General features: G+C 40.6%; 32 protein-coding genes (2 of these 32 only partly in view). 16 read left to right on the top strand and 16 right to left on the bottom strand.

Translation table 11 applies throughout. The features are described 5' to 3' along the window. Positions 1-599 carry the 3' portion of an ISAs1 family transposase gene (locus tag ACNOGP_RS04330; RefSeq protein WP_272719525.1) on the top strand. 661 nt of this gene lie to the left of the window's left edge, so only the last 599 of its 1,260 coding nucleotides appear in the window; its start codon lies beyond the left edge, outside the window; its stop codon occupies positions 597-599. A gap of 181 nt (positions 600-780) precedes the next feature. On the opposite strand, the gene ACNOGP_RS04325 is transcribed toward ACNOGP_RS04330, so the two are convergent. From ACNOGP_RS04325 to ACNOGP_RS04280, 10 genes are all read right to left on the bottom strand, one after another. Further along, positions 781-2,199, bottom strand: coding sequence for a glycoside hydrolase family 125 protein (locus ACNOGP_RS04325; protein WP_418214735.1), 1,419 nt, complete (start codon positions 2,197-2,199; stop codon positions 781-783). Between the two features lie 47 nt (positions 2,200-2,246). Next, on the bottom strand, positions 2,247-4,541 hold the full coding sequence (locus tag ACNOGP_RS04320; RefSeq protein ID WP_418214734.1) for a GH92 family glycosyl hydrolase: 2,295 nt from the start codon (positions 4,539-4,541) through the stop codon (positions 2,247-2,249). A gap of 22 nt (positions 4,542-4,563) precedes the next feature. Beyond that, a complete protein-coding gene (locus ACNOGP_RS04315; RefSeq protein ID WP_195532297.1) occupies positions 4,564-6,669 on the bottom strand; it encodes a GH92 family glycosyl hydrolase in 2,106 nt (701 codons plus the stop codon). A gap of 132 nt (positions 6,670-6,801) precedes the next feature. Further along, a complete protein-coding gene (locus ACNOGP_RS04310) occupies positions 6,802-8,565 on the bottom strand; it encodes a fimbrillin family protein (protein WP_418214159.1) in 1,764 nt (587 codons plus the stop codon). 2 nt (positions 8,566-8,567) lie between these two features. After that, positions 8,568-10,013, bottom strand: a complete 1,446-nt coding sequence (locus ACNOGP_RS04305; RefSeq protein WP_418214158.1) for a DUF4972 domain-containing protein — start codon at positions 10,011-10,013, stop codon at positions 8,568-8,570. Positions 10,014-10,033: 20 nt separating this feature from the next. Next, positions 10,034-11,938 carry a RagB/SusD family nutrient uptake outer membrane protein gene (locus ACNOGP_RS04300; RefSeq protein WP_186966202.1) on the bottom strand — a complete coding sequence of 635 codons (1,905 nt, stop codon included), beginning with the start codon at positions 11,936-11,938 and terminating at the stop codon, positions 10,034-10,036. A 4-nt stretch (positions 11,939-11,942) separates the two neighbouring features. After that, positions 11,943-15,053, bottom strand: coding sequence for a SusC/RagA family TonB-linked outer membrane protein (locus ACNOGP_RS04295; RefSeq protein WP_195532219.1), 3,111 nt, complete (start codon positions 15,051-15,053; stop codon positions 11,943-11,945). 31 nt (positions 15,054-15,084) lie between these two features. Then, complete coding sequence (locus ACNOGP_RS04290) at positions 15,085-16,722, bottom strand: glycoside hydrolase family 76 protein (RefSeq protein WP_272721455.1); 1,638 nt, start codon at positions 16,720-16,722, stop codon at positions 15,085-15,087. Between the two features lie 40 nt (positions 16,723-16,762). Continuing rightward, complete coding sequence (locus tag ACNOGP_RS04285; protein WP_418214157.1) at positions 16,763-19,042, bottom strand: GH92 family glycosyl hydrolase; 2,280 nt, start codon at positions 19,040-19,042, stop codon at positions 16,763-16,765. A gap of 215 nt (positions 19,043-19,257) precedes the next feature. Then, on the bottom strand, positions 19,258-21,792 hold the full coding sequence (locus ACNOGP_RS04280; protein WP_418214156.1) for a hypothetical protein: 2,535 nt from the start codon (positions 21,790-21,792) through the stop codon (positions 19,258-19,260). Between the two features lie 255 nt (positions 21,793-22,047). Between ACNOGP_RS04280 and leuS the strand changes: the two genes are divergently transcribed. The 3 genes from leuS to ACNOGP_RS04265 all read left to right on the top strand — a co-directional run bounded on the left by leuS (position 22,048) and on the right by ACNOGP_RS04265 (position 26,518). Further along, positions 22,048-24,882: a leucine--tRNA ligase gene (gene leuS / locus ACNOGP_RS04275; RefSeq protein ID WP_418214155.1), complete on the top strand. Its 2,835-nt coding sequence runs from the start codon at positions 22,048-22,050 to the stop codon at positions 24,880-24,882. A 97-nt stretch (positions 24,883-24,979) separates the two neighbouring features. Beyond that, the gene (locus ACNOGP_RS04270; RefSeq protein WP_195476909.1) at positions 24,980-25,891 is read left to right on the top strand and encodes a YitT family protein; all 912 of its coding nucleotides are present in this window, start codon (positions 24,980-24,982) and stop codon (positions 25,889-25,891) included. 45 nt (positions 25,892-25,936) lie between these two features. Beyond that, positions 25,937-26,518 (top strand): non-canonical purine NTP diphosphatase, encoded by a 582-nt coding sequence (locus ACNOGP_RS04265; protein ID WP_287664579.1) that lies wholly within the window; start codon positions 25,937-25,939, stop codon positions 26,516-26,518. 176 nt (positions 26,519-26,694) lie between these two features. Here ACNOGP_RS04265 and ACNOGP_RS04260 read toward each other — a convergent pair whose 3' ends face one another. Beyond that, complete coding sequence (locus ACNOGP_RS04260) at positions 26,695-28,851, bottom strand: alpha-galactosidase (protein WP_418214154.1); 2,157 nt, start codon at positions 28,849-28,851, stop codon at positions 26,695-26,697. A gap of 20 nt (positions 28,852-28,871) precedes the next feature. Further along, positions 28,872-29,810: a quinolinate synthase NadA gene (gene nadA, locus ACNOGP_RS04255; RefSeq protein WP_418214153.1), complete on the bottom strand. Its 939-nt coding sequence runs from the start codon at positions 29,808-29,810 to the stop codon at positions 28,872-28,874. 512 nt (positions 29,811-30,322) lie between these two features. On the opposite strand from nadA, the gene ACNOGP_RS04250 reads away from it, so the two are divergent. Beyond that, entirely contained in the window at positions 30,323-30,850 is a 528-nt protein-coding gene (locus tag ACNOGP_RS04250; RefSeq protein WP_195476904.1) for an RNA methyltransferase, read from the top strand. A 288-nt stretch (positions 30,851-31,138) separates the two neighbouring features. On the opposite strand, the gene ACNOGP_RS04245 is transcribed toward ACNOGP_RS04250, so the two are convergent. After that, a complete protein-coding gene (locus ACNOGP_RS04245; protein WP_195629386.1) occupies positions 31,139-31,717 on the bottom strand; it encodes a DUF4294 domain-containing protein in 579 nt (192 codons plus the stop codon). 145 nt (positions 31,718-31,862) lie between these two features. On the opposite strand from ACNOGP_RS04245, the gene ACNOGP_RS04240 reads away from it, so the two are divergent. The 11 genes from ACNOGP_RS04240 (at position 31,863) to ACNOGP_RS04190 (ending at position 51,431) form a co-directional block, all read left to right on the top strand. Beyond that, the gene (locus tag ACNOGP_RS04240; protein ID WP_418214152.1) at positions 31,863-33,911 is read left to right on the top strand and encodes a helix-hairpin-helix domain-containing protein; all 2,049 of its coding nucleotides are present in this window, start codon (positions 31,863-31,865) and stop codon (positions 33,909-33,911) included. A gap of 44 nt (positions 33,912-33,955) precedes the next feature. Continuing rightward, positions 33,956-34,465, top strand: a complete 510-nt coding sequence (locus ACNOGP_RS04235) for a sigma-70 family RNA polymerase sigma factor (protein WP_186966212.1) — start codon at positions 33,956-33,958, stop codon at positions 34,463-34,465. A 31-nt stretch (positions 34,466-34,496) separates the two neighbouring features. Then, on the top strand, positions 34,497-35,666 hold the full coding sequence (locus ACNOGP_RS04230; protein ID WP_418214151.1) for a FecR family protein: 1,170 nt from the start codon (positions 34,497-34,499) through the stop codon (positions 35,664-35,666). Between the two features lie 136 nt (positions 35,667-35,802). Beyond that, positions 35,803-39,150 carry a SusC/RagA family TonB-linked outer membrane protein gene (locus ACNOGP_RS04225; protein WP_186966213.1) on the top strand — a complete coding sequence of 1,116 codons (3,348 nt, stop codon included), beginning with the start codon at positions 35,803-35,805 and terminating at the stop codon, positions 39,148-39,150. Between the two features lie 16 nt (positions 39,151-39,166). Beyond that, a complete protein-coding gene (locus ACNOGP_RS04220) occupies positions 39,167-40,693 on the top strand; it encodes a RagB/SusD family nutrient uptake outer membrane protein (RefSeq protein WP_418214150.1) in 1,527 nt (508 codons plus the stop codon). A 9-nt stretch (positions 40,694-40,702) separates the two neighbouring features. Continuing rightward, positions 40,703-41,383, top strand: coding sequence for a DUF4843 domain-containing protein (locus tag ACNOGP_RS04215; protein ID WP_418214149.1), 681 nt, complete (start codon positions 40,703-40,705; stop codon positions 41,381-41,383). 17 nt (positions 41,384-41,400) lie between these two features. Further along, positions 41,401-43,074, top strand: a complete 1,674-nt coding sequence (locus ACNOGP_RS04210; RefSeq protein ID WP_418214148.1) for a PKD-like family lipoprotein — start codon at positions 41,401-41,403, stop codon at positions 43,072-43,074. An 18-nt stretch (positions 43,075-43,092) separates the two neighbouring features. After that, positions 43,093-45,435 carry a zinc-dependent metalloprotease gene (locus ACNOGP_RS04205; RefSeq protein ID WP_418214147.1) on the top strand — a complete coding sequence of 781 codons (2,343 nt, stop codon included), beginning with the start codon at positions 43,093-43,095 and terminating at the stop codon, positions 45,433-45,435. Then, positions 45,432-47,465, top strand: a complete 2,034-nt coding sequence (locus ACNOGP_RS04200; RefSeq protein WP_418214146.1) for a DUF5117 domain-containing protein — start codon at positions 45,432-45,434, stop codon at positions 47,463-47,465. Before ACNOGP_RS04205 ends, ACNOGP_RS04200 begins: the two co-directional genes overlap by 4 nt. An 80-nt stretch (positions 47,466-47,545) precedes the next feature. Then, positions 47,546-48,319 carry a radical SAM protein gene (locus ACNOGP_RS04195; RefSeq protein ID WP_195476888.1) on the top strand — a complete coding sequence of 258 codons (774 nt, stop codon included), beginning with the start codon at positions 47,546-47,548 and terminating at the stop codon, positions 48,317-48,319. Between the two features lie 538 nt (positions 48,320-48,857). Next, positions 48,858-51,431 (top strand): glycosyl hydrolase family 95 catalytic domain-containing protein, encoded by a 2,574-nt coding sequence (locus tag ACNOGP_RS04190; protein ID WP_418214145.1) that lies wholly within the window; start codon positions 48,858-48,860, stop codon positions 51,429-51,431. Between the two features lie 88 nt (positions 51,432-51,519). Here the strand turns inward: ACNOGP_RS04190 and ACNOGP_RS04185 are convergent, their stop codons facing one another. The 3 genes in view from ACNOGP_RS04185 to ACNOGP_RS04175 are tightly spaced (at most 43 nt apart) and all read right to left on the bottom strand, a layout consistent with a single transcriptional unit that may run on beyond the window. Beyond that, entirely contained in the window at positions 51,520-55,173 is a 3,654-nt protein-coding gene (locus ACNOGP_RS04185; protein ID WP_418214144.1) for a family 78 glycoside hydrolase catalytic domain, read from the bottom strand. 4 nt (positions 55,174-55,177) lie between these two features. Next, positions 55,178-57,457: a beta-glucosidase BglX gene (gene bglX, locus ACNOGP_RS04180; protein WP_418214143.1), complete on the bottom strand. Its 2,280-nt coding sequence runs from the start codon at positions 57,455-57,457 to the stop codon at positions 55,178-55,180. Positions 57,458-57,500: 43 nt separating this feature from the next. After that, positions 57,501-57,671, bottom strand: partial view of a glycoside hydrolase gene (locus tag ACNOGP_RS04175; protein WP_418214142.1) — the 3' portion only. 2,103 nt of this gene lie beyond the right edge of the window; only the last 171 of its 2,274 coding nucleotides appear in the window; its start codon lies beyond the right edge, outside the window; it ends in the stop codon at positions 57,501-57,503.

Here is a 57,671-nt window from a genome sequence, read left to right as displayed (position 1 = left end):
AAAAGGGGATAATAGACAAGATTAGAGGTAAAGGAGGCGACTTCGTGATCGAACTCAAGGCGAATCAAAGATCTTTGCGCTATGGGCTTGAAGACTCTATAAAAGCCACCACCCCAACTGATATCTACAAGGAAGGTCCATACTTGGAACACGGCAGGATTGAGTCAAGGGTATGCCGTATATACCGTGGGGAAGAACTGATTGTCGACAGAGAAAAATGGAATGGCAATTTGACAGTTATAGAAATACTCACATCTACAGAGAAAAAGTCTGATGGCAAGACTACATCTGAACAGCGACTGTACATTTCAAGCCTGGATAGCAGTGCAGGGCGGCTTAGTCAGATAACCAAACAGCATTGGGCTATTGAAAGCATGCACTGGGATCTTGACCGAAACCTTCGGCAGGACAGCATAAAGCGTAAGGCTGAACGGGCGGCTGGAAACCTCGACACAATTCAAAGGATGGTATTGGCACTGATTGCTGTTTGGAAGAACAGAAGGAAAAAAATATCAGATAAGCGAAAAGGTACGGCTGAGATAACAAGGGAACTATCGGTAAGCTTCACTAAGGTGTTACATTTTCTGGCTCAAAAATGAGAAAAATTCAGATTTGATATATTTGTAAATTATTGATTATCAACAACTGGATTAGCTCCCATGCCGCACTGGCATGGGTAGGGAGATTATATCCCTAGATCAAAGCTTAAATGAAAAAGCCGTGTATTGTGATCTTCAATATTAGTATTGACTTGTATTTAGGAGAAAAATTGGAAGAATATTATTGTATACTATTCAATAAATCTGTCTTTCCTTCATTAATCAACTTCAAAATCAGCTCACCGAAAAGAGTATTCTGCCAAGCGAACCATGCACGGGTAAATTTCTTCGGATTATCCTTATGGAAAGATTCGTGCATAAAGCCTGTGTCGGCATCCGTATCCATCAGCATCTTGATACAGGTCTTGATTTCGGCATCATTCTGACTGGTAAAGGCTTTCATCATAATACTCATCGGCCACACCATGTCATAACCGATGTGCGGTCCGCCGATTCCTTCACCTACCTTGCCTTTAAAGAAGTAAGGATTGTCTTCGCTCCATACAAAGCGACGGGTGTTCTGATAAATCGGATCGTTCACATTCACATCGCCCAGATAAGGCATTGCAAGCAGGCTCGGCACGTTAGCATCGTCCATCAGGTAATGATTTCCAAAGCCGTCTACCTCGAAGGCATAGATTTTACCATATTTAGGATGATTATATACCGCGTATTTCTTCAAAGCTGTTTCTACTTCCTGCGCCAAATCTTTACATTCTTTAGACAAGGCTGTTTTCTTATTTACTTTCTCCAGAATCTCGGCAGCCTTACGCAAAGAAGACACTGCAAAGAAATTGGAAGGAACCAGAAATTGAAGAGTGGTGGCATCGTCCGAAGGACGGAAGCTGGAAACAATCAAACCGACAGGTTTCACCGGTGCTCCAAGGCCGTCATTGCTCACAGTATCCAGTGCACGTTCTGTTTTACGCTGGAATTTATAAGGGCCTACTCCTTCTTTACGTTGCTGTTCCTTGAAGGTTTTCAATACGTTAGCGATTGCCTGAATCCATTCTTCGTTGAATATGCTTGCATCTCCGGTAGTCTTCCAGTAGTGGTAAGCCAGACGCAACGGATAGCACAGGGAGTCGATTTCCCATTTACGTTCGTGCAATTCCGGTTTCATATCCGTAAGGTCGCTCATCCAGTGACCGTTAGGAATGGCGCCGTCATTAAACGCATTTGCATACGGGTCGATATTGATACATTTAAACTGGCGGAGGATCACTCCTGCCAGCATTTCTTTCAGTTCGGGGTCCGAATTAGCCAGTTGCACATAAGGCCATACCTGTGCACCGGAGTCGCGCAGCCACATGGCATGAATATCCCCCGTATATACGAACGTATCCGGTTTGCCATCACTTCCCTTACGGAAATGTACGGTAGTATCCAGGGTATTCGGGAAACAGTTGGCAAACATCCATGCCAGCTTCGCATTCTTCAGAAGCTTCTGTACACGGAGAATCTCCTTTTCCACTGCATTCGAACGGAATAGGCGGTTGGATATTTCAGGACGGTTATCTTTCTGAATGGCATCTGCCAGACATACATGCATTTCCGTCATACGGTTGGAGGCTTGTAGCTGGCCACCGCAGAGAAGCATACCCGCCAGCATACCTGCACTGATATATTTGATTTGTTTTTTCATGATTACTTCTTCTTTTTGAATTCATTAGAGAAAGAATAAGGGAAATCGGCCTCTTTCGTACCACGTTGCTGATTGGGTTTGGCATCCATCTTGAAAGAAATGGTGGCGCCATTCATCAGGTCCTGATGGGTCAGGTAGTTTTTGGTGTGTTCCTTACCGTTCAGCGTCATTGATGAAATGTAGCGCTTGTCATCTCCGTTATTTGGGGCGGAAATGGTTACTGTCTTTCCGTTTTCCAGATGCAGTTTCATCTCTTTGAAGTAAGGAGTACCCAAGACATACTCATCCGTACCGGGGCATACCGGATAGAATCCCATTGCCGAGAATACATACCAGGCAGAAGTCTGGCCGTTGTCCTCATCACCGCAATAACCGTCGGGAGCAGGAGTATAGAGTTTATCCATTACTTCACGAATCCAGTGCTGCGCTTTCCAGGGTTGACCGGAATAGTTGTACATATAAAGCATATGCTGGATCGGCTGGTTGCCATGTGCATAGTTGCCCATGTTCATAATCTGCATTTCACGGATTTCATGGATAACGGCTCTGTAATAGCTCTCATCGAATATCGGAGGCAGAATAAATACGGAATCCATCATCTGGTTGAAGCCGTCTTTACCACCCATCAGGTCGATCAGACCTTGAGGATCGTGGAATACCGACCAGGTGTAATGCCAGCTATTACCTTCCGTAAAGGCGTCTCCCCATTTCAACGGGTTGAACGGAGACTGGAAGGTGCCGTCTTCATTCTTGCCACGCATCAGTTTGTGTTCGGGGTCATACAGATTCTTATAGTTCATCGCTCTCTTTGCGAAGATTTCAATCTCTTTTTTCGGTTTCTTCAAGGCTTTGCCGAGTTGGTAGATACACCAGTCATCATAAGCATACTCCAGTGTGCGGGCTGCATTCTCGTTAATACCTACATTATAAGGCACATAACCCAGTTTATTATAATATTCATATCCCAGACGTCCGGTAGAACCCACTTTCGGATGCACTGCGTTTGCTCCATGTTTCACGGCTTCCCACAGGGTTTCGATGTCGTATCCTTTCAATCCTTTCAGGTAAGCGTCGGCAACTATGGAAGCGGAGTTGTTTCCAACCATACAACCTCTATGACCGGGGCTCGCCCATTCCGGCAGGAACCCGCTTTCTTTATAAGTGTTCACCAATCCTTCCTGCATCTTCGTATTCATGGATGGATACATCAGGTTGAGGAATGGGAAAAGACAACGGAATGTATCCCAGAAACCGGTGTCGGTAAACATATAGCCCGGAAGTACTTCACCGTTATAAGGGCTGTAGTGCATAACGTCTCCTTTGGCATCTATTTCATAGAAGCTTCTGGGGAACAATACCGAACGATACAGACAGGAGTAGAATGTACGCAAATGGTCGATATCATCGTCTTTCACTTCGATGCGTCCCAGTACGTCGTTCCATACCTTGCGGCCTTTCGCAGCAATCTGTTCAACGTTGTCCGTACCCAGTTCTTTCAGGTTCAGTTCAGCCTGTTCGGGGCTGATGAAAGAGGAAGCGACACGAACATTCACCTGTTCGCCCTTGCGGGTTTTGAAACCGATCAGTGCGCCGGCATGGTTGTCCGTCACTTCCAGTTTGTTGGTGTCAATCACACCACTGGCTACGGCAGCCGTATAAGTAAACGGTTTGTCGAATACCAGCACAAAGTAGTTTTTAAAGTTGGCAGGAACACCACCGCTATTTTTAGTAGTATAGCCGATAATCTTGTTCTCCGAAGGGATCACTTTCACAAACGAGCCTTTATCGAAGGCGTCTACCACTACATAAGAGTGGTCGTTTTCGGGGAAAGTGAAACGGAAAGCAGCCGCTCTCTCTGTCGGAGCAATCTCCGTCACTATATCATGGTCGGCGAGATATACCTTATAGTAATAAGGGGTAGCCGTTTCAGCTTTGTGAGAGAACCAACTGGCACGCTGGTCCTGATTGAATACTGCTTCACCGGTAACCGGCATGATAGCAAATTGACCGTAATCATTAATCCAAGGACTTGGCTGATGGGTTTGTTTGAATCCTCTGATCTTGTCAGCGTCATACGTATAGGCCCATCCATCGCCCATTTTACCAGTCTGCGGAACCCAAAAGTTCATTCCCCAGGGTAGCGCAATGGCGGGGTAAGTATTTCCGGTAGATAGTGCGTGCTTCGACTGCGTACCAACCAGCGGACTAACATAGCCCACTGGGCCGGTAATCAATGCACTAACATTAACAAGATATACAAAGCATAAACCCAATAGCAACAAATATTTTTTTCTCATCATATATTCTTCTTTTCTACCATCATTGCTTCGGAGTGGCCCCCATTTCAAAAACTAATTCACCACCAGCCATTATATCAGTGTACAAGATATAAGGTTTGGTATATTCACAGCCATTCAATGTAATTTTCCTTATATATTTATTTAGGATAGAATTATTTTTCGCGATAAGAACCAGTTTTCCTCCAGGTACAGTTATTTCAACTCTATCGAACAATGGAGTTCCGAACCAGTAACGGGCACTCGCCGGTTCTACCTGATAGAATCCCAATGCAGAAAGCACATACCATGCAGACATTTGACCGACGTCTTCATTACCACATAAACCATCCGGAGCTGCGTGATAAAGTGAAGTAAGTACTTCTCGGACACGGGCTGCAGTTTTCCAAGGCTGACCAAGCATAGAGTAAAGATAAAGAATATGATGTCCCGGTTCATTGCCATGAGCATATTGCCCTATCAATCCCGAAATATCGGGAGAGCCCCCCGCTCCCACTATTTCGCTTAACACAAACAATGAATCCAATTTTTCAATGCATTTATCACGACCTCCAAAACATTCTGACAGTCCACTTATGTCATGGGGAACTAACCATGTATATTGCCAAGCATTCCCCTCACAATAATCATCCGCTCTGTGTTGGGATGCGAATGGATCAAAAGGTGTCCGCCAATTTCCATTACTGTCTTTTCCACGGACAAATCCGGTTGATTCATCAAAATAATTACGGTACGAATGAGAACGTTCGGTGAAAAGACGATAGTCATCATCCTTTCCCAAATGATTGGCGGCAGCAGCGACAGCAGCATCCGCTATGGCATATTCCATATCGTAGGCAATAGCTTCCTGAAATAAATCACAAGGAATATAGCCATACTGCTTTCTAAGCGAACCACCACGTCCATCATGATTGGCCGTCATCTTTATAGCAGTGAAAGCACGTTCCATATCAATGCCTTTAAATCCCTTTACAATGGCATCTGCCACTACAGGTATAGCAGGATTCCCTACCATACAGTCCGTCTCATTCCCCCATAAGTGCCACACGGGTAGACGTCCTTGCTTATCATAAATATCCAGCATGGAATTGATAATATCCGGCATTCTGTCAGGGTGAAGAATAGTCATCAATGGCATTGCCGCACGATATGTATCCCATAGTGAAAATGTGGTATATGCGGTATTTGAAGAATTAACATCACTGTAAATGGAAGGAGCTACCATCGTATGATACAAAGCTGTATAAAATATCCGTAGATAACTTTTGCTTGCCGTATGAATACGTACTTTGCCAAGCTCCTCATTCCATGCAAGATTAGCAGCTGCCACAGTCTTGTCAAAATCCCATTCCGCAAGTTCCGCCAACAAATTTTTCTTTGCTCCTTCCGCTGATACCGGAGATAAAGCTATTTTCAGAAGAATCTGCTCTCCTTTTTCCGTAGAGAACGAAGCACGACCATATCTGCCACTGTTTCCATGTAAATCAAAACTAGTGAAAGGTTTAGAAAATTGAGCAGCGAAATAGACATACTGGTCGCTTGCCCAACCTGTTGATCTACGGTAACCCACCACCATATCTGTTCCTTCCACTGTCATAGATACCTCACGCACTTGGTCTGAACCGATACCGTTTTCCAAATCAATCACGATAGCTGCTTCCTGCGAATCGGGGAAAGTATAGCGATGAAAGCCTACACGCTTTGTGGCAGTAAGCTCTGCCAATACATTATAACGGAGTAAAGGGACAGAGTAATAACCCGGATGAGTAATTTCCTTACTACGGTCGGCATACGACCAAAGCCCTGACGTCTGGTCGCTCGCCTTACCACGGGCGTATGTCACGTCACCAATCACCGGCATGACAGTGATGTCTCCCAAATCCCCGGCTCCCGTTCCGCTCAAATGAGTATGTGAAAAACCTATCACTGTATTGTCAGAGTCATGATAGCCAGAACACCAATCCCAGTCCGTCGGTATACTTGTAGGGCCTAGTTGCACCATACTGAAAGGAACATTAGCTCCAACAAAAACATGACCATGTCCTCCACTACCGATTTTCGGATCAACGTATTGTGTCACTCCACCGGGGATTGCTTTCCATGCTTCACATTCTGCCAAATGGTTCATTTCAACCTCTGTATCCGGCAGTATAGTCAGTTCTTCTACCGACTTCGAGTCCGAACACGCAGCAAACGTCAGAATGGCGGCCATTATTATCTTATATGTTTTCAATCTTTCCATTTTTATCAAATTTCTTCTTTAGAAAGTTAATACAGGAGTGGGATCTTCTCCATAGTCCTTGTAACCTTCGCGGGCCGCTGATGCATCTTCGATGTCGTATATCCCGTAATAACCCTTACTATTGGTCACGTTTCTTTCCGTGCTTGTTCCCAAGTGTCGCCAATGATGACTATCCCTTCTCCATAATTCTGCATCGGAACATTCCTGAAGACGCTCTTTTATACCTATGTCATGCGCTTCGGCAACTGCTTCCATCTGCACTTTAGAACCCAGATACCATCCACTAGTTCCTTCGGGAGCCGTCCGAATAGTATAGTTTGTAGCCCGGTAGATATGTGTATAGTTATCATCAGACAAGGTGATACCTTTTAATTTCGCATGATTCAAGATCATTTTAGTATTTGCATAACCACACCAATCGTCAGGGTGTTCGTGCGTACCAATCAATTCTTTCCGATAGGTCTCCGTACACCATTCTTTGATAGAACCGAATTGAATACCAGAAGGATCGGCAGCAAATACATATCCATGAATCTCTGTCAATTTACCATCATAGTCACTGATATTGTCACCTTCTCCTGCCCCCACATGGAAAATAATTCCCGAACAGTCATTCTTATTTCCGATCAGATATTCGGAATAGGTATTATCTTTAAAATAAAAATCAAGGACATTAGGAGCCTTATTTTTCAGTTTCAAATTAGTATCCGAGTCAATGCCAGTCAAGGAGCAGCAAAAATAGCCTTCTTTCTCTGTCACTTTCAAATCCTCAGAAACAGCCCCTTCCACAACGAATGCTCCTCGACTACAAGGTTTCTTATCAACTGCAATTTTATACTTTACAGTGCACGCAGTCCCTACCCGATAGCACCCTTCGTCGAGAGATAAGACATTTCCCGCCTCATCGGACACTGTAATATCAGTGTAGCAATCATCCTGTTCGATAGATAGTTCCCACAAGACTTTTACTTGCCCCAGGTCATAGACATGATTAGAGAGTGTTGTTTCTTTGAAATCAGATAAATTTTTCGTCAGCTCCGTACCATTACTCATTCCTAACGTCAAAGTCACACCTTGTGAAAAGGTGACAGGAAGGATTACAATATTGTATACTCCTTTTTCCAATACAGTACCGTTGTTCTCAAGCGTAACCGTGCTTTTGCCATCAGTGACATTCTGCACCAACGGTTCATCGCCATCATTCCACCCGACAGTAAATTTACCTGCCAGTACTTCATTATTGTTACCTTTCAATGTGACAGACTTTATCCCAGCTTCTTTCAACTCAAATCTCAACAATGCGCATACATTCCTGAAAATAAAAGATTTCTTCTCCAAAGTCGTTCGGGATACCATGACACTAAGGTCTGTATCAAATCCATCCGCTACCGGTTTTTGAATATTCGGGAGCACGGTTGTGATATTCTTTCCATTCAGAGCGACATCCGCGTTGTATGGATACAGCGAGTAATATTCGGCAACTTCGTCCGCTTTTCCTGTGAAGGTCACCACTTCACCGCCCGAAGCGGTCATATATTCCTTGTTTTCATTTCCGTATAATACACTGATTCGGTCGCCTGCCACCCATTCTACCTTTGTACCATTTGTCAGTGTGGTCCTAGAGAGATTATTACCATTTTCAATGCCGTTCAAAGTAGCAGAAAAAGAAACTTCACCGGGAAGACCAGTATTATTCTCGATCTCCTTATTTGTTTCATCCGAGCAGGAAGCTGTCGCCATGGATACCATGGCGAACAGCAAATATTTCATATAGTTCTTCATCGTTAATTATTGCTAATAGGTTTCCAATTGAAGTTTTCCGCACCACCTTTCAATACAGCTGTATATCTACCTGTCAGGTCCTTGAACTCTGTCTTTGTCATATCCAAATCTGTTTTGGAGATAACAAAATCCCAGGCGCAAACCAAGTTCGGATCGGTAGGATCAATAGTGCAATTCCCTTCCGCCGATGCCCTTATTTCATCCGCAGTACGCGCTTTCTTCCAAATACGCATATATTTAATTGAACCTGAAAAATACTCCATACGGGTCCCGTCCGCTCTCAAACGGCAGAAAGCAGTCATAGGTATCTGCGCCTGATGATACGAATCGGCTGTATATGCCCAATGACGAACATCTTGTCCAAGACGGATAGAACCACCTTTTTTCTCACCGTTGTAGAACATCCTGAAACGTTCATCCTGATCTTCACCCGGTACTCCATCCTCATCATATACAATAGCATAATGCATCCATGTCTGGTATCCCATCAAAGGAGAAGCATAAGAAGGTTCCCAAAGTTCAACTTTCCCATCTTTGTCATAGGCAATTGTTGCCCGGATCAAATCATCATCTCCACCGGTATGGAAACGGGAATAAATACGCCATCCACCCCAAGAATTATCGTTACATGCTGCAAGATAAGTACTGTTATCTTCGTATTGTTTAGCACAATATTCATCGATTTTTACCCACAATTCAATGGTCAATGCAGCATGTTGCTTGTTACCAAAATCTGCAAATTCCTTATGATAACCAAAATCAATGTATCCACCATTGTTGCCGTTTACTACAAGATTGTAGAAGGTTTCAGTTTCAATTTGTGTTTCACGGAACGAATTAATCTCCCCATCCGCCTTTTGAATAGCCTCTTCTACCATAACATTCGTCAATGTGATGCTTCCTGAAGATACTTGATTAATCAAAGTCGTCAATTCTTGAATAGCAGTATCCAATATAGATTTGCTACTTTCAGGATAAGTTCCTGGTTCCGTACCATAAACAGAGGTTTCCAATATATTTTGCAGTTCGGAGAGCTTGTTCTTCAATTGCTGTAAATTTCTCTGTTCTTCAGAAACATCAAGAATAACGGAATCTTTAAATTTCTTCATAGCTTCTTCCACTTTTTCTACAAAGGCATCTACAGTCTGCTGATTGGTAGTTTCCCCATTGTTCAGACGGCTGACGAAATCATCAATTTCGGCTATGGTCGTTTCAAGAATCGCTTTACTCTTTTCAGGATAAGTACCCGGTTCTGTGCCGTAAGTAGAGTTTTTTAATAGATAATCCACGACATTCCGTTCTTCAGTCAGTTGGGTGATATACCGCTCGCGATTGTTATTTTCATCATCGTCCGAACATCCTGAAAACAGTATGCAAGAAACCATACATAGACAACCCAACAAAATTACCCATCCATTCATTCCGATTTGATTCAATACTTTTATCATTTTATTTTTCATTTAAAAGGTTAAACATCAGCACTCCAACCTGGATTTTGAACCAGTTCTTTATCAATATCAATGTCACCTTGCGGAATTGGGAAAAAATACATTTTCTTCTCAAATATTCTATTTTCAAACCAGGTACGTTTATAAAAGTCATTACCGTTTCCATTCACATACATACCATAAAGTGGCATATTCTCCGTATCTTCGGCAATACCCCAACGACGAACATCAAAATAACGGCTGCTTTCGAAAGCTAGTTCTACTCTCCTCTCCGCTCTAATTGCCTCCCGCATTTCATTTTGGGTAGATGGAACAGGTAACTGTCCGACTTTAGATCCGTAAGTAGGAATTCCTGCTCTTTCACGAATCAGATTCAAATAAGTCAAAATATCAGCATGGGTAGGTTCACATTCATTAAGTGCCTCTACATAATTAAGATAGACTTGAGCTAAACGTAACATAATACAAATCTGTTTCCCCGTATTCCAAGCCCCCAAAGGCGCATTCTTCCTTACACAATAACCTGTCGGCGGGCATTCTCCACCATGTAATCCCGAATTTCCGTCGTAACTAAAGTCGGAATAGAAAGCGCCTTCTTCTGTATTTAGCCATTTCTGACCGGAGAAAGTTATATTTACATAAAAACGAGGTTCACGTCCCACCCAAGCTTTCAGTACTCCATTGGGAGCCAATATGGTTCCTGTTTCATCTACATAGCTTTCAGAAGAGAAACCACTATCCTCATAACCTGTATTAGGATTGAGAACAGGTGTTTTACCATTGTCAGTATATCCACTAATAGGTAATTTACCATTCGCCATAAAAAAAGCATCCACCATCTGTTGGGAAGCACCCAATCCGCCAGATGCTCGGTAACCACTGCCTACGGCCCCGGTATGTCTCGGAGTACGGTCATATTGCATCAATGAATAATCAGTGTTAATGCGGTAGAATATCATTTCCGTATTAGTGAAATCTTCTCCTCTCACAGCATCACGACAAGACAAATAGGCATTTAATACACCGTTTGTATAAACTTTGGTTAAATCATAATTTCCCGGAACGAACCTATCAATGAATGCTTTGGAAGCTGTAGCAGCCCTTCTCCATTTCGCTTTCACCGCTTCATCCGAGATGTCTTCAGGAAAAAGTTTCTTTCCATCTTTATTCCGTAGCTGGGCAACAAAGGAATTTTTTCCGTTATATAGGTCACTTGCAGCATATTGTAACACTTCTGCTTTAAAAGCCATCACAATGCTGTTGTCTATTCTTCCACAATTGTAAGTAAGCGATTTCTCTGGCAGACAACCGCTATCTAATACTTTATCAAATTCAGAAACAATATATTCCACACATTCCTCTACGCTGTTTCTAGGTAACTGTACTTTTTCTAAAGGAGCATCCATACTGATTGGATCATCAGACAAGATTGGTATCGGTCCATAGATACGTAGTAAGTAGAAGTAATACATAGCACGCAACGCACGGGCTTCTTCAATCCATTGCGCCAACAGATTTTGTTCCATATCCTTACATTGGGGAGCACCCTGTATAAAACGTCCTGCAGCACTAATTCCTGCATAATATTTTTCCCAATAGGATGAAACTATAGACGATTTCGGAGTAATGGTATTGTTATTGACTAAATGTGATGGCACAAAATCCCAATAGTATTCAGCCTCATCACACCCGGCAGTCCATATGCCAGGAGTAGTATGCCTTCCATCCGCCGCCAAACGTTGGGCAAATTCATCTGGCAGATAGACATATACAGTAGCTAAAGCCTTCTCTGTAGAGGCTTTTGACTCAAACAAGTCATTATAAGTCAAACGGTCTGTCGGCATTTGATCAAAAAAATCCGAACATGAGGTCTGACACACCAACATGATTGACAAACTTAATAAAGTAATATATTTCCTTTTCATATTCTTAGAAATTAAAGTTGATACCAATGGAATAAGTAGAAATATTAGGATAGGAAGTACCATTATTGGTATTCAATTCCGGGTCCCATAACTTAAACTTACTAATCGTAAACAGATTTGTACCCATCGCATAGATAGAAGCACCTTTCAATAAGACAGCGTTTGTCCATCTTTTTGGGAGATGCCAAGTGATCTGCAAGGATTTCAGACGCAAGAAGCTAACATCTCTTTGCCACCAAGTACTTGTCTTAAAATTATTTTCATTTTTATCCGAACCATAGGCAAGACGAGGATAGAAAACATCCTGTCGTGGGTTGTTCTCCGTCCAACGATCTTTGATATTAGCATAAAGGTTACCTTCACCACCCGAACCGGAGAAAGGCTGTATTCCAAGTCCATTCAAACATCTGTCTGCTTGCGCTACTCCCTGAAAAAGGGTACTAATGGCAAAGTTTTTATATTGAAGATTAAAACCAAATCCATAGACAATAGAAGGTACGTCACCACGTCCTATCTTTGTTTCGTCATAAACATCAATTTGTCCGTCTCCATTCAAATCACGGTATTTGATGTCTCCTGCATAGATTGTACCAAATTGTTTCGGAAAAGGTCGAGCTGTATTCTCTTTTTCCACAGCAGGCAATGCTTCCCATGCGTTGATTTGGTCAACTTCTTCTTGTGTATAAAGTCCGTCAGCTATCAATCCCCAACGTGACAAAGTACTGTGCCCTCTCTTATCCATCCACGGATATTGCTGGGTAGGCTGATCATTCTCTATCACTTCATTCTTGGCATAAGTAAAGTTACCACGAAGAGAGAGTGCCCAGTTCTTATTGAACTGTTTATTATATTCGAGATCAATTTCTATACCTTTATTATCTACAACTCCGAGATTACCAACAGGGGTAGAAGTGATTCCGATAAAACCAGGTACTGCTCCACGGTCAAGAAAAATACCGGTACGATGTTCTTTGTATAAATCAAGAACCAATGAAAGGTCATCATTCAGGAATTTAAGGTCAAAACCTAAATCCTGCTTGTGTGATTTTTCCCAAGTCACTTTTACAGCTTCGTTTTTCACCTTATAACCATCCACTTTACGTCGGTCAGTACCAAAAGTATAGCCGTATCCACTATCGTATTGAAGTGCTTCCATATACAAGAAACGGTTAGGTGTTGCTTGATTACCAATCATACCATTGGTGTAACGGACCTTGAAGAAAGAAATGACGGATTGCAAAGGTTTCCAAAATTTCTCATTGGAGAGTACCCACCCCACTCCGAAGGCAGGGAAAACTCCGTAACGGTTAGACGGATCAAAGTTTTCGGAGCCGTTGATACCGATATTAAATTCCGCGAAGTAGCGATCATCCCATGAATAAGTGGCACGTCCGGCAAAACCACGGGAACGGTAAGGAAGTCCGGCTATCAGATCAATGCCCTCGGTTGTTATAACTTTGTCTTCCTGATTAAACAAAAACAGCCCGCCTACGCGATGTCTTCCAAATGTACGGGAGTAATTCAGTGATGCTTCTAAGTAATATTTCCTGTTACCAGAACTTTCAACAGCAAAATCCAACGTCTTTGATCCTTCATAAGTTTGCGATAAAATGGGAAAACCGTATTTGTCGTAAGGATTATTTTTATCCACCCAATAATAGGTAGATTCTGTCTTCTTTTGTTTCACAGTACGTGAATTATAAGTATCAAAAGCAAACATACCTGTCAAACTCAATCCTTTCGTGATAAATCCCAAATCTTGGGTTAAACGGAGATTAGAGTAAATTTGACTATCGGTAACAGTTCGAAATCCTCTTTTCGTAGCACCGACATAGGGGTTATTAAATCCACTATTAGGCTGATTGTAAGGGATATAATCTTTTCCGTTAACATAGAACATGACAGGATAATCTACAGGTGAAGTAGTCATAGCTACGCGGAATATATCAGAAGTAGATTCGTAAGGCTTCCTACCTTCACCCAAATAACCTGACGCACCTATATCCAATTTAGTAGTCGGAGTAACATTAATATTCAGGTTAGTAGTGAAGTTATAACGAGTATATCCAATCTTAGAATCATAAGATTCATTGGGATCTGTCTTTATCAACCCTTTTTCATTATAGTAGCTTGCTGATGCATAGTAGTTCACATTTTGTCCACCACCTCTTACGTTAATGTTGGCACGGCGGTTGTGTCCAAAATCATCAAAGACTTCGTTCATCCAATCTACATTAGGATAAAGCACAGGATCAGTTCCCAAACGAGTATTTATAACCTCAGCTTCAGAGTAAATGGGCTCGGATCCACGATTTCTGCGAGCTTCGTTCACGGCTTCCATGTAAGAGGCTCCATCAGCCAATTTTGGAATTTTAGTAAGCCGTGTGACACTTTCATAATAGTCTACGCTGACAGAAGGTTTTCCAGCAATACCAGGTTTTGTCTTGATTAGGATTACTCCGTTAGCTCCCCGTACTCCGTAAACAGCAGTGGCTGAAGCATCTTTCAGAATGGTGAAAGATTCAATATCTTCCGGGTCTATGTTATTAAAAGAACGTTCTACCCCATCAACCAAGACTAAGGGAGAAGAACTTCCCATCGTAGAAATACCACGTATCCAAATATCGGCATTATCTTTACCTGGTTCACCTGAACGTTGTACGGCTACTACTCCGGCAAGACGTCCTGCCAATGAAGTGCTCAAGCTAGCAGTAGGCTGCTTAATATCACCTAGTTTCAGATTGGATTGCGAACCAATAGTACTGATACGACGCTGGCTACCGTAACCCACTACTACCACTTCTTCAAGTTCCGATTTTGATTCTTTCAGTGTTACGTCTATTACTGTGTTAGAACCGACAATTACTTCCTGGCTATCAAAACCAATATAAGAAAATTTTAGTGTCGAGCGACTATTCTTTACAGTTAATGAGTAGGTTCCTTCGATTCCAGTCAATGTACCGTTCTGTGTCCCCACTTCCATAATATTAACTCCTACCAAAAGCTCTCCTTTTTCATCGACTACACGACCTGTTATCTTTTTGGAAGATTGTGCAAATGTCATGATACACAGGTGAATAAGTATGAATGCAAACGCTAATCTTGTATTTTTCATATTTTCTTTAATTACAATAGTTCTACACTCTCTATTTCTGAATAAGCGGAAGATTGACCGCAATGGATACCGCTGTAGAAGTTCCCCAAGGATCATTACTGTAGCGCACATCCTTATCGCTTGCTTTATACACAAAGTTTTCGGCAGACTTTTCTTCCCACACTGTCCATATGATACCTTTTGAATTTCGGTTATTATAGGCTTGCAGAGCACTTGCTTCCATCCACGGAAGATATTGAGTATCGTCCATTATGTTAATGTACGAACGCAGATATCTCATCAATATTCCTTTAAATCCACGACGGTCATTGTCCGAACGTTCGTCCGGTGCATTCAATATTCCATTATCATCGCTGAAATGTTCTATAGTATAACGGGCTGTCATCTGTGCATTAGTTTTGTACAATGCATCTTTATAGTGTTGATACAGCATGAGGGAAGCACCTAGAAAAGTTCCCTGATTGTAGGTTGAAGCCCATTTCCAAGGAGAAAGACTAGTGAGTGTTACGCAGTCGTACACCATACCAGTAGAAGATTCATAAAGATAGATTGACTGTTTTTCATACAAGTTTTTCGCCTTTTCATAATAGTTTTCATCTCCCGTAGCCTGTGCGAGATAACAAGATGCAACCATTGCCGGACAATTAATGCAAGAATTGGTTTTATCACGTTCGGCTTCTTTTTCACACCAACGCAGTACACCTTCAGGCAACATTAAGGCTCTTGCATACATTTGATCGAAATTTTCCTTGGCTACATCAAGATATTCTTGCGTTCCAAACAACAGATAGGCCCGTACACAAGCAATTACCATCCAAGTAATATCATCATTGAAGGGATTATATAACCAGTTCTTCTGGTTCTCGTCTACAAAATTGATGTACAGTTGGTGAAACATTTCTTTGTATGAAGGATCTTGAGTAGTTTCGTAGGCATCTAACACAATTTCAAACATTTCGGCGTCCTGCCATTGGTGGCTGGCGTTGTTCAACCGTTCAGCATCACTCAAGGTATAGCCCGCATTATTTTGCGACTTTTTATAGTATTGTGCTTTCCAGGAACGAACTATTTCGTCACGCATCACCGAAGTAAATTTATTGGGTGCTTCCTGCACTCTTTCCAATTTCCATATCTGCTTATCGGCTTGGTCACCGGTTCTTTTGATATAGGACTGTATATTTGTACCATCCTCACCGCCTCCTATTTCCAAATAGAGCCTTTCACCACTAGCAAGGGAAGAAGGACTTATGTAATAGCAATCCGGTCCGACTTGCTCCGCTTTGGTTATTGTCCATTTATAAGTATAATCATTTTCTTTCCCATATTGGCGCAAGCGCGCACCCAAGGAAACAGGTGATTGTATGTGTACAGACTTACCCGTGTATACGTTCGTCAAATAAAAATACACTCCAGTAGGATCTTTGGTTAGACGCCAACGTTGGGCATTCACTTTCGTATCAGTCCAAGCCACAATTTCTGTTCCCTCATCAAAAGAAGCGTTCCGAACGAACATACTTCTAGTTTCATCGGAATAAGGAGATATTTTATAAACAGCTCCTGAAATAAGATCTGACGCCTGCGCTTCCTCTACTAGAGAAGATACTTCGCTAGCTGAGCATCCGGCCAACATAGTCATGGCACTTAAAGCCCACAATGTGATTTTCTTCATTATTCATTCTATTAAAGTTAAACATATCTGTTTTTTTAAATCAGTGAGAAGTGGAAGCCAGAGGTTCGGCAGAAGGTGGGGCTGCCTCCAATGCAGCTCCCCATAACCTGTTTGCCTTGTTACCCATTACTAATTCTAACTTTCCACCTTTCATTATATCTTTATGTTCGAACCACGGTTTATTCCATGATTTACCGTTAAGCATTGCAGACTGAATGTATTTGTTCTCGTCCGAACAGTTTTCAGCTATGATTTCAAAGGTTTTCCCATTACCTAATGCTATCCTTACATGATTAAATAATGGAGAACCTATATTATAGGTTGGCGAGCCTGGAGTAACTGGATAAAAGCCCATTGCTGAAAATACGACAAATGCACTCATTCCACCACCATCTTCATCACCTGGTACTCCCATCAAGTCGTTACGGAACCATTGCTTCATTAAAGAACGAATTCTTTTTTGAGCCATCCAAGGTTGGCCAGCATAATTATAAAGATAGGGAATATGCAGGCAAGGTTCGTTTGCCATTGAGAATTGTCCTACGTTTCCCGTATGATCCGGGAGATGAGAATAGAAAGAGAATTTAGCTTCGCCTATTGGTTCTCTAAAAGTCTGATTCAGGTTATCTATAAATTTCTCGCGTCCACCCATCAGCGCGATCAAATCTGCCGGGTTGTGCTGTACATCCCAACGATAGATCCAGCCATTATTTTCTCCATAATAGTCACGTGCTCCCATACCACCGGAAAAACGGTAGTCAAAAGGGTAAATAAAGTCTCCTTTGTTGTCGCGAGGGTGGAAAAAACCAGTTTTAACATTATATACATTGCGATAGGAATAGGCGATTTTCATAAATTGTTCGTATTCATCATTGTATCCGAATGTATGCGCTATTTGTGCCAGACACCAATTATCGTAACAATTACCAAGCATGACAGAGATAGCTTGGCGACGTTCGAAGCCATGTACACCTAAACATGTTTCTTCTTCACCCGGGTGGAGTGCAGGGAAATATCCGTATTGCTGATAGAAAGAATCGAGTTCTGTTAACGGCCCTTTCTGCCAAGGTAACAGGGTTTTCTCTGTAATAGCGCCCTTACATGCTTTGTATGCTTGTTCTAAATCAATATCTGTGATTCCCTTGCAGTAAGCATCCCATATAGTAGCTACTGCATGATTTCCATTCATACGATGGCTGTCACCCGTTATTTCGGGGAAAGTGGGCATCCATCCGTTGGGCGATTGCTGTGCCATACGGATAAAAGAACTGACCATCGCACGTTCTTTTTCTGGTTCGATCAGAATCCGTAAAGGATGCACAGCACGATATGTATCCCAAATCCAGTCATCTGTATAAAAAGGGATTCCACCATCCATATGTATTTGATTGTCAAAAGCGCTGTAATAAGATCCGTCTTCGGATATGTTAATCATTCGTTCGTAAGTTCGATACAGCGAAGTGTAGAATATTACTTTTTGATCATCTGTCCCACCTTCTATTTCTATTTTTCCCAAAGTTTCGTTCCATATCTTCCGTCCGGTTTCTGCCACCTTATCTATATCGTACGTGTGGATTTCACGGCGCAGATTTTTCTTTGCTTGTTCTATACTGATAAATGAAATTCCGTATCGAAGAGTGATCTTTTTACAAGAACCGTAATCAAAGACCATAGCTGCATTTTCTCCGTCTACCCGCTGGCAAGCAGAATTCATTATTCCATTTTGCAAACCACCTTTGGAAATCGCTTCACAGTCTGACTCCATAAAAAGATAGATTGTTGTTTTATCATCCAAATACTGACAACCACCTATTCCTTCATTATCTACGAATAAATAACCGTTCCGTGTGTTCAGTATAACCTGGCTATTGGCTGCTCCTTCATAAGTAAAAGTATAAATACCGGACTGATAAGAAGGAGCAAAATCAACCAAAATATTATTTTCATCGAGGTAAACCTGATAATGATAGGGAGATATTTTCTCTCTGTCGTAAGAATAGTCCTGCACGGAAGAAATTCCTTCATTCAGTCCGCAAACAGGACTCAAGTTGAATGCCGAAGCTCCACGATGACTTGTCACTGCAATTGGAAGTCCATGACACAAATCGGAAGTGAAATCTTTCCGTTCAGGATATACACGCAACATTCCATTAGGCAAGTGAACTGTCGGATAAGTGGGAAACAATAAATGACTGATATTTCCCATATAAGGATTTACATAATCTACCGGTTCCGTCTTCTCCTTTGCGTAAGAAATGGATCCCAAAACAAAGAAAGAGAATACTCCAATAATCAACGCTGTCTTTCGTATGCTTTTCATTCTATTATAATTTATAAAATTGATAAGCAAAAGTAATATCAGCGTCTTAATCAGGTATTAATCACGACTTAATCGACTAAATAAAAAGCTATAATAGGTTATATAAACATTTGAAAAACAACTTTTTAATTCATAATATTTATTTTTAAAAAGAAAAGAAGATACTTCCTATACATAAAGATCTTACTTTTCTTTCTAACTATAATTTATTTCTGTTAATTGCCTATTATGTCAGTATAATTAAAATCTGGTCTTACCCCAAGCACTCGAATATATTCTGCACAGAAATTCTCATAACATTGTTTTGCCAGACCTTTTTTGCCTAAATGATAAAGAGCATAACACTTATTTTGTATAGCAGTTTCGTCTGTCGAATCACAACTTAACATTGTTTCTGATAACTTCAGTAAAAGCATCAAGTCTTTGTTCTTTTTTACAAACTCATAAGCATCCAATAGCACATCTGATAATAAAATCAGATACTCAGACTTAAATTTATCTGCCCATTCTTCTGTAATATCAGGTAATAACTCTCCTCTACTCCCTAATTCGGCAATTTTATTTAATAGTCCTACATTTATTTCACTGCCTTCCTTTACCATTCTCAGTAAGTCGCAAATCTCAATATAATCACAATTCACTGATGAATCTATTGTCATATACCAATAACTGTTCTTATAGGCAATATTGATTCCGCCAATTTCCTTTAATAACAATCGGAGTTTACTTATATTCACATTTCTGTTATTAGTAGCATTACTCTTGTCCATATCCGACCAAAATATTTCATTTAGTTGTTCCGAGGTTATGCCATTAGCATTTTTATAGGAATATAACAACATATATACAAACAAACTACGTAATATAAGAGTAAATCGAGAAGTTATATCATGCCCTTCCGAATCATTTACCTGAAAACCTCCCAATAAACGAATAAAAGAGGGCTGAATTAATTCTTTTTCCTTCACTTCTACAGTATAAAATGAGTTTTCATCTCTTCTTACAACATTTTTCTGCTTTCTCTTCCATAATATAACTAACACTGCCAATGTTCCCCCAATTCCAATAATCAAAATCAACCATATCCAACCTGTTGAATGCTTTTCAGGAACAGATTGAAGTACGTCTGATAAGTGCAAAACAGGATACCCTAATGTATATACCTCGACACAAGTTTTTCCGATGCCATCCTGATATGCTAAAACAGTAACTAATTCAGTGGTACCTTGATTATAAAATAAAGTACAATAAGAACTGGTATCATGAAACTGATATGGTATAGAATCTGCCATATATGTTCGATCTGGTTTTTCAATTCCAAAACAGTTCAATCTGATTTGAGAAAATGCTCGATCATTAGCAAAAGAAAGTGCATAAATATGCTCTTTATCAAGATCTACTACCATTGCATTTCCAAATGCTTCCACCTTTGCATTAGAAAAAGTCCACAATTTTTGACTGCTCATCTTCTCAACATCTATGCAATGAAGATCATAATAATTCTCTGGGTTCCCTTCTTGTTTACCAGATTTGCTACCATACCCTCCTAACAATAAAATCTTATTATTTCCCAAATATCCCATTGCCGCTAAATAACGAGGTTCAATCAAATGAGCAAGATCCTTTTGCTGCCAAGATATTGAATCAATGGAATGCATGAACAAGACCGAACTATAACGATAAAATCCATAGCCACCAAAAAGTATAACTTTTTCCAAATCAGGAATATAGCAACTACTATGATGCAGATACGAAAGAAGTATATCAGGAATAGCTCTTTCCCATTCATTTTTTTCAAAACTATAACGATTCAGTCGTTCTTGCTCTGCACTATAGGAAATCAGTTCATCATGAACCGAATCATATACTAAACTGGAAGCAGCTGTAAAGTAAGGATGCCCAGTATTTACAATAACAGTATCCAATCGTTCCCGTTCTATGGAATATTGATAAATAGTATCCTTTAAGGCTATAAACAAGCCTCCGTCTGTCGGACGTTGATATGGAGCAAATTGAAGAGAAGTCCCCGGTATAATAAACGAAGCTTTTTTTCTCCACCGAATATGATGATCTATTTCCCAAATCCCATTTCGTACTGTAGCCCGGGAAGATTTAACCTCATCATAAACTTCATTATCTCCATGTTGTAATAGAGTCCATTTTCTCAAGAGTTCTCCTTTCAGATCTAAAATCCTTACATTACGCAAATTCATCGGAGCCACATCTGTACTTGGAAAAGATTGCCCGGTATGTAACCCAAAAGCTATACGAACATTATTCAATTGCGGCAACTTCACGGGAATACTCCATTCTTTTTCATTTAGAATACAGACAATTAATTGCTTTTTATAGTTTAACTTAAGTTCTACTTGAAACCAATCCGAACTATTGAATTTAGGAATCGAATCTAAGTGTGATATATCTACCAGACTTTGATTTCCTTTCATCAAAAATAATTGGCTGTGGCTCCATCCTTTATTGGACAACAAGTCAATATTTAATGTATCATTTAAAATAACACGAACAATATACCCATAATTATGCTCTTCATTACGCAAATGAACATCAAAACCCAATGAAAAACCATCATGAAAAGAAAGTGGAGTATTCGGAGTTAAATTTAGCTCCGTCCGCTTTTCCGGAATCACTCTGTGAGCCTGGAAAAAGAGCCCTGTATTTGCCCTAACATACAGGACATTACATAAAAAAAATAACAGTAATATACAAACAATTGTACTTTTATTATTCATAGATTTTCATTATAAAAGAAACAAAAATATAGAATTATTTTTATATTAAATGTTAAATCATTCTTTTTCAAGGTAGCATTGCCAAATTTCATGTTTCTAGCTTATATGTACCATAAATTAAACCTCTTAAAATTATTAAAACAAGCCTTCCAGGAATACCCATATAAATATTAGGTAGTTTGGTACAAATCACGTAAATTTGTGCCTCAAATTGAAATAACAATATAAATCACTATAAATAAAAACTTTATCACTATGGAGTACAATTTCAGAGAAATTGAAAAGAAGTGGCAGAAAAGGTGGGTGGAAGAGAAAACCTACCAAGTTAAGGAAGACGATTCAAAGCAAAAATTTTATGTACTAAACATGTTCCCTTACCCGTCAGGAGCCGGACTACATGTAGGACATCCGTTGGGATACATTGCTTCGGATATTTATGCCCGTTACAAACGACTGCAAGGCTTCAATGTACTCAACCCGATGGGATATGACGCATACGGTCTGCCCGCAGAACAATATGCCATCCAGACCGGACAACACCCCGCTATCACTACTGTCAACAACATCAATCGCTACCGCGAACAGTTGGACAAAATCGGTTTCTCTTTTGACTGGAGCCGTGAAATCCGTACCTGCGATCCGGAATATTATCATTGGACACAATGGGCTTTCCAAAAAATGTTTAATAGCTACTATTGCAACGATGAACAAAAAGCACGTCCAATCGAAGAACTGGAGAAAGCTTTTGCAAGTCAAGGAACTGCAGGATTGAACGCTGCTTGCAGCGAAGAACTTAGCTTTACCGCTGAAGAATGGAATGCCAAGAGTGAAAAGGAACAGCAGGAAATCCTAATGAACTATCGCATTGCTTATCTGGGTGAAACGATGGTAAACTGGTGTGCCGAGCTAGGAACCGTATTGGCAAACGATGAAGTAGTGGACGGGGTCAGCGAACGTGGCGGCTATCCTGTCGTTCAGAAAAAGATGCGCCAATGGTGTCTGCGTGTATCCGCATACGCACAACGCCTGCTGGACGGATTGGACACTATCGACTGGACTGATTCACTGAAAGAAACTCAAAAGAACTGGATAGGCCGTTCGGAAGGTGCCGAAATACAATTCAAAGTAAAAGACAGCGATCTTGAATTTACTATCTTTACTACCCGTGCAGATACGATGTTCGGCGTTACCTTTATGGTATTGGCTCCGGAAAGCGAACTGGTAGCACAAGTCACTACTCCCGAACAGAAAGCGGAAGTAGATGCTTACCTCGACCGCACCAAGAAACGTACGGAGCGCGAACGTATCGCCGACCGTAGCGTTACCGGTGTATTCAGTGGAGCGTATGCCATCAATCCGTTTACCGGTGAAGCAGTACCTATTTGGATCAGTGATTACGTATTGGCAGGATATGGAACAGGAGCCATCATGGCTGTACCCGCTCACGATAGCCGCGACTATGCTTTTGCCAAACATTTCGGATTGGAAATCCGTCCGTTGGTAGAAGGTTGTGACGTTAGCGAAGAAAGTTTCGATGCAAAAGAAGGTATCGTCTGCAACTCTCCGCGCCCGGACGTAACTCCTTACTGTGACCTTTCTTTGAACGGATTGACTATCAAAGAAGCCATTGCAACAACCAAGAAATATGTGAAAAACCATAACTTGGGACGTGTGAAAGTAAACTATCGTTTGCGTGACGCTATCTTCTCACGCCAGCGTTATTGGGGAGAACCGTTCCCTGTCTATTATAAAGACGGAATGCCCTATATGATTGACGAAAGCTGTCTGCCATTGGAGCTTCCGGAAGTAGCTAAGTTCCTGCCTACCGAAACAGGCGAACCTCCATTGGGTCACGCTACCAAATGGGCGTGGGATACTGTAAACAAATGTATCACAGAAAACGAGAAGATCAACAATGTTACCATTTTCCCGTTAGAATTGAATACAATGCCCGGATTTGCCGGTTCTTCCGCTTACTATCTCCGTTATATGGATCCACGTAACCACAAAGCATTGGTTGACCCGAAAATAGACCAGTACTGGAAGAACGTAGATCTCTACGTAGGTGGTACCGAACATGCTACCGGACACTTGATTTACTCTCGTTTCTGGAATAAATTCCTGCATGATATAAACATTTCCGCTGTAGAAGAACCGTTCCTGAAATTGGTAAATCAAGGCATGATTCAAGGACGCAGCAATTTTGTATATCGTATCAAAGATACCAATACATTCGTTTCTCTGAATCTGAAAGATCAATATGACGTCACTCCGATCCATGTCGATGTGAATATCGTATCCAACGACATTCTCGATCTGGATGCATTCAAGGCATGGCGTCCTGAATATGCAACGGCAGAGTTTATTCTGGAAGACGGAAAATACGTTTGCGGATGGGCAGTTGAAAAGATGAGCAAATCCATGTTCAACGTAGTAAATCCGGATATGATTGTAGACAAATACGGTGCGGATACACTTCGTATGTATGAAATGTTCTTAGGTCCGGTGGAACAATCCAAACCTTGGGATACCAACGGAATAGACGGGGTACATCGCTTTATCCGTAAATTCTGGTCATTGTTCTACAGTCGTACAGACGAATATCTGGTAAAGGATGAACCTGCAACGAAAGAGGAACTGAAGAGTTTGCACAAACTGATTAAGAAAGTAACGGGAGACATCGAACAGTTCTCTTACAATACTTCTATCAGTGCATTCATGATTTGTGTAAATGAGCTTTTCAATCTGAAATGCAGCAAGAAAGAGATATTGGAACAGCTTGTTGTCGTTCTTGCTCCTTTTGCTCCTCACGTTTGCGAGGAGTTGTGGGATGTACTCGGACACAAAACTTCCGTATGTGATGCCGAATGGCCTGCATACAACGAAGAATATCTGAAAGAAGACACAATCAACTATACCATCTCTTTCAACGGAAAGGCACGTTTCAATATGGAATTTGCAGCAGATGAAACATCGGACGCTATTCAAGCGGCTGTATTGGCTGACGAACGTTCGCAAAAATGGATCGAAGGCAAGACGCCGAAAAAGATTATCGTTGTCCCGAAGAAGATTGTAAACGTCGTACTTTAATTTGTCTCACCACAGATTACACGGATTTACACAGATAAATCACGAATTAATAAATCTGTGATAATCTGTGGTGAAACTATCATATAAATCTACTTTTATGTATAAACTGGAAAAGGCGGAATTAATGAGAGAAGTGAAAGATTATATCTACATTACTCTCGGATTGATAAGTTATTCTTTGGGATGGGCGGCATTCTTACTACCCTACCAGATAACGACCGGTGGAACTACCGGTATCGGAGCTATTATTTATTATGCAACCGGATTTCCGATCCAATGGTCATATTTTATTATCAATGCAGTTCTGATGACATTTGCCATCCGTATGCTAGGTCCCCGATTCAGTATAAAGACTACGTACGCCATCTTTATGCTGACATTCCTGCTTTGGCTTTTTCAGTTAATAGTCAACAATTATATAGTGGCACCGGATATGACACCGGACGGCAAACCGTTATTGCTTGGACCCGGACAAGATTTCATGGCTTGTATTATCGGAGCAGCCATGTGCGGTGTAGGTTTGGGCATCACTTTCAATTATAACGGAAGTACCGGTGGAACGGATATCATTGCAGCCATCGTCAACAAATACAAAGATGTATCACTCGGAAGAATGATCATGATCTGTGACGTAGTTATCATCAGTTCCTGCTACTTTATATTCCATGACTGGCGCCGTGTTATCTTTGGTTTTGTCACACTGTTCATTATTGGTGTCGTATTAGACTGGATTATCAACAGTGCCCGTCAATCGGTTCAATTTCTTATCTTCTCAAAAAAATACGATGAAATAGCCGACCATATCATAAAAGATACCAATCGTGGGGTAACGGTACTCGACGGCACCGGATGGTATAGCAAAGGCGATGTAAAAGTATTGGTAGTACTCGCCAAGAAACGCCAGTCATTAGACATCTTCCGCATGGTGAAACGTATCGACCCGAATGCATTTATCTCACAAAGTTCCGTTATCGGAGTATATGGAGAAGGATTCGACAAGTTGAAATAGTCAGTTGATTATCATTGAATAACTCTATTGAAATAAAAAAGAATGATGAAACGCAAACTTGTATTTGCCACTAACAATGCCCATAAACTGGAAGAGGTAGCAGCCATTTTGGGAGACCAAATAGAATTGTTAAGCCTGAATGATATCGATTGCCACACAGATATTCCCGAAACAGCCGATACATTGGAAGGAAATGCGTTGCTGAAATCTTCCTTTATCTACAACAACTACGGTTTGAACTGCTTTGCGGACGACACCGGTCTGGAAGTGGAAGCATTGGGTGGAGCTCCCGGAGTCTATTCCGCACGTTATGCAGGCGGAGAAGGACATGACGCGCAAGCCAATATGCTTAAACTGCTCCACGAGTTAGAAGGAAAGGAAAATCGCAAAGCACAGTTCCGTACTGCTATCTCGTTGATATTGGACGGCAAGAATTATCTTTTCGAAGGGGTAATAAAAGGCGAGATAATCAAAGAGAAACGGGGCGAATCAGGCTTTGGCTATGATCCTGTCTTTCAACCGGAAGGTTATGACAAGACTTTTGCCGAACTAGGAAATGATATAAAAAACAAAATAAGTCACCGTGCATTAGCCATACAAAAGCTCTGTGAGTTCTTACAACGCTAATAATCCATATTCCAACAATATATAAAGCACAGTAATTCACTCTGCTTGCTCATTAATTATATACTTCATACATCACGAAAAAGAAGTTTATAAATGCGGAGTTGGTAGTACAGCCAGTAAAGATAAAATAACCTGCAAAGACTATTTTATCTTTACTTTTAATATTCTCCTATATTTTATTCTGCTTTGATTTCAATAACACGACTATTCAACTGTCGTGTAGTGAAAACGTTCAAACCGACATTCATCAGATATTCACCGGAGAAAAGCTGACCATTATCTTTCAAAGAAGAACTACTACCAGACATCATGTTAATTTCCTTCACACGATACATCTGATCCGAATTCAGTCCTTGTAAACGGACAGGTAATGTTTTTTCTCCATAACGAGGATGAATATCAAAAGCAAAAACCACGGCTGTTTTCTTATCTTTCCCCACATACATGGAAGAAGTATGGTTGCTGCCATAAGGAGAAACAAGACGATACAAATCACCATCAAGAATAACAGGCTTCAAGCGATTATAGTTCTTGACTGCCTGAACACAATACAAGTGATCGCTCTGACTCATATCATCCAACTTAATATCAAATCCCAATTTACACATCATAGCAACATCCGTACGGAACTTAATGCTGGTTCCACGATTCCAGGTGGTGACATGAGCACACAGTGTTTTACTGGGAAATACCTGCGAAAATCCCCATTGAATAAAAAGACGTTCGATAGGATCAGTATTGTCGCTTGGCCAGAACTCTGTAAAATATTTCAAGGCTTCATAATCAGAACGTCCGCCACCACCGGAACACAACATCATAGGAAGATCAGGGTACTTCGCCTTGATTCTGTCCAACACTTTATAGAGTCCATGCACATAATCAATATACAAATGAGACTGGTTTTCTTTCAGATACATTGAATAAATGTTTGTAATAGGACTATTGCAATCCCATTTGAAGAAAGCAATACCCGGATACTTGGTCATCAACTTATCTACCACGCCGAATACATGATCCTGCACTTTCGGATTACTAAGATCAAGCACCATTTGGTTACGGAAATAATATTCATCTCGGTTAGGCAGATGAATCACCCAATCTTTATGGTTTTCATAAAGCTCGCTCTTGGGATTCACCATCTCCGGCTCTATCCACAAACCGAATCTAATGCCTTTCTTTTGTGATTCTTCGACAAGACGTCCGATTCCGTTCGGAAGTTTGTCTGCCGTTTCTTCCCAGTCACCCAATCCCTGACGGTCACTGCTACGAGGATACTTATTAGCAAACCAGCCGTCATCCAACAGAAACATATCCACTCCCAATTTGGTAGCCTCATCTATCAGACCGATCAGTTTATTTTCATCGAAATTAAAATAAGTCGCTTCCCAATTATTTAATAAAGTCATGCGTGTTTCACCACCCTTCTTTACCTGATGATTGCGTGCCCAATCATGAAAACTACGGCTGGCCTCACCCTTACCCTGACAACTATAAGTGAAATAGAAATCCGGAGTACGGAAAACTTCGTTGGCGGGAAGTTTATATTCAGAAGCATACGGGTTAATACCACTGATGATGCGCAACTCGTTCTTATTGTCCACCTCGAAAATAAAACGGAAATTGCCTGTCCATCCCAAAGTACCTACAAGCACTTCACCTGCATTCTCCTGTGAAGGATTACCTAAAGACAGTTGGAAGAAAGGAGAAACAAACAAATTGGCACGTGTGCCCAATTTTGTATCTACCACTTTCTTACCAAAATCCAGTTCCCTTTCAGTTATATTGGCTTCATGTGCCCAGTCACCGGAAAATTCAGTCAGAAAATATCTGCTACTATTCAGGTGCAACATGGAAGAAACGTATTTGCTGAGGATAACAGGTTTCTTCTCCTGATGGCTGATTTCACTGAAAGTACGGATGACATTCTCTTTGCCGTAAGCTATATAATGAAGCTTCACCGTAACGGGGTATTTATCATCCTTGAGTGTAATCACCGTCTCGTTGACTCCGTCACCTTTCGGTTCGTTCGAATGCTCCACATACTTAAGAAGCAATGAAGAGTTGTTATCATTATGCCGCATGTGGATAGCCGGTTCAAAGTAATCTTCCATACCATGAGTCAGATAAGCTTCGGTTCCCTGCGGAAGAAATTGTATATCAGAGTCATGGTTCAGTCTTTTACCAAGATACTTCTGATACAAACGCCCTTTATCCCCCACCTGATAGATCAGGCTGGTCCGTTCTGTTTCTATCTTAATTAGAGGCCTATCGGAAGCCTGTAAAATAGAAACAGAACCCAATAACAAAAAAAATAAGAATGATTTTAGTTTCATAGTATATTAGATTCTAAATTTTATAATCCCAGCTTAGCCGAAATCTCCAACATCCGTTGAATCGGCTTCACAGCTTTCTTCGCTACCTCCGGATCCACCGTAATTTCCGGTGATTCATTCTTCAGACACTCATACAGCTTCTCTAACGTATTCAACCGCATAAAGCTACATTCATTACAGCCGCACGTACTATCATTCGGAGGAGCGGGAATAAACACTGTTTGCGGACACTTCTTCTGCATCTCATGCAAGATACCTGATTCGGTAGCCACAATATATGTATTTTCGGAATGATTCACGGCGTACTTCAACAGAGCAGCTGTAGAACCTACCACATCCGCCAGTTTCAGTACCGTACTCTTACATTCGGGATGTGCCAGCACCAATGCTTCGGGATGTTGTGCTTTCAGCTCCACAATCTTTTCAACAGAGAACTGTTCGTGCACATGGCAGGCTCCGTCCCAAAGTAACATATTGCGGTTCGTAACTGAGTTGATATAATTTCCCAAATTCCTATCCGGACCAAAAATTATTTTCTCATCTTTGGGGAAGCTTTCCACGATCTGCTTCGCATTAGTGGAAGTCACCACTACATCCGTTACCGCTTTCACGGCAGCTGTCGTATTGACGTACGAAATAACGGTGTATCCGGGATGCTCTTTGACAAACTGCGCAAACTTATCCGCCGGACAACTGTCTGCCAACGAACAGCCTGCCGCCATATCGGGAACCAATACTTTTTTCTCCGGACAAAGAACCTTTGCCGTTTCACCCATAAAGTGAACACCGCACATCACGATGATGTCTGCTTTCGTTTTCGCCGCCCATTGGGCCAATGCCAAACTGTCACCAACGTAATCGGCGATATCTTGTATCTCACCCTTCTGGTAGTAGTGCCCCAGAATGATTGCATTCTTCTCTTTCTTCAGCTCGTTTATAGCTTTTATTAGTTCATTCATTATTATATTCTTTTTTCCTTCTTTTAAAAAAAATCCTTTGTTAGTGATGATAGCCTGTTAATAATGTTAGCAAATAAATACGATTTTCCTTGCCTGATAAGTTATTAGTTCATACTTCTGCTTTATGAGTCCATTATAAACTGAATAAATAAGAAGATATCTTATCCTACTTGCTTTATTATCAATGGAAATATCCTCAAATTGAAGTTATATATTAACTCTCTGTTGATAAAGTGCAAAGTTAAAAACTTTATGGATATAAACAGGCAGATAAGTGCTGAAAAATATGTTTATGTCTGTGTAGAAAGTTTAGAGTTTATTTTTTGGAATGTTCATAAAGAAGCCTCCTTATATCTTCTTTTGAATAATGCAAGAATTATTTTTCAAAATCTTTGCCGATAGTTTTGACAGGTTTTAAACCGTTATCAACATCTCTGTTAACAGAAAAGAGTTACCTTTGCGACAAGAACGCAATATAAAGGAAACAAGAACATCATATAAAGAAAAGACGTATGCGTAAACTGAAAATAACAGAGTTGAACCGTATTAGTGCCGAAGAGTTCAAACAAGCCGAAAAACTGCCTTTGGTAGTGGTGCTGGACGATATTCGTAGTCTGCATAATATAGGTTCCGTATTTCGTACATCGGATGCATTCCGTATTGAATGTATCTACCTTTGTGGCATAACGGCCACTCCTCCACACCCCGAAATGCATAAGACGGCTTTGGGTGCTGAGTTCACTGTCGATTGGAAGTATGTTAATAACGCTGTTGATGCGGTTGATAACCTCCGGAGAGAGGGGTATGTTGTCTATTCCGTAGAACAGGCGGAAGGAAGCATTATGTTGGATAAGCTCGAATTGGATAAGACTAAAAAATACGCCATTGTGATGGGAAATGAAGTGAAAGGAGTGCAGCAGGAAGTTATCAACCACTCGGATGGTTGTATAGAAATTCCCCAATACGGAACCAAGCACTCCTTGAATGTTTCGGTAACCACCGGGATTGTCATTTGGGATTTGTTTAAGAAACTACGTTAAGAACACAATTCCGTATTGGTTAATAAATGGTTGATAACCGGTTTATTATTTAGTTAATTCTCTGATTATTAAAGGTTCTTATTTTGTTAATAACTATCCGGTAACTTTAATGTGAATAGCTGTCAGAACAGTTATTAATAAGTTGCTTGTCAGTTGTTAATAGCTGAGTTTTCAACTGTTAATACTTGACAGATCAGTTATTAATACTTGAAAACTCAATTATTAATAGCCGGCAATTCGGTTATCAACAGTTGAGTTAATAGCTTCTGTGAATTAGTGGATAATGTATCAGATTTGTCCGTTCTCCACCATCAAAACCACACGTTCTGTTAGCTTGTCTTCTCCTTGCGGATCATATTCCTTTTTCAGGCTAGCACCGAACAGTGCGGCAAATGCCTGATAGAATCCTGCTTTGAAAGGTCCCATAAATGCTTTCACCAGTTCATAACTGGTTTGGTTACTTTGGCGGTCTATTAGCTTTATCAACAATTTCCCTTGTGCGAAAGAGAGTTTTTTCATTCGGGCGGTATATTGCTCTTTCAACCCTTTTTCTACCCGTTTGATGTGTTTTTGGCGTGCTTTTTCATTGGGCAGAGTTTGAAGATATTCGTAAGTTTCGATGATAGCCTGGTTGATTTCTTTAGAGATAGGATATACCTTTTTCACGTTGCGTATGAGGCGATAGTACTCTCTGCGTTCTTTTTCATTCTTGAATTTCAGCGGACGGAAGATATACACAGTTCTTAACTGGACACATGGAATCGTATCTCCATTGTAGATACACATCGGAACCAAGTATCCATTGATGCTTTGCTTTTCCTGCGCCTGCGTTTTCAGCGAACAGCAAACGATGGCAAACAGCGTCATTACTACTATGTTAAGCCTTCTTTTCACGGTACAAAAATAGAACTAAAATTTTATTATTTAGTCTTTTCACAAAGATGTTAACCTATTTAAAGTATCTTTGCGCCCTTGTCTGCAAAGAAAGCAAGGAATAAAATACTTTTTATTGATGAAAACTACTCAACTAATCCGGTTGATAAGTATTATAAACAGCCTGTTCATAATTCCTGCTTGTAGTGCTCAAAACCCCGCTGAAAGTCTTTTAGAGGATATTCTCGAAGATTTATCTGTTAATAATGATATTGATAACTCTGTGAATACCTTGAATTGGGAAAATGAATTGGAAGAACTTTCCGGTCGTTTGAAAGAACCGGTTAATTTGAATATCGCCACTCGTGAACAACTTGAACAATTTCCTTTTCTGAGCGATATTCAGATTGAACATCTGTTGGCATATATCTATATTCACGGACAGATGAAAACTATTTATGAACTTCAGTTGGTAGAGGATATAGACAGGCAGACTATCCAGTATCTATTGCCTTTTGTTTATGTAGAAGCTATTAACAATGAACCTGCTTTTCAGTGGAAAACCATGTTGAAAAGTGCAGCTAAATATGGTAAGCATGAAGTGCTAACCCGCATGGATATACCGTTTTATAAGCGTAAAGGTTATGAACATACCTATCTGGGACCTTCTGTTTATAACTCTGTGAAATATGGTTTTCGATATAGTGATCGGCTTTATGCGGGAGTGGTTGTCGAGAAAGATGCGGGAGAGCCTTTCGGAGCTTTGCATAATCGGTACGGCTATGATTATTATTCTTTTTATCTGCTGTTGAAAAACTGTGGTCGGTTGAAAACATTAGCTGTTGGTAACTATCGGTTAAGTTTCGGTCAAGGGCTAGTGGTTAGTACGGATTATCTGATGGGGAAAACGATCTATGCTTCTTCTTTCAATAATCGTAGCGGTGGAATAAAGAAACACTCTTCTACGGACGAATACAATTACTTTCGGGGAGTGGCGGCTACGGTGAGTGTAGATAATCATTGGGATGTTTCCGCATTTTATTCACATCGGAAAAAGGATGGAGTGCTAACCGACGGAGAGATTACATCTATTTATAAAACCGGACTGCATCGGAGCCGGAAAGAAGCGGATAAGCGGAACTTGTTCACATTACAGTCGGCAGGTGGAAATATAACTTATCAACAGAACCGTATCAAGTTGGGTATCACCGGTATTTACTATGTTTTCAACCGACCGTATGAACCGGAATTAACAGGCTATTCCAAATACAATCTTCATGGGAATAACTTTTATAACTTGGGAGTAGATTATGCTTATCGCTGGCATCGTTTTTCTTTTCAGGGAGAGACGGCGATGGGAAAACAAGGTTGGGCTTCTTTGAACCGTTTGCAATATTCACCGGTTCAGAACACGAGACTTATGTTGATACACCGGTTCTATTCCTATAATTATTGGGCAATGTTCGCTCATTCTTTTGGGGAAGGAAGTACGACCCAGAATGAGCAGGGATATTATTTCGGGTTGGAAACCTCTCCTTTTGCCCGTTGGAGGTTTTTTGCTTCATTCGACTTGTTTTTCTTTCCGTGGAAAAAATACAGAGTCAATAAAGCTTCTCGTGGAGCGGATGTACTGCTTCAATCTACTTTTACTCCGCAAAATAATATTTCGATGGATTTGAAGTACCGTTATAAACGAAAAGAGCGTGATTGGACGGGTAGTAAAGGAGCATTGACACTTCCTGTCTTTCACCACCAACTTCGTTATCGTTTGAACTATTCTTTGAAAGAAGTGTTTAGCAGTCGTACAACTTTAGATTATAATCATTTTCATTTTCAGGACAGAGCTGCTAACATCGGATATCAGGTTACACAGATGATATCCTCCCAACTGCCTTGGGCCAGGCTGTTTGCTGACGTTCAAGGCAGTTACTTTTATACCGACAGTTATGATTCGCGCGTATATGCATCCGAGAAAGGGCTACTCTATACATTTTATACTCCTTCATTTCAAGGATGCGGATTTCGATACAGTATTCGGCTGAGATATGAACCGAACAAACACTGGTTGTTCATAACCAAGTTCGGAGAGACGGTCTACCTAGATCGTAACGAGATAGGTTCCGGTAATGATTTGATACGCGGAAATAAAAAAGCAGATGTGCAAATGCAACTCCGTATTAAGTTTTAAACTATCTTTGTCAATCGGAAAAACAATAAGAGACTACGATATTCATGGAAGATAAAGCCACTTTTGACAAAATGTTTAATGAATGGTATGCGCAATTTGTATATTTTGCATACTATTTCATCAATGATGCTGAAGTCTGTCGTGATATCGTAAGTGATGCCTTTGAGTATTTGTGGCGCAATTATGATAAGATAGAAGAAACTACGGCAAAGACTTATCTTTATACAATTATCCGTACCCGTTGTATCGATTACCTTCGTAAGCAAAACATCCATGAAGAATATGTGGAATTTGCTTCGCAGTTGGCAAGTCGGATCGTAGAATCCCATTCTCATGAGTCGGACAATCGTATTTTACTTATTCGCAAAGCGATGGAAAAGCTGACACCTTATAATTGTCGGATTCTGGAAGCGTGTTACATTCAGAACAAGAAATATAAAGAAGTGGCGGAAGAACTGAATGTCAGTGTAGCTGCTATTCATAAAAATATAGTAAAAGCTTTGCGTATTCTCCGTGAAGAATTAGGGCAAAAAGGTAACCAAGATGAACTTTAAATCGTAAATATATATATCGAATAAATGATTTATGGACACTAAAGATATAAATATAAGTAAGTCGGAAGAAGAAGCTCTGAAAATAATGGAGGATACTTCCAGTGTCACTTCCGGACAGATACAAAGTTTAAAGGAAGATGAAGAATGTATGCAGATATGCAGTGATATGGCGGAGCTTGCCATAGAGATGCGGAAAGCGAAAAATACACTGGCAATTGATACACAGAAAGAGCTAGCTGATTTTCATCGTAAACATTCTGAAGATAATAAGCACAGAAAAAATACTTCTCTCTTTTGGATAAGTTTTGCCGGAGTGGCGGCAACGGTTATCGTTGTATTGGTTTTGCGTGGGATGTTATTTTCATCGGAACCGGAACATATTCAAGTCTTTCAGGCAAAAGTTTCCGCTCAGGAAGTCACTTTGCAGGTAGACGATGAAAAAGAAGCCAAGCCTCTGGAAGAAATTGTGCAAACATTTCCTTCTACTATTGCCCAAGTCTCTTCAAAAGGAGTGGATTATCGTCCTGTACAGACTGAAAACAAGGAAATGAGAAAGGCTAAAGTTCAAATACACAGATTGAGTATTCCTAGGGGGCAAACATTTACGGTTGTTTTGTCTGACGGCACCGAAGTACTGATGAACTCGGACAGCCGTTTGTGCTATCCTACGGTTTTCAAGGGAAAAGAAAGAGTGGTTACGTTGGAAGGTGAAGCTTATTTTAAAGTGGTTAAAGATACCGGACATCCTTTTATCGTAAAGAGCGGTAATACACAGGTTCGTGTGCTTGGGACCGAGTTTAACGTTAGAAGTTATTCTCCTGCCGAAATTTGCGTCACGCTGATAAAAGGAAAAGTAGCGGTTAGCGATACTTGTGGAGTACATGCCGTGGAAATGAAACCGGGACAGAGTGCGCATTTGTCTTCTGATGGAGCATACGTTGTAAATGAAGTTGATATAGAGTCATTCTTGTATTGGAAGGAAGGATTTTTCTATTTCGACAATGTTGCCTTAGTTAACATGATGAAAGAGATAGGACGGTGGTATAATATAGATATAGAGTTCCGTAATAGCAAAATTATGGATTATCGGATGCATTTCTTTGCAAATCGTCACCAAGATATTTATCATCTGATCGAATTATTGAATCGTATGGAGAGCTTTACCGCTTCTTTGGAAACAGGAAAGCTTATTATTGAATAAAAGACGAGCAAAAAGACATAAATCTGAATAAAAGAGTATATTTCTGAAAAATAACTCCTTTTAAGGGTAACCATTCTTTTTTAAACTTCGTATACAATTTAAAGAATGAAATATTACTTAACTATTATTCAGGCTTATGAAAAAGAATCGGGCACAGAAGTTCATTGTTTTGTTCTTGCTTTCTCTTTTTGCATATTCGTTGCATACGCAGGCGCAAGAAGAAAAAGGGAAGCAGATCACGATGGAGTTTAGAAACGAAGGGCTGCCTTCTGTTTTTAAACGTTTGGAGAAAATATCGGGATATAAAGTACTTTTTATCTACGATGAAATCAGTTCTTACACAGCCACAGGCAAAGTGGAAAAAGCTACAATCGACGGAGCATTGAAGGTGATTATAGGAAAGCACCCGTTGAAATATCACATCGACGGCCAGTTTATCAATATCACGAAAAAGACCGCTAAAGTGATACGGGAAGTAAAAGGAAAAGTGCTTTCCGAAGAAGATGGCTTTCCGGTGATTGGAGCGACCGTTATGGTGGAGGATGCGAATATCAGTACCATTACGGATAATAACGGAAATTTTAAACTCTCCGATGTTCCACAAGATAATCAGGTCAGAGTATCGTATGTGGGTATGCAGACTCAGTTATTGAATCCCACTTCTTATATGTCGGTAGTGATGAAAACAGACACGAAAGCATTGAACGAAGTAGTGGTGACCGGTATGTTCAACCGCAAGAAAGAAGGTTTTACCGGTTCGTCCGTCACTATCAAAGGGGAGGATTTGAAGAAATACAGTACAAATAATGTAGCTAAAGCATTGGCTGCCGTTGCTCCCGGACTGCGTATCGTTGATAATATAAACATGGGTTCCAATCCGAACAATTTGCCTGATATGCGTATGCGCGGCGGTGCTAGTATGGATTTGGAATCAAGAGGTGCGGTTGATTTCAATTCGGCCAATAATGATGTTATTGCCGTTCAAGGTGAGTATGAAACTTACGCAAATCAACCGTTGCTGATTATGGATGGTTTTGAAATTGGTATACAGACACTAGCCGATTTGGATCCCGACCGCGTTTCTTCTATTGTTCTGTTGAAGGATGCTGCCGCTACAGCGATATATGGTTCGCGTGCTGCGAATGGAGTAATCGTAATTGAAAGTAAAACTCCCAAACCCGGACGTATCTGGGTTACATACGGAGGTGAACTTCGTATTGAAACTCCGGATTTGACAGGATATAATTTAATGGATGCAAGAGAGAAACTGGATGCGGAATTGAAAGGAGGGGTTTATACGTATGGCGGGGAAACACTGGAAAAGTGGAGACTTTATCAGTCTAAATTGCGTGAAGTATTGGCGGGAGTAAATACATATTGGTTGGATAAGCCTTTACAGACTTCTATTCAACAACGCCACACTGTCACTTTGGAAGGAGGTGATGAGGCATTACGCTATCGGATGTATGTCGGATATAATAATTCTCCGGGTGTAATGAAAGACAGTAAGCGTGATGTATTGACAGGTTCATTGGATTTTCAGTATCGTTTGAAGAAAGTATTGTTGAAGAATAGTATAACTCTTGATAATTCGGTTGCTAATGAGTCTCCGTGGGGAAGTTTCAGTGAATATACCCGTTTGAACCCTTATTTACGTCCTTATGGAGAAGATGGAGAAATTCAGAAACGTTTGGATAACTTTGAAGGAATAGGAGGTGATTCGAATTACTTGAATCCGATGTATAACACTACATTCAACAGTAAGGATCAAAGTAAGAATTTTGCTGTACGCGAGCTTTTTAAAGTAGAATACAATCCTACTGAAGAACTTCGTTTGGAAGGTGCGTTTTCGTTATCGAAAAGTGTAGGACATCGCGATATTTTCCGTCCTGCACAACATACTGCGTTTGATGATGTGACCGATCCTACTCTGAGAGGTGATTATCGCAGAAGCCAAAGTGAATCGGTTAGTTGGGGAGTAGATTTAACAGGAAGTTGGAATAAACAACTGAGAGATCATTATCTGACAGCTAATGCCCGTATGAGTGTATTAGAGAATACTTCGGAAACTTTTGGTAACTATGTTACAGGTTTCCCGAATGATAATATGGATAATTTATTATTTGGTAAAAAGTATAATGAAAAAGTAACCGGTTTGGAAAGCACCAGTCGGTCTATCGGTTGGGTAGCAGCCGGAGGATATTCATATAAATATAAGTATTCGTTTGATTTCAATATACGTTTGGACGGTTCTTCTCAATTTGGAAAAGATAATCGATGGGCTCCTTTCTGGTCGACTGGATTGCGCTGGGATTTAAAGAAAGAAAACTTCTTGAAAAACGTCTCTTTTATTTCCGACCTGATATTGAGAGGTACTTATGGTACTACCGGTTCACAAGGGTTTGACCCTTATCAGGCACATGGGTATTATACATATGCTAACCTGCTGCTGCCTTATTATTCATCAGATGCTACCGGTTCGGAGATTCTGGCAATGCACAATGAAAGTTTAAAATGGCAAACTACCAAAAGTACCAATTTAGCGTTGGAACTGGGACTATTTGACCAGCGTTTTACCGCTCGTATAGAATATTACCGTAAAATAACCGATAATATGATTACTCAGGTTAGTCTTGCACCTTCCGTTGGTTTTCCCCAATATCCCGAGAACATCGGTAAGATAGAGAATAAAGGTTGGGAGATCAGTCTTTCTGCTATTCCTTATAAGAATACTGCCAAACAAGCTTATTGGACCATTATGGTGAACGGTTCGCATAATGCTGACAAATTATTAAAAATATCAGAAGCGATGAAACACATGAATGATCAGAATTCATTAAAGCTAAAAGATATGCCATTACCCCGCTATGAAGAAGGAGAATCTCTTTCCCGTATTTGGGTAGTGCGTTCGTTGGGTATTGATCCGGCTTCTGGAGATGAAATTTTGTTGAAACGCAATGGAGAAATGACAAGTGCTGTCAATTGGAATGCGAATGATGTAGTACCAATTGGTAATACGGAACCTAAATGGCAAGGATATATTAATTCCTCTTTTACTTATATGGGATGGGGAGCCGATGTAAGTTTCAGATATCAGTTTGGTGGTCAGGTATACAATCAGACTTTACTTGATAAAGTGGAAAATGCGAATTTGAAATATAATGCTGACCGCAGAGTATCTCAACTCCGTTGGATGAACCCGGGTGATAAGGCACAGTTCCGTGCTATTAATTCTACGGGATGGGAAACGAAGGCTACTTCCCGTTTTATTATGGATGAAAATGTATTTCAGGGAAGTTCTTTATCGGTCTATTATCGTATGGACCGTACGAATACTAAGTTTATCGGCCATTGGGGATTGAGTTCGGCTAAGGTATCTTTCAATATGGAAGATTTCTTCTACTTGTCTACTGTAAAACGTGAAAGAGGTTTATATTATCCTTACTCACGTCAGTTCACATTTTCTTTGAATGTAGGTTTCTAATTAAAAACATATTTGTATGAAACATATTATATATATACTATTAACGACAATGGTGCTGGGGATTGTGTCCTGCAGTGATTGGTTGGATGTCTCTCCGAAAACTTCTATTCCTGCCGATAAGCAATTTGAATCGGAATCCGGGTTCAAGGATGCTCTTACGGGTATTTACTTAAAATTAGGAACAAGAGAGTTATATGCCGGAGATTTGACTTATGGATATTTGGATGAATTGGCAGGTTTATATACAAATTATCCCGGTTATAATACGAATACCGTTTTTAATCAAAGTATTGTGTTTGATTATGAAAATCAGTTCTTAAGTAAAAAGAACGGGATTTATGCAGATATGTATACTATCATCGCCAATATTAATAATTTTCTGGAATATGTAGATAAGAATAAAGACGTATTGGTAACGGAACGATTTTATGAAACTATGAAAGGAGAAGCTCTCGGACTCCGGGCTTTTCTTCATTTTGACTTATTACGTTTGTTTGGTCCGGTTTATAAAAAGAATCCTGCGTCTGAGGCTATTCCTTATCGTATAGCTTTCAATAAAGATGCTACTCCTATTCTATCAGCAGATGAAGTGGTAAACGCTATTTTGAAAGATTTGAATGAGGCTGAAAAACTTCTGAAAGAGAATGACCCGTGTGACTTTTTTACAGATCATGAAAATGAAGCATACAAAGATAAGAATCATTTTCTTGTGAATCGTGAGTTCAGGATGAATCTGTATGCTGTGAAAGCAATGTTAGCTCGTGTATATTGTTATAAAGGGGATGTGGAAAGCCGGAAATTGGCTGTGGAATATGCCAGAGAGGTAATTGGAGCTTCTAAATATTTTACTTTATATAAATCACAAACGGCTGCTAATTATAATTCCATACGATATGCAGAGCAGATTTTCGGAATAACAGTAAATGAATTTTCTAATTTACTTTCGGATAATGGTATGGATATGGAAAGTGTCAATACGGAATATCACTTCATGACTTCAAAAGAAAATTATGAATTATTTTATGAAACTGAAGGAGCCGGTAATACGGATTGGAGACGTTTGGCTGTGATGTTCACTGTCGTAAATTCTTCAGACGGAAGCGGAGTCGTTTTTAGTAGAAAGTATAATCAAAAGCCGCTGACAGTGTCTTATAACTATTCTGGAGCTAATGCGGTACCTTTGATTCGTCTGCCGGAAATGTATTATATCGTAGCGGAATGTGCCACTATTCCTTCGGAGAGCGCCGAAGCATTGAATACAGTCCGTTTTGCGCGGGGCATTTCTTATAATGACGAGATTCTAACCGATGGCTATGATAATGTTGATGCTGCTTCGGAAGAGAATAAGCAACAGACTAAGCGCGTCAATGAAATTATGAAAGAATATAGAAAAGAGTATTTTGCCGAGGGGCAACTTTTCTATTTCTTGAAAGCGCATGATTATAGTACTTATTATGGTTGTGGAGTAGAAGCTATGACCGATGCACATTATCAGGTGACTCTGCCGGATAATGAGTATATTTTTGGAAATAACTCTAAATGATGAAGCATTATGAAAAGAATTATATATTTTGCTTTACTGATTCTTATCAGTGGTGTATATATGGGGTGCAGTGAAAATGAAATAGAGCTGTACAATCAGACACCTCGTATTAATTTTTATGGAAATACACATTTACGTATTCTTATTGATACGGATTATGTGAAGAAAGAACCTTATTCAGTAGATAGTTTTACCGTACAGATTCAAGGGGATCTTTTGAAAGAAAGCCGTGATTTTTGTGTAAAAGTAACTCCGAACAGTAATTATAAAAATTCTGTAGATGTGTTATTGAACGATAAGTATACATATACTTCTTTGGATACTATCCATCAGGTCTTTTATTTTAGATTTACTCGTCCGGAAATGAAGAAAGGTAAGAATTTATATGGTTGTAATCTCGAATTTGATTTAGATAATTCTGCACATAAGTTTGATAAAGGGTTGGTAGAAAAGAATCAGATAATTTTTTCTGTGAGATGGGAAATTGAACCTGATGAGTGGGATTGGGAATGGGGAGACTATAGTGATGCCAAATATATGTTTATGATGGATATATTGGGACATACATCGGAAGATGTAGAAGATACTGATGCCGATAAGGCTAAAGTTGTAGATGCTTATGCAAATTATAAAGCAGAAGGTAACCCTCCTATTTTGGATGAAGATGGAAATGAAATAAGTTTTGAATAAGATTAAAAGAAACTATTATGAAAAAGTATATCATCTATATAATAAGTTTTGTTGTAGTAGCTTTGTTGCAGATAAGCTGCTATGATGATAAAGGGGATTATGATTATCATGAAGTAAATTCAATGGAAGTCAAAATACCTGAAACAAAGTTACGTATGCCGAAAGACGAAGCGGTGGAAGTATCTATTGTACCGGAGATTTCTCAAACGTTAGAGCAGAATGAAGCCAATCTTGTATTTCAATGGAAAAAGACCAAGAAAGGAGTAAAGGCCGGTTCGGAAAGAATGATCGATTATGAAGATTATTCTGTAGGAAAAGAATGTAAGATAACGGTTGAACCCTATGAATCAGAAAATATAGGTTTAATGGTAGTAGTTACAGATAGGAAGAACGGAACAACTTGGTATCAGACTGGGGAAGTTGCTATTATTCGACCTTTAAATCCTTGTTGGTTTATATTACAAGAAAAGGAAGAAAGTGGTATATTAGGAGCTATCGAAGGTACTCCAGAGGGGTATTATGTTTATTCTGATGTATTTAAGTCGGAATTGAATCAGGCTTTTCCACTTAGTGGAAAACCTTTGGCTGTTAGTGCAAGAAAAAATTATGGAAATTCGGATTTGGCAACCATGTTATCTTTTTTAGGTTTTAAGGTAATTCCGGCATTGATGTTAGTTACAGATTGTGATTTGTCATTATTTACTCCGAGTACGTTGAAACCAATATACCGATCTGATAAAATACTTTTTGAACCGGTCAATAAGGGAGAATCTTTAAAGATTGAATCTTATAAAATGAGTACTCATGGCGAATTATTTGTGAATAATGGAAAGGCATATTGTGCTTTTATGGATGCTTTCTGCGTTCCATACTCAGTGAAAAGCGGTAACGAGTATCCTGCTATTTCCGCTTTTGGTTCTTATGAAGGTGGGTTGTTGTTTTTCGATAAAGTAAACCATTGTTTTCTTAATGCTTCTCTTCCTGGTACTTTTGATTATATGGGGAATCAGGCTACACAAAATATACGTAGGTTTGGAACTCCTTGGAGCGACCAAAAGCCGGTGAGCATTTATTCAATGGAAGATGACGCTAATGTTTTTGATCCGGATGCCATAGACCCGTCGTTACAAGTGAAAGATATAATTACCGGAGGAAGCGATGGCAATTATGCCTATGCTGTCACTGCTCCTTTCAACGGAAAAGAACTCACGGTCTTTAAGTTTAGTGCGGATTGGGAAAATGAGGATCCTACTTGCGCTGCTAAATATACAATAGCTGTCCCTTCGGAGGTGGATGTAGAAACAGCTAAATTTGCTGCTTCTTATGCCTATACGGCAAATATCATATTTATGGCTTCCGGTAATAAATTGTATCGTATCAACCTTGACCGTGGGCAAGTGACAGAACTTTATGCTTATGAAGTCGATTCATCGTCACAAATTGCTAGTCTTAAATTTAAGGATCCCGAAAGTGTGAGAGAAGAAAATGATGAGGAAGTGGAGGGAGAATATAAGGAAAAATTAGGAATGTGTCTTGGGCTTGGTATCAATACAGGTGAGAAGGGGGTGGTTGTAGAAATACAGTTGACAATGGCAGGTGATATTTCTCGTGAAGAGAGAAGTATTTGTGTTTACGAAGATCCTAATCAGCCTATTGGTAAGATAGTGGATATCACTTACAATTATGAATAATGATATGTATTACTTCTTATGCTGAAAAGAATAATCAATATAGCAATGTCCGTCTTTGTTTGTACCTGTGTGTACGGGCAGCAGCCGGACATTGCTGCTTTTCTTGAAAAAGAGTCATTGGCAAAAGATGACTTATCAACGGGAGAGAAATCTTCTGTGGAAGTCATTCCCGGTATGTTCACCACTTATCGCAATGGCGATCGCCTTTATTGGGAAGTACCCGATTCATTGCTGGGACGTGAGTTTGCTGTTACTACCACTATCTTGGCGGCTCCTGCCCGTCCCTATCGGGATATGGAGAAGAAGTTCGGTTATGCAGGCGATATGATAGGTCCTGTTTTCTTCAGTCTCCGCAAGCAGGGAAATGAATTGTGGATGGTAGACCCATTGAATGAAAGAATAGTAGAGGGTACCGTGGGAACATACGCTCGTATCGCTGCCCAGCGAGGAAATGACAGGCTCTATAAAGCGTTGCCTATTCGGGCAAAAAGTGAAAGAAGTTCATTGGTGGAAGTAGGTTCAATATTGAAAGACTTTCCTTTGTTTACGCTTGATATCGTATCTTTCGATTTGTCGATCGGTTCGCGTCAGAGGGATAAAGACCACATAAAAGAAATCACCGGTTATCAAGATCGTCTGTTGTTCCATATATCCCGTAAGTACGGAAGCTCATCGTTAAGACTGCCGGGACAGCCGGAAACTCCTTCTTATATAGGTGATTGGGATACGGGATTGTGTATCCGTTTACTGTCCGAGCAACCTTTGGAGGCAGTCACGGCTGATGGCGGTTCTTATTTTGCTATTGGAAAAGAGGTCTTCGAGGGAGATAACCCTTCCCGTCGGAAAGCATTTATTAAACGGTGGCGGCTGGAAGTACGTCCCGAAGACAGAGAGAGGTATATGAAAGGGGAATTGGTGGAGCCTGTACAACCCATCATTTTCTATATAGACCGCAATACGCCTGAAAAGTATATTAACTGTATCGTTGAAGCCGTACGCGACTGGCAACCGGCTTTTGAACAGGCGGGTTTTAAGAATGCGATAGATGCGTGTCTGGCACCTACGGCAGAAGAAAATCCGGAGTTTAGTATCTATGACAGCAGCTATCCGTTCATTTCATGGAAGATATCCGGTCTGAACAATGCGTACGGCCCTACTCCTTGCGAATCCCGTTCGGGTGAGATTATCGCCTGCCACATCGGCATTTTCAGTAGTGTCTTGAATTTGGTACAGAAATGGTACTTTGTCCAGTGCGGTGCCAATGATCCTCAAGCATGGGACATCGTATTGCCGGATTCTTTGCAATATGAACTTATCAAGCTGGTGCTGACTCATGAAGTCGGTCACACACTAGGACTGGAACACAACTTTCTGGGTAGTTCTCATTATTCCATAGAACAATTGCGGGATAATGAATTTCTGAACCGCAATGGGATAGGAACTTCCATCATGGATTATGTGCGTTGCAACTATGCGTTGCGGCCCGGCGATAAAGTCGACCTGAAGAACAGGCGTGTTCGTATTGGTAAATATGACAGATGGGCTATCGAATGGGGCTATCGGATATTTCCGGGAAAGGACGCTAGGGAAAGGGAAAAGAACAGAAGGTCATGGAATGAAAAACAGCAGCAGAACCCTTGGCTGCATTTTTCGGCAGGAGTAGATGTGGAGTCGCAGATGGAAGATTTAGGCAATGATCATGTCGCCATTAATACGCAGGGAATAGAGAATCTGAAATATATCTGTGCGCAGCCGGAGGCTTGGAGAGTGACGGATAAAGTCTCTTTATATGTGTTGCAAGGACGTTATCAGTCTATCGTCCAGCATTATACAAATTGGGTTCGGCATGTCTTGTCGCATTTTGGCGGAAAGCGCCTTGCCGGTTTGGAGAATGATAATATCTACCTGCCGGAGAAAGCGGATTATAACCGGAAGGCTTTGAAGTTCGTGCAAACCTACTTCTTACAACCGCCTGTGTGGCTGTTTAACGAATCGCTCACTACTCCTTTGGAATTGAATGCCGCTAAAGAATTGGAACACTTTTATGAGGGACTGATGCCGGATTTGATACGTTCCCTTCGGAAGGTGGAGGAATCGGAGAATGCGTGTGAGGGTATGCTTTCGGTAGATGAATTCTTGCAGGGTGTACATGAGGGATTGTTTACGGAAAGGACAGACAGTACATCAGTGGATTCCGCTTTAGTGGATGCTGCAAAGCATAAGATACAGGCACTGTATGTAAGTAGTTTGCTGAAACTGACGGAAAACCCGGAGAAGATACCTTCGTCCCGGTTATTGATAGCTGCGAGGCAGGCATTGAAGAAAATTAATAATGAGAAAGGGATAGAAAGAAATTTATGAAAAACAAAAGAGTACTATTCTTTATATTACTATGTGTCGGTGCACTTGTGCAAGCACAGGAGACAGTCAGACCGTTTGAGGAGTTCTTCGTTGAAGGAATGAAAAAGATAGATGGAGTATTTCCCGTCTATGTGGCGGACGGAGAAGTATACTTGGAGATACCTTCCGAATATATTGGTCGTGAAATGCAAATCAGTGCGCAGATCGACAGAGGTTTTGATTTGCTCTGTCGTCCCGCCAATGGTTTGGGAGTGGTGCGTATCACCTCTCCTACTGAAGGAACCGTCTGCTTTCAGCAGCCGTTTTATATGGAACGTATACTAGATACGGAAAGTGTTTATCAGCAGGCTTTTTCATTGTCCAATGTACAGCCGGAAGGAATCAGCTATCCGGTAGTGTCCTATTCCGGAGAGCGGGGAGCTATCATTCGGATCACGGAATATCTGTTGAATGGAGACGAATGGTTCAGTTATCAGCATAGTTTTATTCGTTCGCTCGTTCCCGCCTTGTCCGAAGTGGTGAGAATACATCCTTTTGATGAGGGAGTATCATTCACTGTAAAGCGCTATCATGGAGTGGAGGCCGAAAGATATGTATATTCCAGTTCGGCTATAATGTTACCCGACGGCAGTATGCCTCTGGAAGTGACTTGTGTGCTCCGTCTGCTTCCGCAGAAGAAGGACAGAATTCGTCTGGCGGATAACAGAATACCTTACCGTACCTTACATTTTAAAGATTATTCGCAAGATCCTTATTGTATGGTGGAAGACTCGTTGATTCTTCGTTGGGATTTGTCAAAGCCGCTAACCTTTTATGTGGACACGCTTTTCCCGCAAGAATATTTCAAGGCGGTGAAGTCGGGAGTAGAAGCGTGGAACGGAGCATTCCGCAAAGCGGGGTTACGTCATCCGGTTTTGCAGGTAAAATACGCTGACCGTAGAGTTGTGTCGGCGGAGCAATCTGCCTTTATCTCTTATGACTTACGAATGCCGGGAGTGAAAAGTAGCTTGACTCATCATCCCCGAACAGGAGAGATTCTCTCATGTCGACTGAACATAGGGCATGGTTTTATGAAGGGGCTGCTGGATAATTACCTATTGACGTGCGGTGCAACTGATTCACGTATTCGGACAGACCGCTACTCAAAGGAAGTTGCAAAAGAGTTGTTGCAGAACGAAGTGACCAAAGAGGTCGGGCACTTGTTGGGATTGAGTGAAGTACGTTCAAAAGCAGTGTGTAATGGACCTTTGAAAGTTGGAGAAGAAGATGAACGGGCTATTTATTTCGGTTATGTTCCTTTGAAAGGTACCGGGAATTGCTATGATGAGCGTGAGAAACTCCGTCGTTGGCTGGGAGATTTCCATGCTGTTGAGAGGCCGGAAGATTATGCAGTGAAGATCGTTCATCTACAGACGGTACTTAGTCAGTTGGATAAGATTGTGTACAAAGAAAAAGCAGCTCGGAAAAGTAGCTCGTTACGCGAGCTTTATAGAAAAGCCATTCAGTTGTATGCTTCTTATTTGGCGGGGATTGCTGAAAATATCCGTGAGGGACAACCTGCTGAAGTACAACATCAGGCAATGATGAATTTAGACAAATATTTGTTCCATCCGACCCTTGAAATGGAGTGTGATTATGTGAAGGCGAATTTGTTGGAAAACAGAAATGATTTGCTATATCCTGAGGTGAGGAAACTATTCAAACGGTTACTGCAAAAGAATTATATCCGATGTGGCTATCCGGAGTTTTTCCAAGACCTGTATAAAGGATTATTTAATGGATTCAATTCGGAGTTAACGATCAGTTATGCACAGTTGGATATTCAGTTGCTGTGTTTGGAAGCGTGGTTAGATGTTGTGCGTGGGGCTTCCGGTGAACATAAGTATGCGACTGGCTGTTTGGAGAATGAGCTACACGGCTTGTATGGCAAGTTAAAAGAACTTAGCGTTACTCATTCACAGATGGAAGTCCGTGAACTATATTTACTCTTTTTGCAAAGGATAGAGCAGTATTTTCGTTCCGTTTCGTAAATGTTTTGTAAGTTTTGAGTTATCTTTGTCGTACTTAATGAAGTGAGTAGTAACTGAAAGAAGTAAATTATAACAGAAAGATGACTATTATTTTTCCTTCACCCATCTTCGGTCCTATACATTCCCGCCGCTTGGGTGTTTCTTTGGGAATTAATTTATTGCCGGATGACGGTAAAGTTTGTTCGTTCGACTGCATCTATTGTGAATGCGGCTTCAATGCCGAACACCGTACAAAGAAACATCTTCCAACCCGTGAAGAAGTCCGTGCGGTTCTTGAAGAGAAGCTGAAGGATATGCAGGCAAATGGTCCTGCGCCCGATGTATTGACTTTTGCCGGAAACGGAGAACCTACTGCGCATCCTCATTTTCCGGAGATCATAGAAGATACACTCGCACTTCGCGACAAGTATTTCCCAAATGCGAAAGTCAGTGTATTGAGTAATTCTACATTTATTGATCGTCCTGCCGTGTTCGAAGCATTGAATAAGGTAGATAATAATATTCTGAAACTGGATACAGTGGATGAAGAATATATCCATCTGTTGGACCGTCCTAATGGAAAATACTCTGTGAGAAAAATCATCGAAAAGATGAAAGAGTTCAAAGGAAACTGCATCGTACAAACGATGTTTCTGAAAGGAGGCTATCAGGGAAAGGACATGAATAATACATCTGATAAATATGTGCTTCCCTGGATAGAAGCGGTGAAAGAAATCGCTCCCCGTCAAGTGATGATTTATACGATTGACCGGGAAACACCCGACCATGATCTGCAGAAGGCTACACATGAAGAATTAGATCGTATTGTGGCTTTACTGGAGAAAGAAGGGATTTCGGCCACAGCTTCTTATTAAAGAAGCTGTGGGATCTTAACTTTCCTAATGATATTATCTATGTAAGGAAATATCATAATAATAGTCATTTATCGATTTCATAAAATACGCAGTTTGTTCTTCCCATCTGTCAGTTTATAATATTCTTGTTTCCATCTTCTTCTCCGGAATTATTGTCTGCCATGGCTTCGTCCGTACAAACGCTAAGTAGAGCGAGACAAGCTCCTGAAATCAGTTTAAATCTTTTCATTGTTTCTTTTTATTAGAAGTTGATAAATTATTTAATGCGAAAGAAAATATTCCTCTTTCTATTAATAAGCGATTAAAATGCGATTAATAGGCTTAACTTTGACATTCTGAATCAAGAATATCCTAAAATGTAATATTATTAATTTTTTATTAATGCTTTATTTCAATAAAAATTAAGTCGGGCCTCTTATTTTTGCACCATCCAATATACCGGAGAGTAAATATAATATATAATAATAAAACTAATAGTATGAGAAAAGTGAGCTATATTTCAATAGTTACGATTTGTGTGATTTTTAATCTGTTCTATATGGCAAACGCTCAAACAACGGATTACAATTCTCAACCTCCTCTGAAAGTAATTTATAACACCCCTGCCAAAATATGGGAAAGCGAGGCGCTTCCCATTGGTAATGGATTTATGGGTGCCATGCTTTTCGGTGGTGTTTATGTTGACGTCATTCAAACGAATGAACATACGTTATGGTCGGGTGGACCGGGCGAAGATCCTGATTATAACGGAGGGCATTTGAGAACTCCCGAAGTCAATAAGGATAATCTCCAAAAAGCGAGAAACCTCCTGCAACAGAAAATGACAGAATTTACTACCAATAAGTCTGCACACTTTGATGTTGTGGGTAAACTCATTACCCACAATTATGAAAGCGATGGAGAAGGTACGGAATTACGTGGATATATCAACAATATGGCTGGGACAAAAGAACATTTCGGTTCATTTCAGACATTAAGCAATATTATCATCACTTCGAACGACCCTAAAGCTCCGCTTCGTATCAAGGGACAGGTAAAGGAGAGCAATGATAATATCGGAAATCCGGACAGGACTTATTCTGATTACAATCGTACTCTTGATATAGATAATTCTATCCATACAGTTAGTTATAAGGAAGGTGGTGTAACTTATAAGCGCGAGTATTTCATGAGCTATCCGGACAACGTAATGGTAATCCGGTTGACATCAGATAGTAAAGAAGGTTTTTCACGTACAATTGCACTCGAGTCATTACATAAGACTAAAAATATTATATCAGAAGGAAATACCATCACAATGACAGGCTATCCAACTCCGGTAGGTGGAGATAAGCGTGTGGGCGATCATTGGAAGGATGGATTGAGATATGCACAGCAAGTAATGGTCAGAAATGACGGAGGTAGGATTTCAGCAGTAGATGGCATGATTAAAGTAACAGGAGCGAAAGAAATTGTTGTCCTCATGTCGGCAGCCACTAACTATGTTCAATGTATGGATGATAGTTACAACTTCTTTTCTAAGGGCGATCCTTTGGATAAGGTGAAAGCTATTCTGAAGAAAGCGTCTGCAAAAAGTTATCGGAAACTGTTGGCTGCTCACCAAAAAGACTATCGTAGCCTGTATGATCGTATGAAAATTAATTTGGGTAATGTGAAGAAGGTACCTGTCGTGACTACCGACAAGTTGTTGAAAGGGATGGATGAACATACTAATTCACGGGCCGATAACCTTTATCTGGAAATGTTGTACTATCAGTTCGGGCGTTATTTGCTCATCTCTAGTTCACGTGAAGGGTCATTGCCAGCCAATTTACAAGGGGTTTGGGCTGACAAACTTCAGAATGCGTGGAATTCAGATTATCATACCAATATTAATATACAGATGAATTATTGGCCGACACAACCAACCAATTTGAGTCCGTGTCATTTGCCGATGGTGGAATATGTGAAAAGTCTTGTTCCTCGTGGTAAATATACTGCTCAGCATTATTATTGCCGTCCGGACGGCAAGCCTGTGCGAGGTTGGGTGACACATCATGAGAACAATATTTGGAGCAATACTGCTCCTGCCAAGAAGGATACGCCTCATCATTTCCCGGCAGGTGCTATCTGGATGTGCCAGGATATTTGGGAATATTATCAATTTAATCAAGACAGGAAGTTCTTGGAGGAGTACTATGACATTATGTTGCAAGCCGCTCTCTTTTGGGTAGATAACTTATGGACGGATAAACGTGATGGAATGTTGGTTGCCAACCCTTCTCATTCTCCTGAGCATGGTGAATATTCGTTGGGATGTTCTACCTCGCAGGCGATGATTTGGGAGATGTTCGATATCATGATTAAGGCGAGCAAAGAGCTGGGCAGAGAAAATGATCCGGAGATTAAGGAAATCAGCACATCGTTTGCCAAGCTCTCCGGTCCGGGAGTTGGATTGGGCGGACAGTTCATGGAGTGGAAAGATGAAGTGACGAAAGATATCAGTGGAGACGGTGGACATCGGCATACCAATCATTTATTTTGGCTGCATCCGGGATCTGCCATCGTTGCAGGCAGAAGTGAGCGGGACAATAAATATGCGGAAGCCATGAAAGTGACATTAAATACACGTGGAGATGCGGGTACCGGTTGGAGTAAGGCATGGAAATTGAACTTTTGGGCACGTTTACATGACGGTAACCGTTCACATAAGTTATTGGAAAGTGCATTGAAACTAACAAACCCCGGTGCTAGCTTTGGGGGAGTATATACTAACTTGTTCGATGCACATCCTCCTTTCCAGATTGACGGTAACTTCGGGGTGACGGCTGGTGTGGCGGAAATGCTGATGCAGAGTCACGGAGGGTACATCGAATTGCTTCCGTCATTGCCTGACGTATGGAAAGAAGGTTCTTTTAAAGGTATGAAAGCCAGAGGTAATTTTGAAGTGGATGTTGAATGGAGCAATGGAAAAATAACGTCTGTTATTATTACCTCTTATTCAGGTAAGGAATGTATTGTCAAGTGCCCGGATGCAAAGAATTTAAAAGTTTCCGGTACTTCTGTGAGGGTCATAGCAGATGATATGATCTCATTCCCTACTTCCTCAGGAAAGGCATATAGAATTAAATAGAATAGAAATGAAACCTTCACTGGAACAACAATCACACGTTTTAGTGGAGGGGAAAATTGTCTTTTAGATATCAGAAAATAAACGTTTTTTAATTGTGAACAACAACCTGGTGATTATTGATTATGAATCTGAATGTACCGGATTCCAGTTCATATTCTGCTACTGAAGTAGAGAGGTGAAATGTTTTTTGTATAAACCTTACTCCGGGGATATTATTGAATTCTTCAATCTTTTCAGGAATGGGTAAATAAAGAGTTGCTGTTGTATTAGCCGGAACTGTTGTCTGATAACTTGTCATAGTTCCTTTTCCGTCAGCTGTCCATATGCTTTTTATTTCTCCGTAATTTGAATGATAGCTCCCCGATAATGACAGATAATTATTGCCAATTGAAGGTTGTAGGATAAAATGTTTATATCCGCACTTACCGTTTAGATGATCGTTTGTGATACCTAGTTGATATTCAAACATCCATTGCCCCACAGCCCCTAAAGCAAAATGATTGAACGAATTCATATGGTTTTCATTTTTCTTTCCGAAAGCGACTTCATAACCGTTCCATCGTTCCCAAATGGAAGTTGCTCCTTTTGTCACCGGATAAAGCCAGGAAGTAAGATTGGTGCAGGTAAACATACGATAGGCCTCTTTATGATGTCCGGAACGGCTCAAAGCTGGTAGTATATTAGGTGTTCCCGAGAATCCGGTAGTAATGGTATATGGAAGGAACGGTAGCTCTCCTTCACCACTGTGAGAGGGATGTATGGTAAGTTCTGCCAAATAAGATTCGGCTTTAGCCTTGTATTCATCGTTGAAACAATTGAAATTTAATGGAGTGGCATAAGAAGACTGTGAATGAATTATTTTTCCGTCTACAGTTTTGGTTTTACCGGTAGCAGGGTCTACATATGCTTTGTTCCATTCTGCTTTGGCAAGTGTATGACGCTTCCGTAATATTTTTGCGTAGTCGGTGTGTCCGATTGCTTCTGCCATATATGCTGTAACTTCCATCATATAAATATAAATGGCGTTATTGAGCATATCCGATGGTGTCCGGTCATCCATTGCCAACCAGTCTGCCAATCCTCCGGTTTTGCTCGATAAATGAGGGTAATTCTTGCTGAAATCATAGAAATCCATACCGTTCAGCCATGCCATCATTGCTTCTATATTATCTTCTATTATTTGTGTATTACCGTATTGCACATATAATTGCCAGGGAACCATACATATAGCGGCCGCCCACGTGGTTCCATCGGGGAAAGTAAGGTCATCCGATTTATAGTAAGCAGGGACTGTTACGCCTATCCCGCCTGGTACTTCCGTTGTGCTTCCCACTCCTTGGTCGGCTCGGAGAGTGACCATCCATTGACGGAAAAAGTTTAATACGTCGGAGTTGTAGGTTGCTGTTCTTACGTAGGCTTGTGCATCACCTGTCCATCCCATACGTTCATTTCTTTGTGGACAGTCGGTAGGTATCGTGAAAAAATTGCCAAGTTGGCTTCGTTGTATATTCTTAAATAATTGATTAACCAGTTTTCCGGTTTTTCCGTCGGTTGTTGTAGCTTCATAATTTCCTGTAGGCAAATGATCGGAAGAGAGGACAAGGCCTTTCACGTGAGAAAGAGGTAACGGATCTTTATGACCGGGAATTGTTATTTGTACGTATTGATAGCCGCGATAGGTAGTCGTCGGTTGAATAATTACGGCATTTTCATCCTTGGCTATATAGAAATCTGAAACCAGTGCGGCACGCATGGTCTCATAGAGAGGACGCCCTGCTATATTTCTGCCTTTTTTCCCATAAGTATCTACGTAATGTTGTTTATCTCCACAGAGGCCCGGATACAGTTGTTCGGCATAGCGGATTATAACCTTATCCCCTTTCTGTAACCATCCTGCAGGGATCGTAACGGACGGCACTCCGACCATGTTAACGCCCATATCATAAATGTATGTATGTTTATCAGCACTGTGTACGGGCATCACCTGTTTGGCGGTTAATGTTTCACGTACCCGAACAGGCTCATCGTGCCGTGCTACAATATCGAAATCGATCCAATCACGTTGGCTGATGATATCTGGGGATTGCCAGTGACTATCATTGTATTCAGGCTTTGTCCAATTTTCGGTTAAAGCTTCTTTGTTTGCATCATAACGTTCTCCATGGAAGAAGCTACCGAAACGTATGGGTCCGTCTTTATAAACTTTCCATGTGTTTCGGTTAGTAACGAAAATCTCTTTGCTACCGTCTTCATACATAACCACTAGTTTTGCCAGCAAGGCTTCGTTATCACCGAAGAAATTGAAATTAGACGTGGTGTAAGTCATGAATCCTGTATACCAACCCGGATTCAGTAAAGCAGCGATGCAATTGTTGCCATTATTCAGCATATCTGTTATGTTGTAAGCATGATAACCCAGGATCTTACGATATTGGCTATTACCGGGTGCAAACCAATCTTTACCTATTCGTTTATCGTTAATAAACATCTCATAAGCACCCATGGCAGTTACGTATATTTTCGCTTTCCTTATATTTTTGTTTGTATTTGTCGAAATTACTGTACGTAGCATGGTGAGTGAAGAATGACTAGGATCACTATATCCGATAGTCATTACTTCCGATTTATTTTGTACCAGAATTTTCTTGTTTTCTATTATGACATTAGGCAGACCTTCAAATATAGAATAGTTCCTATAATCGAATGTTACATTATTCTCACTATGTCCACAGTTCTTTATATGATAGTCAGTGTAGAGCACCTCACACTTAGGCATGGCTGCAAAACCGATAGAACAAAGATGAGGTAGTGTGTTAAAATCGTGTGTATTTCCCCAGGGACCGATGTTGAAAGATGTAGCAGAATTTATGGCCGAATTCATTTCATTATCTGTTAAAGCAAACAGATTCTTTTTATCAATGAAAAAAGACAGATTGCTGTTTTCTACATGGACGGTAATTGTATGGGGCTGTTTGATATTTCTCTTTGTGAACAGTTCGTTAATATTTGTTTGTAGGAAGTGCTTTTTCGAGATTGTGAGAAATGGAACATCTTCTGAATCGTTTTTTGCGTACCCTATACGATAGATATTCAAGATAGCTCCATTTTCCGCCCCTACTCCGGATAAATCAATCTCTATACGGATATAGTTTTGGCCGGATAAATTATCCGGGTTTTGAAAATCATCTGTCAAACGGAAATCATTAGCTCCCAGTATGAAAGAAATCTTGTAGCCTTTAAGTAACTGGAAGTTGGTGGATAACTCAAAATAATTATTTGAAGCAGCATCTAGATTCAGACTTTTTGAGCCGATCCATTGGGCACCATTCCAAGCAGATATTTTAGAATTCATCAGTCCGGTTTCAAAACGGGAAGAAGCCTGATAAATTTTTCCTGTAGCATCCCAGACTTTTAAATCCCAATGATAACTTGTTTCAGGTTGTAGGGCAACACCCATATATTTGATGTTATGAGAAAGGCCGGATTCTACCTTGTAACTGTTCCATACGGTATGTCCGTCACTTTCGCGGACGACCGTTATTTGGTAAGCAGTTTGCTTTTGCCCTGTAATGTCCGATTGCATTTGCCAACTGAATAATGGATGCTTGTCTTCAATGGTTAACGGCTCTGTTGTATTTTGTACTTTCAGATTGACTAAAGAAGTTGCTCCCCATACGGTAGTAGGAAAGAGCAGTAACCAAATGAATGATATACATTTTATTTTGTTGCTTACTATCCTCATACTATCATTCGGTCAGAATAAACTTACAACGTTCCACATCACGACTATTCGGACCGATCATCAACTCAAATTCACCCGGTTCACATACGAAGCCCAAGTCATTATTATAAAATTTAAGCAGTTCCGGTGTGATAGTAAAAGTAATCTCACGGCTTTCCCCTTTTTTTAAGTGAATACGTTGGAAACCTTTCAGCTCCTGGACGGGACGGGTGATACTGCCTGCTATATCACGGATATACATTTGAATGATTTCATCGGCATCATATTCACCTTTATTGCTTATGGTGATACTAGCAATCAATGAGTCATTTTTTATATTCAATTCGTTTGCACTCAATTTCATGGGTGAATAATCAAAAGTGGTATAACTCAATCCGTAACCAAACGGATAAAGAGGATCATTCGTTACGTCAATATAGTTGCTCCGGAATTTCTCGAACCATTTATCTTTGTCCTGTGGACGACTTGTATTTCTGTGATTATAATACATCGGCAACTGCCCTACTGTCTGTGGAAAAGTGGTGGTTAGTTTGCCGCTAGGTGAAACATCGCCGAAAATAACATCACAGATCGCATCTCCCGTTTCACTTCCTGCAAACCATACATTCATAATAGCAGGAACATTCTTTTGTTCCCAGTTCATCACAGTGGGGCGACCGGAAAAGTGCAGTAAAACCACCGGCTTTCCTGTTTTTACCAATGCTTGCAATAAATCATGTTGTGCATCGGGCATTTCCAGATTAGTACGGCAACTGCTTTCTCCGCTCAACTCTGCCGGTTCGCCTAAAGTAGCTATAATGATATCCGACCAGTTGGCGATTTCCAGTGCCTCTTTAAGCAATTGTTCATCGTCCAGATGTGGCAGTTCCCCTTTGTTTACCCAAGTGCGTTCCTCAAATTTCTCGTCATACATGAAATTACTCCCTTTGGCATAACGTATTGTGGCACGCTCACCTACATTACGTTGCATCGCTTCAAGGATTGTGCTGTACTTACTAGGTACAGCAGCTACTGCCCAGGTTCCCTGCATTTGAGTTCTGGTATTGCCTAAGGGGCCAATTAATGCGATTTTGCCTTTGCGTTGCAATGGTAATAGTTGATTTTCGTTCTTTAGAAGTACAAATGTTTCAGTTGCGATTTTGCGTGCTTCCGCCCGGTTACTCTCTGTGTAAATCTCGCTTTCTGCCCGTTCGTCGGATAGAAAGCGGTAAGGATCTTCAAATAATCCTAACTTTTGTTTGGCTTCCAGAACTCTGCGGCAAGCAATATCAATATCGTTTTCTGTAATTTTTCCGTCTTTCAGTGCTTTTTCCAGTTGTGCTACAAAGGCACGTGACCCCATATCCATATCAGTACCGGCTTGTAATGCACGGGCAGAGACAGATTCCAAGTCACCTATGCTATGGTTGGTCAATTCTACTATTGCAGAATGGTCAGTTGTAACAAGCCCGTTAAATCCCCATTGTTTACGTAATACATCGGTCAGTAACCATTTGTTTGCAGTTGCCGGAATCCCGTTAATATCGTTGAAAGAACTCATAACACTTCCTGCTCCTGCCTCAATAGCTGCCTGATAAGGTAGAAAATATTCGTTATACATGCGGTTCGGACTCATGTCTACCATGTTATAATCCCGTCCGGATTCAGATGCGCCGTAAAGGGCAAAGTGCTTTACACAAGCCATGATTTCATTGTTGTTTTTCAAGCCTTCTCCCTGATAACCTTTAATCATTGCTTTTGCTATGGCTGCCCCTAAAAACGGATCCTCGCCTGCACCTTCTGCAACACGCCCCCAGCGGGCATCCTTACAGATATCTACCATTGGACTGAATGTCCATGCAATACCGTCAGCACTTGCTTCACATGCTGCTATGCGTGCCGATTTCTCGATAGCTGCCATATCCCAAGAGCAAGATAAGGCCAAAGGTATGGGGAAGATGGTTTCATATCCATGGATTACGTCCATGGCAAACAAGATCGGTATGCCCAGGCGGGTTTCTTTGACGGCAATATCTTGCGCTATCCTGATATCCCGTACTCCTTTCAAGTTGAAGATTCCACCTACCTCTCCACGGCGGATATCATCTAAAATATCTGTATTCTGGCCACTTGCTGTTGTGATAGGACCGGTTGGCAATAGATTCAACTGCCCTATTTTTTCTTGTAAAGTCATTTGGCTCATCAGGTCGTCAATGAACTTGTCATTTCCTTTGGGGGTACATTGCACCAACATGAATGAACTTAGTAATATCAGGCTTACATTCCAAAGTGTTCTTCTGTTCATATTTTCAAGGAATTAAATTAGTTTGAATAAGAATCGTCGATTATTATTGAATCGTGAATGAATATGTTCCTCCTTTTTTCCATACAATTGCTTTAGACTGTTTACCGGGATAAAGTCGTACGATACAATTATCAGGTATCTCGATTGAACAGTTTCCCTGTTTGGTCAGGTTAAGATTGATATATCCCTCTTTCACAGGTATACGTCCTTTCGC

The sequence above is a fragment of the Bacteroides difficilis genome, assembly GCF_048319815.1.
Taxonomy (GTDB): Bacteria; Bacteroidota; Bacteroidia; order Bacteroidales; family Bacteroidaceae; genus Bacteroides; species Bacteroides zhangwenhongii.
Note: the sequence above shows the minus strand (reverse complement) of the source record. Positions and strands in the feature narration are given on the sequence as shown.

Bases quoted from the DNA above. Each gene is read 5' to 3' on its own strand.
- ACNOGP_RS04325 (WP_418214735.1), bottom strand. From the start codon at position 2,199: ATGCTTCTCTGCGGTGGCCAGCTACAAGCCTCCAACCGTATGACGGAA.
- ACNOGP_RS04320 (WP_418214734.1), bottom strand. From the start codon at position 4,541: ATGAGAAAAAAATATTTGTTGCTATTGGGTTTATGCTTTGTATATCTT.
- ACNOGP_RS04315 (WP_195532297.1), bottom strand. From the start codon at position 6,669: ATGAACCATTTGGCAGAATGTGAAGCATGGAAAGCAATCCCCGGTGGA.
- ACNOGP_RS04310 (WP_418214159.1), bottom strand. From the start codon at position 8,565: ATGAAGAACTATATGAAATATTTGCTGTTCGCCATGGTATCCATGGCG.
- ACNOGP_RS04305 (WP_418214158.1), bottom strand. From the start codon at position 10,013: ATGATAAAAGTATTGAATCAAATCGGAATGAATGGATGGGTAATTTTG.
- ACNOGP_RS04300 (WP_186966202.1), bottom strand. From the start codon at position 11,938: ATGAAAAGGAAATATATTACTTTATTAAGTTTGTCAATCATGTTGGTG.
- ACNOGP_RS04295 (WP_195532219.1), bottom strand. From the start codon at position 15,053: ATGAAAAATACAAGATTAGCGTTTGCATTCATACTTATTCACCTGTGT.
- ACNOGP_RS04290 (WP_272721455.1), bottom strand. From the start codon at position 16,722: ATGAAGAAAATCACATTGTGGGCTTTAAGTGCCATGACTATGTTGGCC.
- ACNOGP_RS04285 (WP_418214157.1), bottom strand. From the start codon at position 19,042: ATGAAAAGCATACGAAAGACAGCGTTGATTATTGGAGTATTCTCTTTC.
- ACNOGP_RS04280 (WP_418214156.1), bottom strand. From the start codon at position 21,792: ATGAATAATAAAAGTACAATTGTTTGTATATTACTGTTATTTTTTTTA.
- leuS (WP_418214155.1), top strand. From the start codon at position 22,048: ATGGAGTACAATTTCAGAGAAATTGAAAAGAAGTGGCAGAAAAGGTGG.
- ACNOGP_RS04270 (WP_195476909.1), top strand. From the start codon at position 24,980: ATGTATAAACTGGAAAAGGCGGAATTAATGAGAGAAGTGAAAGATTAT.
- ACNOGP_RS04265 (WP_287664579.1), top strand. From the start codon at position 25,937: ATGAAACGCAAACTTGTATTTGCCACTAACAATGCCCATAAACTGGAA.
- ACNOGP_RS04260 (WP_418214154.1), bottom strand. From the start codon at position 28,851: ATGAAACTAAAATCATTCTTATTTTTTTTGTTATTGGGTTCTGTTTCT.
- nadA (WP_418214153.1), bottom strand. From the start codon at position 29,810: ATGAATGAACTAATAAAAGCTATAAACGAGCTGAAGAAAGAGAAGAAT.
- ACNOGP_RS04250 (WP_195476904.1), top strand. From the start codon at position 30,323: ATGCGTAAACTGAAAATAACAGAGTTGAACCGTATTAGTGCCGAAGAG.
- ACNOGP_RS04245 (WP_195629386.1), bottom strand. From the start codon at position 31,717: ATGACGCTGTTTGCCATCGTTTGCTGTTCGCTGAAAACGCAGGCGCAG.
- ACNOGP_RS04240 (WP_418214152.1), top strand. From the start codon at position 31,863: ATGAAAACTACTCAACTAATCCGGTTGATAAGTATTATAAACAGCCTG.
- ACNOGP_RS04235 (WP_186966212.1), top strand. From the start codon at position 33,956: ATGGAAGATAAAGCCACTTTTGACAAAATGTTTAATGAATGGTATGCG.
- ACNOGP_RS04230 (WP_418214151.1), top strand. From the start codon at position 34,497: ATGGACACTAAAGATATAAATATAAGTAAGTCGGAAGAAGAAGCTCTG.
- ACNOGP_RS04225 (WP_186966213.1), top strand. From the start codon at position 35,803: ATGAAAAAGAATCGGGCACAGAAGTTCATTGTTTTGTTCTTGCTTTCT.
- ACNOGP_RS04220 (WP_418214150.1), top strand. From the start codon at position 39,167: ATGAAACATATTATATATATACTATTAACGACAATGGTGCTGGGGATT.
- ACNOGP_RS04215 (WP_418214149.1), top strand. From the start codon at position 40,703: ATGAAAAGAATTATATATTTTGCTTTACTGATTCTTATCAGTGGTGTA.
- ACNOGP_RS04210 (WP_418214148.1), top strand. From the start codon at position 41,401: ATGAAAAAGTATATCATCTATATAATAAGTTTTGTTGTAGTAGCTTTG.
- ACNOGP_RS04205 (WP_418214147.1), top strand. From the start codon at position 43,093: ATGCTGAAAAGAATAATCAATATAGCAATGTCCGTCTTTGTTTGTACC.
- ACNOGP_RS04200 (WP_418214146.1), top strand. From the start codon at position 45,432: ATGAAAAACAAAAGAGTACTATTCTTTATATTACTATGTGTCGGTGCA.
- ACNOGP_RS04195 (WP_195476888.1), top strand. From the start codon at position 47,546: ATGACTATTATTTTTCCTTCACCCATCTTCGGTCCTATACATTCCCGC.
- ACNOGP_RS04190 (WP_418214145.1), top strand. From the start codon at position 48,858: ATGGCAAACGCTCAAACAACGGATTACAATTCTCAACCTCCTCTGAAA.
- ACNOGP_RS04185 (WP_418214144.1), bottom strand. From the start codon at position 55,173: ATGAGGATAGTAAGCAACAAAATAAAATGTATATCATTCATTTGGTTA.
- bglX (WP_418214143.1), bottom strand. From the start codon at position 57,457: ATGAACAGAAGAACACTTTGGAATGTAAGCCTGATATTACTAAGTTCA.